The organism is Parafrankia irregularis (genome assembly GCF_001536285.1).
GTDB classification, from domain to species: Bacteria; Actinomycetota; Actinomycetes; order Frankiales; family Frankiaceae; genus Parafrankia; species Parafrankia irregularis.
In genome coordinates, this window is sequence record NZ_FAOZ01000021.1 from 1 (window position 1) to 57,671 (window position 57,671).

The window sequence follows — 57,671 nt, forward strand, 5'->3', positions numbered from 1 at the left end:
CGGCCGCCCGCAGGTAGATGACCTCGTCCTTGACGTCCTGCCGGCCCAACGCCGCCCCCTTCGACCCGATGACCATCGGTGGACATCGGGTCGCCTGGAGAGACCAGGGAACGGGCGAATCTGACACACGTGCTCCCGGCAGCCGCCAGGGGCGGCTGCCATGGCACAAACCGTAGTCCCGGAACCGGCCTCCATCGCCAGCCTTGCTTCACGAGCTCACCGGCATCACAGAATCACCGGCTTACCAGGCGACCCGGCCCTATTTTTCCCTGCATCCGTGGAGGCCAGCGCAGCGGCCTGGCGACCCTTGCTCAGCAGCAGCGACGGGCGGCGTGCGGCGAGCTGGTCCGACGCGCCCGCCGATGATCCTTCCCCAGCCGGCTACGACCGGCCTGGGCTCAGGCCCGGCCGGCGGGGCTGATGCCCAGCGAACGGCCGGACAGGCCGCGGGAGCGGAAGGTGAGCCGCTCGGCGACGGCGCGCAGCGCCTTGCCGGCCTCGGAGTCGGGCTCGGAGAGGACCAGCGGCTTGCCATCGTCGCCGCCCTGGCGCAGCCGGACGTCCACCGGGATCTGGGCGAGCAACGGCACGTCGTGGCCGAGCACCCGGGTCAGGCGCTCCGCGACGGCCGCGCCACCGCCCTCGCCGAAGACGTCCACCCGCTCGCCGCAGTGCGGGCAGGGCATGTAGGCCATGTTCTCGACCACACCGATCACGTTCTGGTGGGTCTGAACGGCGATCGTGCCGGCACGCTCGGCGACCTCGGTGGCCGCGAGCTGCGGCGTGGTGACGAGCAGCAGTTCGGACGTCGGAACCAGCTGGGCCAGCGAGATCGCGATGTCACCGGTGCCGGGCGGCAGGTCGAGGAGCAGGACGTCGAGGTCGCCCCAGAAGACGTCCGACAGGAACTGCTCGAGGGCACGGTGCAGCATGGGGCCACGCCAGGTGACCGGCTCGTTCCCACGGGTGAACATGCCGGTGGAGATGACCCGCACCCCGTGCGCCTGCGGGGGCATAATCATCTTCTCGACCTGCGTCGGCGGGCGATCGATGCCGAGCATCCGCGGGACGGAGTGGCCGTAGATGTCGGCGTCGAGGACACCGACGGACAGTCCCGAGCGGGCCATCGCCGCGGCCAGGTTCACGGTGACCGACGACTTGCCGACCCCGCCCTTGCCGCTGGCGATGCCGTACACGCGGGTCATGGAACCGGGCTGGGCGAACGGGATGACCCGCTGCGCCGCGCCGCCGCGCACCTTCTCGTGCAGGGCCGTGCGCTGCTCGGGGGTCATGACTCCGAGCGCCACCCGGACGTCCCGGACGCCGTCGACACCGCTGACGGCGCGACTGACGCGGGAGGTGATCTCATCACGCATCGGGCAGCCGGAGACGGTCAGCAGCACGTTCACGTCGACGGAACCGTCGTCGCGGACGTGGACCGATTCCACCATGTCCAGATCGGTGATCGGCTTCCCGATCTCCGGGTCCAGCACTGTCGCCAGGGCGGACTGGATGGCGTCGGACGAAGGCAGGGCTGGTGACAAGGGAAACCTCAGTCGCGGGTCGACATCCTCGGCCGTGTGGGACCGCGGATGTGCTGCAAAGCGGGGGCTGGGGGCGCCGGTGGCACGCAGCCGGATCCGGCGCTGTCGGGTGGTTCTCGTATGCCAGTGATCGTGCATCAGTGATCGCACAGCCGTTGGGACTTCACGGCCGTGGGCCGCGGGTCGGTTACTCACCTGGCGCGACCTCGTTCCACGATAGCCGCCCATCGGCCCCTCGGGCCGGCTCGGCGGTGGGGGGCATAGCACGCCGGGCTTCGACGCGGACCCAGCGGGTCACCGCGTCGTACTCTGATCGGCGTGGGGCGGATCGACGTGGTGCGGGACAACTCGACCGTGGCCGGAGCCGGAGATGTGGCCAGAGCCGGAGATGTGGGCAGAGCCGGCGAGGTCGTGGATGCCCGCGGCATGCGGGCCTGGCGGCAGCTGCTGAGGGCACACGCCCACGTGACCCGCCTGTTGGAGGCCGAGCTCGACGCCGCGCACCAACTGCCGCTCGCCTTCTACGACGTGCTCGTGCAGCTCTCCGAAGCCCCCGACCACCAGCTCCGGATGAGCGAGCTGGCCCACAAGGTGCTGCTCTCCCGCAGCGGGCTGACCCGGCTGGTCGACCGCATGGAACGGGAGGGGCTGGTGGAGCGGCGGTCCTGCCCGTCGGACGCGCGCGGAACGCTGGCCGTCCTCACCGACGCGGGGTTCAGCCGGCTGCGCGACGCGTCCGGCACCCATCTGCGGGGGGTCGCACGCCACGTCCTGAACCACTTCACACCCGAGGAACAGGACGTCATCGCCGAGCTTCTGGGGCGGCTGGGGACGTCGGACATCCCGCCCGCCACGCACTGAGGCACTGAGGCACTGAGGCACTGAGGCGGCTGAGACGCTGGGCACTGAGACCGAGGTGCCGGAACAGCGGCCACCGGGGTGATCGGTTCACCCGGTGATCGGAGCTGCCCCGCTCGCCCTGGCGACCAGCGCCTCGTACGACTCCCGCGACGTGCTCTCCGACCCGAGAACCCTGCGGTCGCCCGTACCACCGTGGAAGTCACTCGACCCGGTGACCACCAGATCGAGCTCAGCGGCCAGCGCCCGCAACCGCTCCCGGTCCGGCGGGGTGTGGTCGGGATGGTCCACCTCGACACCGGTCAGCCCGGCGCGCGCCATGCCCACGATCACCTCGGGCCCCACGGTGTCGCCACGGGCGCTGGCGAACGGGTGGGCGAACACGCTGACGCCCCCCGCCGCCCGGATCATCCGCAGCGTCTCCCAGACGTCGGGCGGCTGTTTCGGGAGCCAGAACCGCCCCCCGGAGCCGATCCACTCCCGGGTGAACGCGGCCTCCACGGTGGGCACGACGCCCGCGTCGACGAGCGCCGCGGCCACGTGCGGGCGGCCGACCGTGCCGCGGGCCAGTTCCTGGACCCGCTCCCAGCGCACCGGATGACCCGCGGCGGCAATCCGCTCCACCATCCGGCGGGCGTGGTTCGCCCGTTCGTCACGCAGCCGGGCGCGCGCGGCGGCGAACCGCGGCTCGGCCCGGTCGAACAGGTAGGCGAGAACATGCAGTGCGATCCGCCGCCCACTGACCTGCACCGAACAGGAGATCTCGGCACCAGGCAGCAACGTCATCCCGGCGGGCAGCGCGGCGGCGGCCCGGTCGAGCCCGCCGGTGGTGTCGTGATCGGTGAGGGCGAGGACGTCCACGCCGGCCGCCGCGGCGGACCGGACCAGCTCATCAGGTGTGAGCACGCCATCCGATGCGGTGGAATGGGCGTGCAGGTCGATTCGCGGCGGACGAATCGCTCCCGGAGTGGGCTCCGGCGCGGAGACCGAAGCTTCCGACGTTGCGAGGTCCCGCTGGTCGCTCAGGTGGCGTCCGAATCGAACGGCGCCGAGTCGGCGGGAGGCTCGGAGCGCACGGCGGGAGTGGTGCCGGTGGCGACCGGACGCCCCGCGGCCGGGCTCGACTTGGTCAGCGACGGGCGCGGAGCCGGCTTCGTCAGGGACGTCTCGGAGCCGGCCTGCGGCAGACGATCCTTCGTCAGCGAGGGTGCGGCGGGCGCATCGTCCTCGCCGAGCAGCGAATCGATGGTCCGCTTGCCGGCCGGGTAGCCGAACGGATCATCTTCGCCCTCGAACAGATGCTTACGCACGAAGGTCTTGGGGTGCAGATCCCGGATATCCAGATCAGCGAGCTCGGGGCCCAGCTCCGACCGCAGGTCGTTGCGCATCCCGTTCGCCATCTGGCGGAACTGACGCAGCATCCGGCCAGCGTCACGGGCAGCCTTCGGCAACCGGTCGGGCCCGAAGACGAAAAGCCCGATCAGGAGCAGAACAGCTACCTCGCCCCATCCGACGCCATTGAACACTCGGCCAGAGTACCTCCCCTGCCGTTGCCGGCGAAGGGTTCCGACATGACGAACAGATGTCCTGTTACCTCTCGCAGGCCCACGACCTGCTCTGTTCTCACCCCCACCTTTGTGGTGGTCAGCCCGGCTGTTCCTGAAGTACCACCCGCGTCGTACGCTCGGCACCGGCACGCCAGAAGGTGACGGTGACCGAGTCGCCGACCCGGTGCAGCCGAGTCGCCGCCGTCATGTCGTTCGTGCTGTTGACGGCCATCCCGTCGACCTGGGTGATGATGTCCCCCAGGGTCAGCCCCGCCGCGGCCGCCGGCCCGGTCGAATCGACCTCACGGATGATCGCCCCCGCTCTGGTGCCGCGGGCCCGCGCCTCGGCCGCGGTGACGGTGGCCGCCGACACCCCGAGATAGGGATGCGTCGCCCTACCGGTACGGATGATCTCGTCGGCGACCGAGGCCGCGTAGTCGATCGGAATCGCGAAGCCGACGCCCACACTGCCTGACTGCGTCGTCGCCCCGGGCACGGTGGCTATCGCCGTGTTGAGGCCCACCACCTGCCCGGCCGCGTCGAGCAACGGCCCGCCGGAGTTCCCGGGGTTGATGGCCGCGTCGATCTGGATCGCTCCGATGATGACCGAGGCCCCGCCGCCGTCGACCGGCACGCTCGGATTGCGGTCCAGGGCGCTGACGATTCCGGTCGTCACCGTCCCGGACAGGCCGAACGGCGCTCCGATCGCGATCACCGGCGCGCCGACCACCAGGGAGCCGGAACGGCCCAGTGTCGCGGCCGTCAGCCCGGTCACGCCGGGGATCCGCAGCACGGCGAGGTCGGAACGCGCGTCCCGGCCGACGACCTCGGCCGGCCTGGGCTCCGTGTCGGAGCCCAGCGTCACCACGATCTGGCCGCCCGCGGCGACGGCCGGTGAGATCACGTGATTGTTCGTGAGCACGTAACCCTCGGAACGGATGATCACCCCTGAACCGTTTCCGCCTTCCTCGCCGGCGGTCACATCGATGGTCACCACCGACGGCATCACCCGGGCCACCACGTCCGCCACCGAGCCGGGGTCGATGACGGTGGGTGCCGCCTCGGCGGACGCGCCCGGCCCCGACGTCTGCGCCGACTCGTCCGTCACCGCGGCGATCGTCCCGCCACCGACCACCCCGCCGAGCAGACCCGCGATCACTGCGGTGATGACGAGTGCCCGGCGGCTGTGGACCGGCCGCGATGCGGGGACACGATGGTGCTGGGCGGCCGCGCCGGTCGCCCCGTCGAGTGACCCGGGCGCCGCGCCCGTCGCTCCCGCCGGCTGCGCTGGCCTTCTGCCGCCGGCGGACGGGCCGTCACCCGGCGCGCCGGGCGTTCCGGCCGTACCCGATCTGCCGGGCGGGGCCGCCCCCGTAAGTTCCGACGGAGGCGGTGTGGTCGGGCGCGGCGGGCGTCGTTGGGACACCAGATCCATGAACGGGTCGGCTGACGGCCGGCTTGGGGCCCGGGTGGTGGTCGTCTGCGCGGGCCGCCCCGCGCCCGACCAGTCACCCGAGGTCCGGCCCGACTCCCTGGGCAGCTCATCCGGGCGATCGCCACGGGCACGCCCGGTGTCGGCCCGTGACGTCGTGTCCACCCGTGACGTCGTGTCGGCCCGTGACGTCGTGTCGGCCCGTGACGTCGTGTCGGCCCGTGACGTCGTGTCGGCCCGTGACGTCGTGTCCGGCCGAGGGGTCCTGTCCGCCCGAGATGTCGCGTCCGGCCGAGAGGTCGCGTCCACCCGTGACGTCGTGTCCGGCCGTGACGTCGTGTCCGGCCGTGACGTCGTGTCCGGCCGTGACGTCGTGTCCGGCCGTGACGTCGTGTCCGGCCGAGAGGTCCTGTCCGGCCGAGAGGTCGTATCCGCACGAGAGGTCGTATCCGGCCGGGAGGGCACGTCCGCGGCGGGCACGGTCCGTGCGGTGCCCTCCCGTGCTGTGTTGTTCGCCGTCTCACGAGACGGCTCTCGCGTCGCCTCACGGGAGGTGCTGTCCTGGCCGGCTCCGCCGGGCGAGAGTCTCGCTGCCCGCCGTGCCTCCCCCGCATCGCGCGGGGTGGCAGCCGGCCCCACTCCGGTCGGACGCGGCCGCGCGGGCGACGAAGGCGACGCGGACCAGTCGCCGCGTGCGCTTTCGAACAGGCCGCGGGACGGGCCGGGCCGCCGTTCGCGACCCTCAGGAGACGCCGCCGACGCGCCCGGGCGAGCGACGGGGTTCTTCTCCGGCGCTGCCGGAGCACTGCTGACAGGCCTCCTCGGCGGGGTACCGCCGGCGCCGCCGGTCCCATCCGTACCCTCGGCCGCCGGATCCGCGCGACCGGCCGGATCCGCGCGACCGGCCGGATCCGCGCGACCGGCCGGATCCGCGCGACCGGCCGGATCCGCGCGACTGGCCGGCGGCGTCGTCTCACGCGTGGTGGGCGGACCTCCCCTGACCTGTGACGGCGGGCGCACCGGTTCGACGAACGGCGGTCGGTGGGCCGGCTTCGCGCGGCTCTCGTGCCCCGGTCTGGGCTGGTTCGGCCCGCGCCCCGACCCGGATGCCGTCTCCGCCGCCGGGGTCTGGGCGGCGCTGGTCGTCGACGCATCGGCGGCCCTGGCGGCCGGAGCATCGGCGGCCAGGTCGGACGGAGCATCCGCCGCCCTGGCGCCCGGAGTGGCCGCGGACCTGCCCTGCGGGGCGTCCGCCGGCCGGTCAGCCGGAGCATCCACAGGCTCGCTGGCTGCGGTCTCCGCGCCCGCGGGCCTGCGGGCCGAGGTCTCCGCGGACCTGCCGCGAGCCGGCACGGCCGGAGTCACCGGTGGAGTCCGCGCCGCCGAGGGGAAAGGATCATCCCGCCGGCCAGGCCGAACCCGGGCGGTGACCGGACGCCCCGCAGCCGCGGCACGGTTCGCGGCCGGAGCGGCGGCTGACCCGGACCCGGGCGCGGACGCCGCTGCGGACGTGGACGCGTCCTGCCGCGCCGCTGCGCGCTCGCCCACCGCTGGACGCCGATCCGCCCCTGCACGCTGATCGGTCACCGGACGCCTGTCGGCCGCCGGTGCGGAGCCGGCCGGACGGCGTTCAGGTCCGTACAGCGGCAGCGCCGTCGGGACGGGACGGTCGGCGCCGCCCGGTGACGGAGCGGTGCCCTCGGCCGCGGGTGGACGCAGCCGCGGCGGCCGGACCACCGGAGCACCCCGTGACGATCCCACGCCAGGACGGGCATCTGTGGTCTGGTCGTCGCCGGTGCTGTCCACATGCCCTCCCCGAAGTGCCCGAGCGCCACGCTGAAGACCGCGGGCTTCCTGCGGGCCGAGGCACGATCCGGCCAACCAGGCGGACAACACGGTAAAGGGTGCCAGACAGGCACAGGAAGGTCAGCGGGCATGAATTCCCTCCGCGCCCCCCAGCGCGGTAACTCATCGTGAGGGAAGCGCGGCGTTCATGCACCCGGCGGCGGCCATCTGCCGCATTCATTGGGGAAAATGAAGATTCGTCGACATTTGAGCTAGCCCGGTCGGGCATCAAATGATCAGTGAACGGCGGATCGAGATCGGCTCACGCGGTCGGCAGCCGTGCGGAGCGCCGCCGCCGCACCGCCCCGGTCAGGGCCGCGGGAACGAGACCGTGGCGATCATCGGGCTCGGACGCATCATGTTGATCGCCGGAGCCTTGGCCGGAATCGCGGCCGCGCTGGTCGGTGCGGGTATCGCCGGCAGGTCGGAGGGGCGGACGACCGCACCCGCGTCCGCGAGCGCCGAACCACTGACCGCGAGCAGCATCACGGCCGCCGAGCCGACAAGGGTGCGGCGCATACGGCTCCGGTTGCCCGATCGTGGGTGCGGCGCGGGACGCCGAGCCGACGGGCCCGCGCCCCTCGTCGTTCCGCTGGCAGCCACCCAGAGCACTCCACCCGGCACCGACCAGGCGGACCGCCCACGCGCACCACCCGGCGGCCGCCCCGCCCCCGCCGCCGGCCGCACAAGGCTCACGCCACCACCCGCGAACGGGCCGGCAGGCCGGAACGGACGCGGCGCCCGGGTCAGGCCATCCGGCCGGGAGCCAGCCGCGGTGAGCTCCGCGGCCGGCCCGCGCACAACGGGGCGCGCCGCGACGAAGCCGCTCGCCGCGCCGATCATCGGGCGCGGCGCCGAGGACGCCGGGGTGGCCCGCAGCGCGGCCTGGTACTCACGTGCGCCCAGGCCAAGCAGGTTCGCGGCCAGCCCGCTCGGCAGGGAAGGCTCGGCGAGCCCAACCAGCCGGGCTTTGAGGAATCGCTGCTCGGCAACCTCAGCCTGGCATGCGGGACAACGGGTGAGATGTGCCAGGGCTCGGTCACGGTCGTCATGACCGAGCTGCCCGTCGACCAGGGGGGTGACAAGCACGCCCAGATGACTGCTCACGCCCGCCGCTCCCGAGGAGCACCGCCCTCGGGACCGACGGTACTGCTCACCGGACCACGGCGACGCTCGCTCCGGCGACCGCGCCGGCCCGACCGCTCCGGCTCGGTGACACCGTCGGCGAACGACCCCTCGCCACGCCCAGCCGGCTCCGGCTCGGCGACGTTGTGCTCCCAGCCGCCCGGATCGGCGGCGGAGAGCGCCTGCGCGGAAGCGGGACCGGCAGCCGCGGCCAGCGAAGCGCTCTCGGGGCCTTCGGTGGCCATCGCCGCCCGCGGCGCCCGGTCGGCGAGAGCCGCCCGCAGCATCGCCCGCCCGCGGGAGATCCGGCTGCGCACGGTGCCCAGCTTGACCCCGAGGGTCTGCGCGATCTCCTCGTACGAGAGCTGCTCGATGTCGCACAGCACGACCGCGGCCCGAAAGTCTGGCGGCAGCGCGGCGAGCGCCGCCTCCACGTCCGCGTCCAGATGGCTCTCGGCGTAGACCGCCTCCGGGCTCGCCTCCCGACCAGCCAGCCGCTCGGTGTCCTCCGGGAGCGCGTCGAACCGGATCTTCTGCTGGCGGCGCATCCGGTCCAGGAACAGGTTCGTGGTGATGCGATGCAGCCAGCCCTCGAAGGTGCCAGGCGTGTAGTCAGCCAGGGAACGGAAGACCCGGACGAAGACGTCCTGCGTGAGGTCCTCGGCGTCGTGGGCGTTGCCGGTCAGGCGATAGGCAAGCCGGTACACCCGGTTGCCGTGCTCGCGAACCACGTCCTCCCAGGACGGGGGCACCCAAGCACTCATTTCTGGGGCGGCGGCCGCGCCTTGGACGGCCGAACCCGCCCCGAGCTCCTCCGCCGCCACAGCCGCCTCTCGGTCGGTTCGCGACGAACGTACCCGACGCGCCGGCCAGGGAGCGGCGAATCCCGCTGCGGACACCGATTTTTCTCCCCTCGACCCAGTCGACACGGGCGCACTGCCAAGACGAACGTTCCTGTCTCGTCTCCCGTTCCCGTAGGCTGCGGATGTCATGCCGGACATCGACATCGCGGCACGGGAATCTGCCGTCGCCTACGCCGAGGGCTTCCTCCTGGAAGACCCCGTTCTTCGTGCTGCCCGCGCTCGCGCCGAGGAAGTCGGGATCGTCCCCGTCAGCCCCGGTGCCGGAGCGGTGCTTCGTTTCCTCGCCGCCTCCGTGGGTGCCCGTGCGGTCGTCGAGATCGGAACCGGTACCGGTGTATCCGGGACCTGGCTGCTCCGTGGGATGCGACCGGACGGAACCCTTACCACCATCGACGTCGAGGCGGAGCACCTGCGGCTGGCCCGCCGGATCTACGCCGACGCCGGGATGGCACCGGGGCGCAGCCGGCTGATCACCGGGCGCGCCCTGGAGGTGCTCCCCCGACTCACCGACGGCGCCTACGACCTGGTGTTCTGCGACGCCGACCGGCGGGAGAGCACCGAGTACCTCACACAGGCGCTGCGGTTGCTGCGGCCTGGCGGCGTCGTGGCGTTCGCCGGGGTGCTCGCCGGGGGCCAGACGACGGACCCTTCGGCCCGCAGCCCGGACGTCACCGCCGTGCGCGAGCTGGCCACCGCCGTCCGGGACGACGCGCGGCTCACCCAGATGCTCCTCACGACCGGGGATGGGCTGCTGGTGGCGGTCGTCGCGAAGTCGTCACCGGTCGGCTGAACCACCCGAACCAGTCGAGCCACCTGTACCGGCCAGCGGGCGGCTCGCGCGCGGAGCGTTCGAACTGGGTTACGGTTTAGGCTCTTCTGTGCCGGGGCGAACATTTTGTCCGCCCGTACGATCCGTCGCGGCGTCCGATCCGGGTCGGGCCCGCGGCGGTCGACACAGGTCGGACGACAGCGTCGAGCCGGGAGTGAGCAGGTGCGCGGTCAGGTGGATCGTCGTCGTTTCGACGACGGCTACAGCCGCGATGGCGACCCCGGCGGGTTCGGCGAGCCGTCCCGTTCCGGCTACCCCGAGTGGCCCGACCACGCCGACCACTCCGGCTACCCCGAGTGGCCCGACCACGCCGACCACGCCGGCTACGCCGGCAACTCCGATCGGTCCGGTCCCGTCGCTCGCTCCGCCGCCGCCGCCCGGTCCGACCAGTTCCGGGGTCCGCAGGTGTCGGCCTCGAACACCCGTGGCACCCGGCCCGGCTATCACGAAGGCGCCGGCTGGGCGGAAACGCGCGACCGAGGTCGTTTCACCGACCCGGCCGCGCGCTCCGGCGGGAGGTATCCCGGCGGAGCCGACTACGCGGACGATCCGACACCGGCACCGGGCAGGGAGCCGGGGCCCGCGGCCGTGCGCGGAACCGGGCAGGCGGGCCGGCCGGCGCCGGCTACCGGCGACGACGGGTTCAGCAACTGGGCGGCCAGCCGGCCGGCCTATCCGGGCACCGGAGGATTCCCCGGTTCCGACCGGGCCCGGCCACCGGCGTCACCGCCACCGCGGGAGCCGGCCGAGAACTGGCTGGGCTGGGTCGCCTTCCTCCTGGGCATCGCGGTGCTCGCCGGCGGCGCCGGCTACGTCCTGAACAGGATCACCACGGGCGGGCCGACCGGCGGCGCGGTCCCGTCCGCGGCAGCCACCGCCGGCACCCCGACGGCGAGCCCGGCCGACCCGAGCCAGACCGATCCGGCAGCGGGCTCATCCGGTCAGGCGACCGGCCCGACCGCCGAACAGGTCGCGATCATGCTGGCGAACAGCGGGCTGCCACTGCGGACCACCGTCGTCTACACCGCGCAGAACGACCCCGACGCCCTCCTGGGCCGTCCGGGCGGCTACATCAGCCGGATCGCGTTCACCGACACCCGGGTCAGCGCCAGCGAGATCGCGGGCGCGCCGGCCGACGCGATCGAGCGGGGCGGCGCCATCGAGGTCTTCCACGCCCCGGAGGTCGCCCAGGCCCGGGGCGCGGCGCTGAGCGCGCCCTCCGCCGGCGGCGACCCAGCCGCCGAATACACGTTCGTGCAGGGCCGGATCGTACTGCGGCTGTCGCTGATCCTCACCGAGACGATGGCGGCGGGGTATCAGGCCGCCCTCGGGAGGATCGGCGGCGGGTCACCCTAGCGGGTCGCGCCCGGTCGTCACTCCCCGGGCCCGAAGGCCCGGATCCGGGGAGTGCGGCACCGCCCGCGGGGGCAGGCGTACCGCATGAACATCCGCGAGTTCTACGATGCCGATCCGCGCCGGCAGACGTCCGAAGAGGTCGCTTTCGGGTATGGCTGGACCACCGAGGACGACAAGCACTCCACCTACCGGCTGAGCTGGGTCGCGGACACCGGCGAGGCCTACATCGTCCGTGAGCCGCATCCGGGGGGCATCCTCGCGCGCTACCTCGACCAGCTCCGGGTCGATCAGGTCGACGTACGGGAACTGCTGGTCGAGGTGCTCGCGACGACGGACCGGTACACCCTCGAGGCCGCCCTCGCCGGCTGGCCCGCGGTCATGCCGGAGAAGAACAGCCTGCAGTGGGCGCGGCGACAGCTTGCCGCGCTGAGCTCGGCGAACAGTTCGCCGAGCACGACGCGGCCGCCCTCAGCCTGACCCCGGCCCGGCCAGGTAGGCGATCAGCGTGCGGACGCCCCAGCCGGTGCCGCCACGGCTGATCTCACCGTCGTCGGAGTCCGCGCGAGCCGTGCCGGCGATGTCCAGGTGTGCCCAGGCGCGACCGCCGGTGAACTCCCGCAGGAACAGCGCCGCGGTGATCGAGCCGCCGTTCACCTCCATCGCCCGGCCGATGTTCGCCAGATCCGCGACGGGCGAGTCGATCGCCGGGCGGTACTCCTCGGTCAGCGGCAGCCGCCACACACGCTCCCCTGCGGCGGTGGACGCCGCGGCGAGCTCGGCCGCGAGCGTGTCGTCCGAGGAGAACAGCCCGGCGGTGCGCCGGCCCAGAGCGACGGTGATCGCACCGGTCAGGGTGGCGAGGTCGACGATCTGGTCGGGCTCCAGCGTCGCGGTGGCATAGGCCAGGCCGTCGGCCAGGACGAGGCGCCCCTCGGCATCGGTGTTGAGCACCTCGACCGTGGTCCCGCCCCAACAGGTGATCACGTCACCGGGACGCATCGCGGACCCGCCGATGAGGTTCTCCGCGAGGCAGAGCAGCCCGGTGACCTTGCCAGGCACGGCCAGCTCGGGCAACGCCGCCATCGTGCCCAGCACCGCCGCGGCGCCGGACATGTCGGTCTTCATGCTTGCCATGGAGACCGACGGCTTGAGCGACAGCCCACCCGAGTCGAACGTGATCCCCTTGCCGACCAGCACCCGATGCCCGGGCTCGACGCCCTCGGGCCCGGGCGGACCGTCGTAGGTGAGCCGCACCAGGAACGGCGGGCGCGGTGACCCACCGCCGACCGCCACCAGCCCGCCGAAGCCCTCCCGAACCAGGTCGTCGCGGTCGAGCACCGCGACGTCCAGGCCAGCCTGGGTGGCGACCAGCTTCGCCTGGTGAGCCAGCCAGGCCGGTGTCTTGACGAGGCTCGGCATGTTGATCAGATCGCGGGCCAGGCAGACCGCGTCCGCGACGACACGTGCCCGGCGCACCGCGTCCACGACCGCCGGGTCGCCGGCCTGCTCCAGGCTCAGCACCAGCACCCGGTCCGCCCGCGGGTCGGCCGCCGCCTCGTCCGCCGTGGCCGGCTGTGGCTCCGGCACGTCCTGTTGCCCGCCGTCCGGCTGGACGTCCTGCCCCGCCGGCTGGTCCCGCCCGCCCGGTGCCTCGGGCCCGTCCGGCGACGGCGCGACGACCCGCGCGGCCACGCTCCCGCCGGCCGCGCGGTCCCCGCCGGGGACGGCACCGGCGACGACGTCGGCGAGGCGGTAGGAGGCCAGCGCGTGGCCCTCGACGAACGCGTACACCCGCTCGGCATCCGGATCGGCGACCACGAAGGGCCGCCCCTTGGCTCCGGCCCGGCGCGCGAGGACGGCCCCCGCCGAACGCCAGTCCGCGACCTCACCGGCACCCACGCCGAGCAGAAACAGCCGCCAGGGACGTTCGGCCCGAGACAGCGGAACCGTCAACAACCCACCGGTGTCAGCCCGGAAACCCTCGTTCTCGATGAGCCGATCAACGTCGACACCGACCCGCGTGCAGGCGCGGCGACCACGGTCAGGCACGACGACAGCACCATCGACCGAGGCGACCACGACCACGAGAACGGCACAGTCCGCACCCACCGCGCCCACCTCACCCGGGGCGACAGCCGGCTCGGCGGCCGGTTCCCGGCCCGTCGCGGGCTGGTCGACGGATGCGAGCAACGGGTGGTCGTCGGAGGTGACCAGGACGAGCGGAGCCCGGTACCTCGACTCCGCGAGATCGGCCATCGATGCGACGGCAACCGTGCTCATGCCCCGCTCACCGCACCGCGGACACGCCCGCCTGACGAGTGGCCTGACGAGTGGTGAGTGACCACCCCCGGCCTAACCGACAGCGATCTTGAGCGCATCTCCCAGCGCACTCGCCTCGTCGGCGGTGAGTTCGACGACGAGTCGGCCGCCCCCTTCGAGCGGGACGCGCATGACGATGCCACGCCCCTCCTTGGTGACCTCGAGCGGACCGTCACCCGTCCGCGGCTTCATGGCCGCCATCGGTGCACCTCTTCCTGCCGTCGGACCTGCGTCTGACGACGATTATCCCGGAGAGCCGCCCGCAAACCGAAACACGTCCCAGCGGGGAATCACAACGGTCACGGCAGAGCCGTGATCTCGATGTCCTGCTGGCCACCTCCGCACGTCTGCGCTAGTTACTCCGATGCGTTTCACTACTGTTGCCCATCGACATCGTCCTCGGCCGGAGAGGCTTCGGGCTGGTCGGGCTCGCCCCAAACGTGTCGGGGCCGGCTGGCGTCGCCCTGGTTGGACCCACTGTGGCGGGCATCGTCCTCGCGGGCATCGTCCCCACCGGCAGCGTCCCCGCCGGCAGCGGGCCCGGCGACCCCATCCCCGGCGGGCAGGACGGGTGTGACGCGCGCCGCGGGCTCGGCCGGTTCAGTCCACTCGGCGGGCTCGACACTCCACCCGGCCGGCTCAGCGCCGCCGGTTCCACCGAGCCGTGCGAGCTCCGCGAGCCGGACCAGCTCATCGTCCCGGCGTGCGATCTCCTCGTCCCGCCATGCGAGCTCGTCGGCGAGTCGGGCCAGGACGGCATCGACCTCCGCCATCCGGTAGCCACGCACGGCCATCCCGAAGCGCAGGCCCTCCACGTCGGCGGGGGCGACCGCACGGCCGCTCAGGCTGACATGGGGGCCGTCCGGTACAGCCGGTGCCATCCGGTCGAACCGCCCGACGGACAGTGCGGCCACGACGAACACGATCGTCGCGACCAGCAGGACCTCCACCATGAGCACCACAAGGTCGATCGTGCCATGCGCGCAGGCGGGCGGCGGATTCGCCCACCCGTCGGACGGCAGCGCCACGAAAGGACCGTGAACCGGGCGCGAAAGGACCGTGAACCGGCCACGGGAGGACCGCGGCCGGTCTGGTCGGGTCCATGCCCGGTCTGGCAGGGTGGGCGGGGTGGCCGCCGAATCTCCCCCGACCAGCAGTCCGACGCCTGCCAGCGGGGCGACACCCGGCTACGGCGCAGCGCATCCGGGCGATCCGAGCGATGCGGGCGGTACGGCCCTCCCCCGGCCGCTACGGCTCGGCGGGCGGGTGTTCGGCCCGTCCGAGCTCGTCATCATGGCGATCGTCAACCGCACCCCGGACTCGTTCTTCGACCGCGGCGCGACCTACGGCGAGGCGGCCGCGCTCGACGCCGTGGACACCGCCGTCGACGGTGGCGCCGGGATCATCGACATCGGCGGTGTCAAGGCGGCCCCGGGCGAGGAGATCGACGCCGCCGAGGAGCTGCGCCGCATCGGCGGCTTCGTCTCCGCGGTACGGGCTCGCCACCCCGACATCGTGATCAGTGTCGACACCTGGCGGGCCGAGGTCGGGCGGGTGGTCGCGAGCGAGGGCGCCGACCTGCTCAACGATGCCTGGGGCGGCGTGGATCCGGAGCTGGCCGAGGTCGCCGCCGAGTTCGGCACCGGGCTGGTGTGCACCCACGCCGGCCACCTGCCGCCACGCACCCGACCACACCGGATCGCCTACGACGACGTGGTCGCCGACATCGCCGCCACCACCACCGGGCTGGCCGAACGAGCCGTCTCGCTGGGCGTCCGGCCCGACGCGGTGCTCATCGACCCGGGGCATGACTTCGGCAAGAACAGCCGGCACTCGCTGGAGTCCACCCGCCGGCTGCCGGAGCTGGTGGCCACCGGGTGGCCGGTCCTGGTCGCGATGTCCAACAAGGACTTCGTCGGGGAGGTGCTCGACGCGCCGGTGGACCAGCGGCTGGAGGGGACCCTCGCGGCGACCGCGGTCGCGGCCTGGCTCGGCGCGCGGGTGTTCCGCGCGCACCAGGTGATCGCCACCTGGCGCACGCTGCGGATGGTTTCCGCGCTGCGGGGGGATGTCGATCTGCGCATCGCGCGGCGAGGCGTGGTCTGACCCACCGCTGGTGGTCTGACCCGCCGCTGGTGGTCTGACCCGCCGCTACTCGCCCCCCGTGGACTCCACGGACTCCGCCGAGCCAGCTGACGCGGCTGGCAGCCACCGGCTCCCGCCGGCCGCGCCGGCCTCGACGAAGTCAAGCGCCTCGGTGATGCTCGTCGCCCAGATCAGGGTGTCGCGGGCCTGCGGACGTACGAAGCCGCGACCGACCAGGTCGTCGACGAGCAGCCGCAGGTGCGTGAACACGCCCTCGGACTCCAGCACGACGACCGGCTTGTCATGTAGGCCGAGCAGCGCCGCGACCCAGATCTCGAACAGTTCCTCCAGGGTTCCGAGCCCACCGGGCAGCGCCAGGAACCCGTCGGCGCGGCCATCCATGATCGCCTTGCGCTCACGCATCGTGGCCGTGACGATCAGTTCGTCCGAGTCGGTGTCGCCGACCTCCATCGCGAGCAGCGCCTCGGGGATGACCCCGATCGTGTGTGCGCCGCCGGCACGGGCCGCTCTGGCCACCGCGCCCATGCAGGACACCGAACCGCCACCGGACACCAAGGTGTGCCCGCGGCGCGCCAGCTCCGCGCCGACCTCCGCCGCCAGCAGGACGAAGGAGGGGTCGATCAGCTCGGAGGACGAACAGTAGACGCAGATGTTCACCGCGGTTCCGTGCCGAGGGGCCGGCCGGTGTGGTCCGTGCCTCCGGCGAACCCGGGCACGTCGCCGGTGCCGGCATCCACGGCGCTGTCGGCATCCACGGCGCTGTCGGCGACACCGGCCGCACCGGTACCGGCACCCACGGCGCCGTCGGCGCTGTCGGCGGCAGCGGCCTCGGCCCCGGCGGCGCCGCGGCCGGTGCCCCGCAGGATGACGTCCACCGCCTCGTCGACGTCGTCGGTGAGGGTCACCAGGTCGAGGTCGCCGGGCTTGATCCGGGCGGCCCCGAGCACCGTCGAGCGCAGCCAGTCCAGCAGGCCGGCCCAGTAGCCGGTGCCCATCAGCACAATCGGGAAGCCGGTGACCTTTCCGGTCTGCAGCAGGGTCAGTGCCTCGAAGAGCTCGTCCAGCGTGCCGAAGCCGCCGGGCAGGATGACGAAGGCCTCGGCGTACTTCACGAACATCGTCTTGCGGACGAAGAAGTACCGGAAGCTGACGCCGAGATCGACCCATTCGTTGAGGCTCTGCTCGTACGGCAGCTCGATACCCAGGCCGATCGACAGCCCGCCGGCCTCCCGGGCCCCCCGGTTGACCGCCTCCATCGCGCCCGGGCCGCCACCGGTGATCACCGCGTAGCCCGCGTCGGCCAGCGCGGCCCCGAGCCGACGCCCGAGCTCGTATTCGGGCTCGTCCCGGGCCACCCGCGCCGAGCCGAACACGGTGACTGCCGGCGGCAGGTCCGCCAGCAGGCCGAAGCCCTCGACGAACTCGCTCTGGATGCGCAGGACCCGCCAGGGGTCGCTGTGGACGAACGAAGCGGGGCTGCGGGTGCCGAGCAGCCGCTGGTCGGTGGTGGACGCCTGCACCTGGTCACCCCGCGCGGTCACCGGCCCGCGGCGCTGCTCCGGCGGCAGCCCGCCAGCTCGACCCGTTTGCCCGGCTCGTCGAGCGGCTTGGCCGGCTTGCTCGGCTTGGCCCGCTTGGCCGGCTTGCCCGGCTTGGCCCGCTTGCTCGGCTTGGCCCGCTTGGCCCGGGCCGGTGGGCGCCGGCACCTTGGGGGCATCCCCCGAACGGTCCACACCGGCCCCCTGGTCCGCGCGGTCCCCATCCAGGCCTTCCGCTGCCACGGAGACCACCGGCGGGGACGTCGATCCGCCGCTCGGCGGATCAGCATTGGCGGAGGAGCTCACATCCCGCACCATACGCACGCCCGGCGGATGCCTGGAAATCCCGCCAGCACCGCTGTCCGCCCGCGCGACCGGTTGACGCCTCTCCCGGCACCGCCGCGTCCCAGCGCAGGCGGGCAGGCCGGCAAACGGGCCCCGCGCCGGCCATCAGGCGCGGGCGGTGGCGGCTGCCTCGGCGACGACGGTCGGGCCCTCGCGCAACCAGGAGTCATCGGGGAGCAGGGCGGAAATCTGAGGATTTCGGTGGTTCCAGCGACCAGAAGCCTCAGGTCTTTCTCGGCAGCACCGGCGGCCCGAGGTCACCGCTCGAAGATCGGAGGATTTCGGTCGTTCCAACAGCCAAAATCCTCAGGTCTTCCTCGGCAGCACCGGCTTCCTCGGCAGCACCGGCTTCCTCGGCAGCACCGGCGGTAGCGGCGCACTGGCAGGCCGGCTAGCTCAGCAGGTAGGACCGCAGCACGCGCTCCGCTTCGTCGATCAACGCCAGCTCGACGTACTCGTCCCGGGTGTGTGCCAGGTTCGGGTCGCCCGGGCCGTAGTTCAGCGCCGGGATGCCCAGCTCGGCGAACCGCGCCACGTCCGTCCACCCGAACTTGGCGGCCGGGGTACGGGCCGTCGCCGCGACGAACGCGGCCGCCGCCGGTGCGGACAGCCCCGGCAAGGCCCCGCGGGCGCTGTCCTCGACGGACAGCTCGAATCCGTCCAGGACCTGGGCGACATGGTCGAGAGCGGCCGGGACGTCCCGGTCGGGAGCGAAGCGGAAGTTGACGGTGACCCGGCACTCGTCCGGGATCACGTTGCCCGCCACGCCACCGTCGATCCGCACCGCGGACAGGCCTTCCCGGTAGGTGCAGCCGTCCAGGGTGACGGAGCGGGGCTGGTAGGCGGCAAGCCGGGTCAGCAGCTCCCCGGCGCGGTGGATCGCGTTGTCGCCGAGCCAGGAACGAGCCGAGTGGGCACGGCGGCCACGGGTCGTCGCCACGACGCGCACCGTTCCCTGGCAGCCGGCCTCGATCTCGCCGCCGGTGGGCTCCATCAGGATCGCCAGGTCGGCCTGCAGCCAGTCGCGATGCCCGGAGGTGATCCGTCGCAGCCCGTTACGATCGGCGGCGACCTCCTCGTTGTCGTAGAACACCCAGGTCACGTCGTGCCGGGTCGCCGCGCCCTCGCCGGCGGCCGCGGCGAGGCGCAGCATGACGGCGACCCCGGCCTTCATGTCGGACGTCCCGCAGCCGTACAGGCGGGTGCCGTCGAGACGGGACGGCAGGTTCGCCGCGACGGGGACGGTGTCGAGGTGCCCGGCGAGCAGGACCCGCGACGGCAGGCCCCGGTTGGTGCGTGCCAGCACCGCGTCGCCGTCCCGGAGAACCTCCAGACCACCGGCAGCACCGGCACCACCGGCACCGCTGCCGTCATCGCCGCCCGCCGCGCGCAGTGCCTTCTCGACGGCGGTCGCCAGGGTGGCCTCGTCACCGCTGACCGACGGCACGTCCACCAGGGCACGGGTCAGGTCGCCCGCCGAAAGCGCCAGGTCAAGCTCCATGTCGACCGACCCTAGTGGCCGCGGCCCCGGGATGGCGCCCGGGGCACCACCGACGTCCATGCACCACCCGCATCAGGGCACGCACCACCCGCACCAGGGCGGCGCGAGGCCCGGGGCCCCGGCGCGGCGCGGCGCGCGAGACCCAGGCCACCGGCGCGGCGGCCGGTCAGGTTACGAGGCCACCCCGTGCTCCCGCAGGATGTCGTTCAGGGCGAGCTTGTCGTGGATCTCGCCTTCGTCCAGGGTTCGCAGGACGAGGATGCACGGCATGGCGAAGTCCCCGGCCGGGAACGAGCGGACCCGGCTGGAGCCGACCGCCACCGCACGCTCGGGGACCTCCCCGCGCGGGTACTCCTCGCCGGTGACCGCGTCGAAGACATGCGTGGAGGCGGTGAGGATCGCGCCCGCGCCGAGCTTCGCCCCGCGCCGTACCCGCGCGCCCTCGACCACCATGCAGCGGCTGCCGACGAAGGCGTCGTCCTCGACCACCACCGGCACGGCGCTCGGCGGCTCCAGCACGCCACCGAGGCCCACCCCGCCGGAAAGGTGCACGTTGCGCCCGACCTGGGCGCAGGAGCCGACGGTCGCCCAGGTGTCGACGAGGGTGCCCGCGCCGACGTAGCCGCCGATGTTGGTGTAGCTCGGCATCAGCACGGCGCCCGGCTCCACGTGCGCACCCCACCGCACGATCGCGCCCGGGACCACCCGGACGCCGTCGAACCTGGTCTTCAGCGGCACGCGGTCGTGGAACCGGAAGTCGCCGGCGGCGGACTCGACCATCGGCAGGACCTTGAAGGACAGCAGGATCGCGCGCTTGGCCCGCTCGTCGACGACGACCGCGCCGTCCGCGGCCACCTGGGCGACCCGGGCCTCACCTGCGTCGATGGCGTCGACCGCGCCGACGATGGTCTTCCTGGCCTGGGTGTCGTCCGGGGTCAGCTCGCCGCGGCGCTCCCACAGGTCGTCGATGGCCCGGTCAAGCGGGGATTCGAACGTCGTCTCACTCACGCTGGTCACCCCTCAGACCCTACGGTCCGCCCGATGACCGGCGCTCGGAAGCGTCGGCGCCGGTCAGGCTCGCCGACCAGCCAGCGGACCAGCTGGCAGACCGGTCAGCGGATGTCCGGCTCCGCTCGCCAGCCCCGGGACCCGTTGTGCTCGGCGGGGTCACCGCCGGCACGGCCCGGCGCGGCCCGCTCGTCCGCCGGATCCGTCGGGTACGGCCGCGGGATGGCGGTCTGGCCGGTCTGGTATGGCGGCATCGACGGCATCGGCGACTGGCCGGACAGGTGATCCGGAACCGGCAGCTGCCCGGTCGCGTACGGCGGCAGTGGCGTCTGCCCGGTCACGTACGGCGGGACGGACGGTTGCCCCGCGTAGGGCAGCGGCGTCTGGCCGGTCTCGTACGGCGGAAGTGGCAGCTGCCCCGTCGGGTATGGCGAGGCGGACGCGGGCACGGGCCCGGCGCCGTAGACCGGCGCGCCGCCCGGACCGGTGTGCCCGGGTTGGTGCCCGCCGCGTGTGCTTTCGGGGTAGGGCCCACCGCCGGCTGGCTGGGCCCCGTGCGGGTCCCGCCCGTCCCGGTATTCGTTCACGCCGGGCGGCCGGCCGCCGGCATCGGGCTGACCCGCCCGGTAGCGCTCGAACGCGCCCACCGGACCGGGGCCTGGGCGTGCCGCCTCGCTCGCGCCATAACCTTCCGGACGAACCTGGTAGCCACCGGTCACCGGGGCGGCCGGCGGAGCCCAGCCGGAGCCCGCGCCATGCTGCCCGCCCTGGCCACCCGCACCGCCGTAGCCGCCCGCACCGCCGTAGCCACCCGAAGCGGCCGGACCGCCCACCGACGGCAGCATCGTCATGCGCTCGGGAACGGTGGCGATCTGCGCGTCCGGTGCGGTGAGCGCGACGCGGACATGACGCCGGCCCGACTCGCCGTAGAAGCTGCCCGGAGCCACCAGGATGCCCACGCTCGACAGGGCGTCCAGCGTGGCCCAGCAGTCCTCGCCGCGGGTCGCCCACAGGTACAGGCCGGCCTCGCTGTGCTCGATCGTGAAACCGGCGACGGCCAGCGCGGCCGCCAGCACCGCCCGCCGGTTGGCGTACCGGGCCCGCTGGTCGGCCACGTGCATGTCGTCGGCGAGCGCGGCCGTGGTCGCGGCCTGGACCGGCGCCGGCATCATCATGCCGGCGTGCTTGCGGAGCTGGAGCAGCCCGCGCACAAGCTCCGGATCGCCGGCGACGAACCCCGTCCGGTAACCGGCGAGGTTCGAACGTTTGGACAGTGAGTGCACGGCCAGCAGACCCTCGTGGGATCCGCCGCACACGTCGGGGTGGAGCACGGAGATCGGCCGGGCTTCCCAGCCGAGCTCGATGTAGCACTCGTCGCTGGCCACGATCACACCGCGCTCACGCGCCCAGTTGACGACCGCGCGCATCTCGTCCACCGACAGGACGCGCCCCGTCGGGTTCCCGGGCGAGTTCAGCCAGACCAGGGTGACGCCCTCGGCGGGCCCCAGCACCGGCTCGCAGCGGGCCAGCAGGGCACCGACCTCATAGGTCGGATACGCGGGGGTGGGGACCCAGACGCGGTCCCCGGGTTCCAGACCAAGCTGGGAGGGAAGCTGGGCGACCAGCTCCTTCGTGCCGAGCACCGGCAGCACCGCCGATGGCTCGACAACCACGCCGAGGCGACGGGCCAGCCAGCCGGCCGCCGCCTCCACCAGTTCCGGCGTCCCCGCGGTCAGCGGGTAGCCGGGAGCGTCCGCGGCAGCCGCGAGCGCATGCTGCACGACCTGTGGCGTCGCGTCCACCGGCGTACCGACGGACAGATCCACCAGGCCGTACGGGTGAGACCGCGCCTTCTCCTTGAACGAGACCAGCTGGTCCCACGGAAAGTCGGGCAGCCGCACCCGAGACCGCCCCGGCGATCGAATCGTCCGGGGCGGTCCAGCCGACTCCCCCGGACCGGTCAGGACTCGCCCTGAGGGGCCAGGGCCGCGACCGCGGGCGGGTCGAAGTCAAGGGCGCCGACCTTCGAGGCGCCGCCCGGCGAGCCGAGCTCCTCGAAGAACGTCGCGTTGTTGTCGGCGTAGATCTTCCACTGCTCGGGGACATCGTCCTCGTAGTAGATGGCCTCCACCGGGCAGACCGGCTCACACGCACCACAGTCGACGCACTCGTCAGGCTGGATGTAGAGCATCCGTCCGCCTTCGTAGATGCAGTCGACCGGGCACTCCTCGATGCAGGCCCTGTCCTTCACATCAACACAGGGCTCCGCGATGACGTAGGTCACCGGACGTTCCTCCTCGAGCTCACGGACGACTGAGTTCCTTAGTATCGACCTGGACCGTTCGGTGTCGACAACAAGGGCGTTCACTGGTCGTGTATGTCGTCCACATCACTCCAGCAGACATCGGCTCACGGGTCGTGATCCGGCGACGAATTCCGGGTCCACTCCCTCTGAGCGATGTTCTGGGCACCCTTGAGTCTTGGTCGGAAGGCGAGCTTCGCCTCCGTCGCACCGACGGTACGACAGTGAGTGTGCCCGAGGAATCCCTAGTGGCGGCGCGTGTCGTCCCCCCGACACCCCGCCGGGCCAGTCCGCGATCCCCCGGCCGGGCACCCAGTTCATACCAGCCCGGATCAGACCGCGGCCACATGATCGCAGAAAGCAACAGTCGGATCACAAATGTGGGTCCGGACGCCGATACCCCAAAGGATGCGACGGACCCTCGGGCCGACTCCGGCGATACTGAAGGACAATGACCGCGACCGGGACGCGTGATACATCGGGCGGTGTGTCGGCAAGCGGTCGACGGCCAGCAAGCAGTCGACGGCCGGCGAGCGGTTGACGGGTCGGGGCGTACCGCCGCGGCCCGGGCGGGGGCAGACCGGGCGGGGCGACCCGCCCCCGGGGCGGCCCAGGCAGGATCGGGGCGGACGGCCTGATCCGAACGTGGAGGTCCAGCGGTGAGCGACCACAGCAGGCGGATGTTCGCCACGGTCGTCCGGCGCGAGCAGGTCGACCTCGCCCTCGCGTGCCATCTGATCGCGGCCGAGGCCGGCCCCGAGACCAACCCGGTCGAGACCTCCCGGGCGCTCGACGCCCTGGCCGCTGACACGGCCAGGGTGCTGGCGGCCCGCGGATCCACCGCCCGCGGCCACGGCCAGACCAACGCGGACGCCGGCTCCGAAACGGCGTCGGACGGGGGTGCCGGCACCCTCACCGGCCTGGACCTGCGGGTCGCCGCGGAGGCGCTGCGGGAGTCTCTCGGCGAGCGCGCCGGGTTCGCCGGCCGCGAGAGCGACTACGAGGACGTCCGCGCCTCGCTCCTGCCCGAGGTGCTGCGCCGGCGCCGCGGCCTGCCGATCCTGCTGTCCGTGGTGTGGATCGAGGTTGCCCGCCGGATCGGGATCCCCGCCTACGCCGTAGGCCTTCCCGGGCATGTGATCGTCGCTGTCGGCTCACCGAGGGAGCACGTACTCGTCGACCCGTACGCCGGCGGGGTGATCATGACTGTGCACGACGCGGCGGCCCGGGTGCGGGCGGCCGGAGTCGCCTTCACCCGCGCCCACCTCGCCCCGATGCCCCCGGCGGACCTGCTGGCCCGCGTGCTGGGCAACATCCGGGTGCTGGCCGCGCGGACCGACGTGCCGCGGACCAGGCTGTGGGCCGTCGAGCTGTCCCTGCTGCTGCCCCACCACCCGGCCGCGCTGCGCCGCGAACGGGGCGAGCTGCGGGTCCGGCTGGGCGACTTCCTCGGCGGGGCCAGGGATCTCACCAGCTTCGCCGACGCGGTGACCGTCGTCGAGCCGGCGGCCTCGGCCGCGGCACGCCAGGCCGCGATCGCCGCCCGCGCCAGGCTCAACTGAGGCCGCGCCTCCCACACGTCTGCGCCCCGCCACCGCACCTTCGCCCCGCCACCTCTGCGCCCGTCAGCCGGGCTCGGGGCCGTCGGTGGACAGGTAGGCACCTTCGTAGAACACGAGCGGCCGGGCATCGGGCCGCGGCCGGTCAAGCCCGATCACCTCACCGATCACCAGAGTGTGGTCGCCGGCGCGATGCGTCGCGGTGGTGGCGCACTCCAGCACCGCCAGCGCGCCGTCGAGGAGGGCGACCCCGGTGCGCGGCCCGAACGAGTGCGGCCAGCCGCCGAGCCGGTCATCACCGCGGCCGTCGGGCCGCGGTGGCCCTCCGGTCCGCGCGAAGTCGCGGGAGGCCTGGCTCATGTCGGCGGCCAGCACCGAGACGCCCCAGACGCCAGCCGCGATGACCGGGTCATGGAAGCGGGCATCGCGGCGGATGCTGACGAGGACGAGCAGCGGGTCCAACGAGACCGAGACGAACGAGTTCGCCGTCATCGCCAGATGTCGGCCGTCCAGGACCGTGGTGAGAACCGTGACGCCGGTGGCGAACCGCCCGACCACCCGGCGGAACTCCTGCGCGTCCGGCCGGTTCCGCAGGCCCGCGAGGATCACGGGGCCGACACCGGCGGCCGGACCGACACCGGCCGGACCAGGCTGCACCGGACCCGGCTGAACAGCGGCTCGCGGGACAGCCGCTGGCAGGGCGGGGGCCGACGAGGCAGACGCCGACGGGACAGGCTCGGGCGGGTGCTGGCGCGCTGGGCTTGCCACGGCGGCCACGCTACCGCCGCCGCGCCGGCCACACCGCGCCTTCCGGCCCCTGGGGTGACCATCAGCACTCGCACGCAACGCCACCTGATCAGCCGCGCTACGCCGCGGAACCACCACCAAGCCGGCGGTGACCACGCACAACGCGGCTCTCCGGGCTTCCCACCCGCCCGGATTCACCCTGGACAGCGCCGGATCGCTCCCCTAGCGGGACGGCACCCTCGGGCGCTCCATCACGGGCGGCAGGGCCGTGAGGCCGCGCCGGGCCCGCCCGAGAACGGCGACCACCACCGGTGCCAGCACGCCGATGGCGAGGAAGAGATAGCCGGTCGCCGTCGCCTTGAGCAGCAGGTCGCCCTCGGTTCGGGACGCGGCCAGGGCGAGCACGATCGGGGTCCAGCCGATGAGTGGGATCATCGCCCCGAGCCGGGTACCGGTCAGCCAGCGGACGAGCAACGGCACCCCGGTGTTGCCGATCACGGCCAGCAGCAGCCCGACCGAGATCAGGGTCCCCCCCGGCCGCGGCCCCGAAGCCACCAGGACGACACCGTAGAGGCCGAGCACGAACCCGGCGATGACGCCGAACACGTAGGAGCCCACGAGGAAGGCACGGCCGGGCTCCTCAGGCCGGGAGCTGGGCTCCACCGGTCGAGCGGCCGGCCTCCCGGCCCCGGCGGCGGGCTCCACGGCCCGCGCGGCAGGCTGCTTCGAGCCACCGCCAGGCTGCTTCGACGCACCGCCAGGCTGCTTCGACGCACCGGCGGGCAGCTTCGAGGCACCGGCGGGCTGCTTCGACCGAGCGGCAGGCTTCTTCGCGCGTGCGGCGCCCCGCGGACGAGCCCCACCGGCGGCGCTCGAGGTCGTCTTCGAGGCCTTCACGACCGGCTCACGGCCCGCTTCGTGGTCGTGGTCGTGACCGTGGCCTACTGTCGGACGGGGCATTCTCCGACAGTAGGCCATCGAGCGCACCAACCACGCGCCGGTCGCGGGCGGATGATCGGTCCTCCGAGCCCCACCCGCCAGCGCGTCGGGATCTCAGCGGATGGCGAGCTCGTCGGGAACCGCGACGACGTCCACGAGCGCGCCACGCCGCCAGACCGTCAGCTCGACGGGGTGTCCGATGGTGTCCTCGGTCAGCAGTCGTTGCAGATCACCCGGCCCGGCGACCGGCGTCCCGGCGACGGACAGGACCAGATCGTCGGCGAACAGCCCGGCGCGCCCGGCCGGGCTGCCTCGCACCACCTCGGCCAGCCGCAGCCCATGGCGCTGGCCCGTCCGATCCGCGAGGCCCGACGGCAACGGCACCCGTGCGCTCGCGACCCCGAGATAGGCCCGCCGCACCCGGCCGTCGCGGATGAGCGCGGCGAGGATGCGCCTCGTGGTCGCGTTGACCGGGACAGCGAGGCCGAGCCCGATGCCCGCGACAGCCGTGTTCACCCCGACGACCCGACCGTCGGCGGTGACGAGCGCGCCGCCGGAGTTTCCCGGATTCAGCGCCGCGTCGGTCTGGATCACCTCGTCGACGACCCGCACGGCCGAGCCGGAACGTGTCGGCAACGAACGGTTCAGCGCGCTGACCACACCGGCGGTCACGCTGCCGGTGAGTCCCAGCGGGTTGCCGACGGCCACCACCAGCTGGCCGACCCGCAGGGCCGCGGCGTCGCCGAGCGCGGCCGGCGCAGGTGTCGAACCCCGGGCCCGCAGCACCGCGAGATCGGACAGCGGGTCGGCGCCGACGAGGTCGAGATCCCGTTCGGTGCCGTCGGTGAACTCCGCCGTGCCGACCGGCACACCGCTGCGGGCACCTTCCACCACGTGCGCGGAGGTGAGCAGGAATCCGTCGGCGGTGAACACGATCGCGGAACCGGCTCCGGCGCCCCGCGAGGTCCGTACCCGCAGGCTGGCGACGCTCGGCGCGACCTGGGCCGCCACCCGGGTCACGACCCGGGAGTAGGCGTCGAGGGCGGCGTCTCCCAGGTCAGCGGGCCCTCCGGGGGCTCCGGAGCCCCCGGAGGCTCCGGAGGCCGCCGGGGCGTGCCTGCCCGGAGCCTGGCCGGCCGGAAGGTGGTCGTGCTGATCGCCGTGGATGTTGTCGTCCTGGATGTTGTCGTCCCGGACCCGTCGGGTGCCCCTGTTACGGAACATATTTTCCGCGCAGGGGCACGGTGGGATCGATCACGTCCGATGAGTCGAGGGGGGCGAACCACCCGTTTGGGCTCGGGCGGGCGGTGGCGCGGTGGGCCATCCGAACCTCCTAGCACTGATTACAGCGTTACACCTCTAACAGGAACGCTGCCGCGCGGGAGGCCATGCCACCACCGTGTCCGCCGTCGGCGTAAACGGCACCAAGGTGGCGAATCACCACAAAGGGAGGTCCTGGTTTCGGCGGCCGCGGAGCCTGTGCAAGGCGGCGCCAACCAAGGTCGGCAATCCGGCGGACGCGACTGAGACGCGGCGGATCCGGACCCACCAGCCTCGCCCCGGCGGAGCCGCGCCGATGGAACGCGAGCCCCACCCGCACGCCCACCCGTCGTGGATCCCGCACCCCCCGCGGCACGAGCAATCAATCTCAAGAGGGGCAAAAGGGGCACACATTCACCTGGCGACCCGCAAGAAGCAAGGATTTTGGTCGTTCCAACGACCAAAATCCTTCACTCTTGCGACTCGCCAAACCGGGCCATCGAGCGACCCGGCCTGGCTCTCGAGCCGGGCTCTCGGGGCACCGGCGGCCCGGCCACGTTCGTGCAGCGCGGACGTCCCCGCCCACCGGCCAACGATCTTGATCGGCGGCGACAGTCCGCGACAGGAGGCCAAGCCAAGCGCCAGGTCTCGAGCGCCAGGTCTCGAGCGCCGGGTCTCGAGCGTCAGAGAGACAGACCCGCGAAAAGGTCGGTCTCGCGCGCGCCGGGCTCGGCACCCACGCCCCGCTCGCCGCGGGTGAGAACGAAGTGCTCGACGGCCCAGGTCCGGTTGCCGATGCCGTCGGCGAGAGCGAAGAAGAAGCCGTCGACGGCCATCTGGGTCCGGTGCGCGCGCATCGCCGCGATTTTCGCCGGCAGGAAGTCCTCGGCCGCGATCTCGGTGGTGATCACCTCGTCCGGCACGGCCAGGGGGACGTCGTCCGCGGAGGCAGCCTCGGCGAACGGGCTGTTCTCGGGTGCGGTCTCCCGGAAATAGTCGATACTCGCCTGGATGAGGGACTTCGGCATCGCGGTCTCGTAAAGCTTGGAGATCTGCCACGACGGGCCGGCGCCGGGAGCGAACGCGGGGTCGGCGGCGGCCGTGAAGGCCCGGACGGACACGTCGTGCGCCCGGATGTGGTCGGGATGCCCGTAGGCCCCGTTCTCGTCATAGGTGACGAGAACCTGCGGCCGGACGTCCCGGACGATCCGCACCAGTGCCTCGGTCGCCTCGTCCAGGTCCGCCTGCCACAGGCACCGCGGGTCGTTGTTGGCGTCGGTGCCCATCATCCCGCTGTCCCGCCAGCGGCCGGCGCCACCGAGGAACCGATGATCGGTCACCCCGAGCTCGGCACAGGAACGCTCCAGCTCGCCGATGCGGTAGCCACCAAGCTGATCACCGAGGTCGGACCTCAGGTTGACCAGCTCGGGCACCAGCACCTCGCCGACCTCACCGAGCGTGCACGTGACGAGCGTCACCTGGGTGTCCGCGCGGGCCGCGTACGAGGCGATGGTCACACCGGTCGAGATGACCTCGTCGTCCGGGTGGGCGTGAACGAACAGCACTCGGCGCGGTGGAACGGTTTCGGTGGATTCCGGCACGGCACGACCCTACGCGCGCCATCACCGGCCGGGCGGCGACGCTACCGCCCCACTCAACCGGCACGAGACCGGCACAAGAACGACAGCGGTCGCGCCGGCCCAGCCCGCGCGACCGCTTCAACCAGCCCTGCCGTTTCAACCAGCCCTGCCGTTTCAGCCAGCCCAGCTGTTTCAGCCGGCCCAGCCGTTTCAGCCGGTGCGGCGGCGGGAACGCAGCTTCTCACGCTCCGACGCGGTCAGCGCCACCTTGCGCATCCGTACCGTCGCCGGCGTCACCTCGACGCACTCGTCCTCACGGCAGAACTCCAGCGCCTGCTCCAGCGAGAGCTGGCGGTGCGGGGTGAGCCGAACCAGCTCGTCACCGGTCGAGGACCGCATGTTGGTGAGCTTCTTCTCCTTCGTCGGGTTGACGTCCATGTCGTCGGCCCGGGAGTTCTCACCCACGATCATGCCCTCGTAGACCTCGGTCGTCGGGGAGACGAACATCGTCCCGCGGTCCTGCAGGTTGAACAGGGCGTACGCGGTGGCGACGCCGGAGCGGTCGGCCACCATCGAACCGGTCGGACGGGTCCGCAGCTCGCCGAACCACGGCTCGTACCGGTCGAAGACGTGGTGCAGCAGGCCGGTGCCACGGGTCTCGGTGAGGAACTCGGTACGGAAACCGATCAGACCACGGGCGGGCACCAGGTACTCCAGCCGGATCCAGCCGGTGCCGTGGTTCACCATCTGCTCCAGCCGGCCCTTGCGCAACGCCAGCAGCTGGGTCAGCACCCCGAGGTACTCCTCCGGGGAGTCGATGGTCAGCCTCTCGACGGGCTCGTGCACCTTCCCGTCGATCTCCTTGGTGACGACCTGCGGCTTGCCGACCGTGAGCTCGAACTCCTCCCGGCGCATCAGCTCGACGAGGATGGCGAGAGCCAGCTCGCCACGGCCCTGGACCTCCCAGGTGTCGGGGCGCTCGGTCGGCAGCACCCGGATCGAGACGTTGCCGATGAGCTCGGCGTCCAGCCGGTTCTTCAGCAGGCGCGCGGTCAGCTTCTTGCCCGACTTCCCGGCGAGCGGCGAGGTGTTCACGCCGATGGTCATGCTGATGGACGGCTCGTCCACAGTGATCACCGGGAGCGGGCGCGCGTCCTCCGCGTCGGCCAGCGTCTCACCGATCATGATGTCGGGGATACCGGCGACGGCGATGATGTCGCCAGGGCCGGCCTGCTCGGCCGGGACCCGCTCCAGCGCCTCGGTCATCAGCATCTCAGTGATCTTCACCCGCTGCTGGGTGCCGTCGACCCGGCACAGCGCGACGGTCTGGCCTCGGGTGATCGTGCCGTTGTGCACCCGGCACAGCGCGAGGCGGCCCAGGTAGGGCGAGGCGTCGAGGTTCGTCACCAGCGCCTGCAGCGGTGCGTCCTCGGAGTAGGACGGCGCCGGCATCGTCTCCAGCAACAGGTCGAACAGCGGCTTGAGGTCCGGCGAGTCCGGGCTCTGGCCGTTCTCCGGACGGGTGGTGGACGCCCGGCCGGCCTTCGCGTTGCAGTAGACGATCGGGAAGTCGATCTGGTCCTCGTCCGCGTCGAGATCGAGGAACAGCTCGTAGGTCTCGTCGACGACCTCGCCGATCCGCGCGTCCGACCGGTCGACCTTGTTGATCACCAGGACGACCGGCTTGCGGGCGGCGAGCGCCTTGCGCAGAACGAACCGCGTCTGCGGCAGCGGGCCCTCGCTCGCGTCGACCAGCAGCACCACCCCATCGACCATCGCCAGGCCCCGCTCGACCTCGCCACCGAAGTCGGCGTGGCCGGGAGTATCGATGATGTTGATGGTCACGTCACCAAAACGTACGGCAGTGTTCTTCGCGAGAATCGTGATTCCCTTCTCGCGTTCGAGATCCATGGAGTCCATGACCCGGTCGGTGACCTCGCCGCGCTCACCGAACGCGCCGGACTGCCGAAGCATCGCGTCCACAAGGGTCGTCTTGCCGTGGTCAACATGGGCAATGATCGCGACATTACGAAGATCGGCGCGTACGGACACGGTGATGAGCTCCGGGGAAAGTGGGGCTTCAGGGCTCGTTCCTGTAACCCCGAAACGGTTCGTCTGAGAAGGGTCGCGATCTGCAGGCGCGCCACCCCGGTGGGTGGCCCCGCCCGGGAGAACGACGTCCGCACCGCCGCGGCCCGACTCCATGGTACGGACTCACCTTCGCGCGCCGCGCGTGGCTGACCGGCTCCGGCCGCCCGAACTCCGCTCCGGCCGCCCACAAACCCGCCCCGGCCACCCATAAAACCCGCTCCGGCCGCCCGAAAGCTCACACCGGACCAGCCCAAACCTCACACCGGACCGGCCTGATTCCCGACGGCCTGCGCCGAGGCGCCGGTGAGCTCGCCGCGCAGCGCGTCGACGAGCGGACCGTCCGCGGGCAGCCAGGGGACGTCGTCGAGCTCCTGCGCGCCCAGCCACCGCAGGGCGTCGTGCGCGGTGGCGACCGGCGTTCCCTGAAGCACCCGGCCCAGCCACAGCCGCATCCGCCAGCCGGGAGCAGGCAGCGCGATCTCCCCGAACAGGCGGCCGACCTCGATCTCCACCGCGAGCTCCTCGCGGCATTCGCGGCGCAGTGCGGTGAGCTCGTCCTCCCCCGGCTCGACCTTGCCGCCCGGGAACTCCCACAGGCCCGCGAGCGCCGGCGGCGACACCCTGCGCGCGGCGAGGACCCGGCCGGCCTCGTCGACCAGCGCGACGGCGACGACCAGCCCCTTCAGATCCTGTCCCACGGCCGAACTCCCTCCATCGATGCACTGCGTCCAACCCACGCGGCCCGCGGCCCGCGCGCTCCAGGAGGTGGCGGTGCCGGGCCGCGGATGACACCATCCGCGCGAGGAGCGTCGCACTCGGTGTTCCCGCCGCCCCGGGGCCCTCCGGCGAGCACGAGCGGAACCACCGCCGAAGATCACCACTGAAGGCCACCGCGAAGGCCACCAACCGCCCGCACCGTCCATCACCCCATCCCGCCCGCTCCACCCCCATCAACCACCGACATCACCGCGCCACGGATCGCCGAGGAGTCACGGATGCCCGTCCGGCTGGACAACAGCGCTGTCACCACGTCCCTGGAAGCCCTGCCCGGCTGGATCGGCGACGCCGACCGGATCCGGCTGGAGATCCTCGTCGACGGCGACGAGGCGACCGCCATCGTCGACGAGGTGATGCGCGAGGCGGACGCGATGGACCATCACCCCGTCGTGGAGCACGGCCCCGGAAGCACCATCTTCACCGTCTGGACCCACTCGGCCGGCGGCGTGACCGAGCTGGATGTGGAGCTGGCCCGGCGGATCTCGTCGATCCTGCGTTCCGCCGGCGTCTCCTTCTGACGACCAGCGCCACCAGCTGACACACGCGCCACCAGGCGGCAGGCGCCGTCCGGCCGGCACCAGAAGTTCCGCGCCTGAAGCTCGGCGCCTGAAGACTGGCGGGTCAGAAGGTCGGCATCGCCGTGAAGGAGCCGTCCGGCGCGCACGGGAGCGGAACGACGACCCGGACCGCTGCCGCGTCGATGGGCCCGTACAGGTGCGGGAAGAGCGCACCGCCGCGGTCCGCGGGCCCGGCGGCCGGCTCCCAGCGCAGCGGGGCGGTCAGGCCCTGCGGGTCCACGACGACGAGCAGCATGTCGGTGCGACCCCGGTAGTAGAGGTTCGCCGTCTCCAGCACCAGCTCCGGCGCGGAAAAATGGACGAAGCCCTCGTCCCCCAGGCTCGCCGGCCGGTAACCGTCCGCTCCAGCCGCCCACTCGGACCGGCTCACCAAATGGCAGATCATCCGCACGAACTCCGTCCCGTCCGGTCCTACCCGCTGCTGTGCTGCCCACCGCCACACCGAGGTCCGGCGATCCGGTGCGCGAACTCCGGAGCCTGCGACCCTGGACGGTATGGACGAATCGAGACCTCCCGCGTCCAGTCGCATCATCGGGGTGGACCTGGCCCGCGGCGTGGCGCTGATCGGCATGGTGGCAACCCATGTGTACCCCGCGTTCACCGACACCGCCACGGACCATCCGGCGATCTCACCCGCGTTCACCATCGCGGCGGGGCGGGCCGCCGCGGCGTTCGCGGTGCTCGCCGGGGTGGCGCTGGTCCTGTCCACCCGTCGGCGCAGCGCCGCGCAGGCCCAGCTCTCGGTGTTCCTCCGCGCGCTGGGCATCGGCGTCATCGGCCTGGCCCTCGCCTACGCGGACTCGGGCATCGCGGTCATCCTGGTCTACTACGCGCTTCTGTTCGCCCTGGCCCTGCCGCTGCTGCGCGCGGACGTCCCCGTGCTGGTGACGGTGGCCATCCTGGCGATGGTCGCGGTACCGGTGATCAGCCACACCGTGCGGGACGACCTGCCGGTGTCCGATCTGCCCTCGCCGACGTTCGCCGATCTGAGCCGGCCCGGCCCACTGCTGGCGAAGCTGACGCTCACCGGGGTCTACCCGGCACTGGCCTGGTTGGGCTACCTGTGTGCGGGGATGGCGGTGGCCCAAGCCGATCTGCGATCTCGCGTGGTCGCCGTGCGCCTGTTCGCCGGCGGACTCCTGCTGGCCGTCGTGGCCAGCGGGACGTCCTGGCTGCTGCTGGGGCCGCTCGGCGGCGGCGAGCACCTCGAGGACCCGGCGACCGTCCCCGGTGTGGGCAACCTGCCCCAGGGCTGGTTCATCGACTCCGGCCTGTACGGCACCACGCCGACCGACTCCGCCTGGTGGCTGGCCGTCGACACCCCCCACTCGACGACGCCGCTGGACCTGGCCCACACCACCGGAACGGCGCTGGCGCTGCTCGGACTGGCCCTGCTGGTGGCGCACATCCCGCTGACCCGCCCGGTCACGGCCGTCGGCGCGATGACGCTCACCTTCTACACACTGCACGTCGTCGTGATGTCCACGCACGCCCTGCCCACGGACCCGACCTGGTCGTACGTGCTCCAGATCCTGGTCGCGCTCACCGCCGCCACCGCCTGGCAGCTGACCGGGCGACGCGGGCCGGCCGAGGCCGCCGTCTCGGTGCTGCCCCGGGCCGCCCGCCTGCTGAGGAGCCCAAGAGGTTCCAGTGTCAGCCTGGGTCAGCGAACCTGAGAACGGCCCCCCGCAACGCGGACGAAATGCGCGTGGCGCGAATACAGCAACAGGCACCGCCAAATGTCTCCGTCTTCCCTGGAAGGCAACGGCCGGGTGGGTCCGGTGCCTGAGCAAGGCCGAAGAGCTGGTCCGATCGGGTGCCGGAGGAGAAACCCCGGACCCATACTGACCAGGTGGAGTCCTATGGGTGGGTAACCCCAGCGCTGTTCGGAATCGTGGTGCTCATCCTTGTCGGACGCGCCATGGGAGACCGCCCGCTACACGGTAAGCACGGAAAGATCTCCGCCGCCGCCCTCGCAATCCTGTTCACCGGCGTGGCGCTCAACGCTCTCTCCGGGGCTCTGGAAGCGGAGCACGGCACCGCGGCACTGACGCTGACCCTGCTGGGCCTTGCCTGCTTCGTGACGGCGGTCGTGGTGTGGGTGTGGCAGGGCTGGCGGGAAGGCCCTACCACCCGGACCACCCGGCGCATCTCCGGGCGCTGGCGACACCGGGCATCTGCGGAATAACGTCAGCGGGTCGGCATCGCCCACCCCGACCACCGGTCGCGGTGGGCGGGGTGGGCGGGGTGGTCAACAGTAGTGGCCGGTGGCGAGAGCCACCGAGGCGGTCGCAGATCGGCGCCGATCCAGATCGCTGGTCGGTGGGCGAGGAGGTTCGCACTCCTACGAACGCGGCCGGGCCTTCGAGAGCCCGGTATCCCGGCGGCGCGGTGGCGCGGTTTGGCAAGTCGCAGGAGTGAACGATTTTGGTCGTCCCGACGACCGAAATCCTTCTTTCTTGCGGGTTGCCAGGCGACCCTGCACTCCCCTTTTTTCAGGGTCTTGCTCAGGAGCAGTGGCAGCGCACCGGTTCGTTCAGGCCGAGGTCGACCCAGGTGTCGGGCGAGGCCGGGGTTGGCGTTGAACCGGTCAGACGTTGAAGCGGAAGTCGACGATGTCGCCGTCGGCCATCACGTAGTCCTTGCCCTCCATCCGGACCCTGCCGGCGGCGCGGGCCGCGGCCATGGAGCCGGCGGACATGAGGTCGTCATAGGACACGATCTCGGCCTTGATGAAACCGCGCTGGAAGTCGCTGTGGATCGCGCCGGCGGCCTCCGGAGCCGTGTCACCGGCCTTGATGGTCCAGGCCCGTGACTCCTTCGGCCCGGCCGTGAGGAAGGTCTGCAGCCCGAGAGTGTGGAAGCCGATCCGGGCGAGCTGCGCCAGCCCGCTCTCCTCCTGCCCAAGCGACGCCAGCAGCTCGGTGGCGTCCTCCTCGGGCAGCTCGATCAGCTCGGCCTCGACCTTCGCGCAGAGGATCACCGCGTCGGCCGGGGCCACCAGGTCGGCGAGCTCCTTGTGCCGGCCCGGGTCGGCCAGGACGTCCTCGTCGACGTTGAAGACGTAGAGGAACGGCTTCGCCGTCAGCAGGAACAGCTCGCGCAGCTCGGCCCGGTCGATCGACGGCTCGCTCGACAGCGGGCGGCCCGCGTCGAGGACCTCCTGGGCCGCCTTCATCGCCGCCAGCAGTGGCTGCTTCGAGCGATCCAGGCGGACTTCCTTCTCCAGCTTCGGCAGCCGGGCGCCGATCGTCTGCAGGTCGGCCAGCACCAGCTCGGTGTTGATCGTCTCGATGTCGGACGCCGGGTCGACGTTCCCCTCGACATGGACCACATCCGGATCCGAGAAGACCCGGACGACCTGGCAGACCGCGTCCGACTCGCGGATGTTGGCCAGAAAGCGGTTCCCCAGCCCCTGCCCCTCCGACGCGCCCCTGACCAGGCCGGCGATGTCGACGAAGCTCACCGTGGCGGGGACGACCCGTGCGCTGGAGAACATCTCGCCCAGCTTCGCGAGCCGCGAGTCCGGGACGCCGACGACACCCACATTGGGCTCGATCGTCGCGAACGGGTAGTTGGCCGCCAGGACCTCGTTACGGGTCAGGGCGTTGAACAGCGTGGACTTGCCCACGTTGGGCAGCCCGACGATGCCGATCGACAGACCCATGGGCAAGGAGTCTACGGGTGATCGGGGGGCCCGGGCTCCGCAGGGCGTGCCGGTGCCGGACCGGGGGCTGGCGCACACCCGGCCACCGGCACCATCGGATCATCAGCACCAGGAGGATCCCCGCACTGTCCGCAGCCTGACAGTCATCGCTCGGTCACCTCCGCCGCAGGGCCCCCGCCCGCTCGGGACAACCGCCCCGCCGGCCCGGAAACCACCGCACTCCAGGCGAACCAAGGGCCGTGACCACGGCGGACGCGTCCGCTCGACCCGGAATCGACCACGCACCGGGGCGGCGGCGCGCCACACATATTGGTAGCGCATCGTGCATAAAGGTATGCCCAAAGTGCGGCGACCAAGACGCGCTGGCTAGTCTGACTATCGCCCTGACGCAGCCGCAAACTTGGGGCGGTACGTTGCCCTGGTGAGTACGCCGCCCCACCGGCAGCCCGCCGGACCGCCCGGCAGGTCCGGGCGCGGCCGCGTGCCGGATGACGGCTACCCGTACAACCAACGTGAACGGGTCGGATCACCACCTCCGGCCACGGTTGTCACCGGGACCCGCCGAGGTCTGTCCGCGTTCGGCGCGGCATTGCTCGTCATCGTCGTGGGCGCTGTCGGCGCGATCGTCGACTCGCTGCTCTTCGACAATCTTCGGTTCGTCTTCGGTGTCCTCTTCGTGGCCGCCTGCGTCCTGGCCGTGGTGCGAGTCCACGTCGACGACCTGATCGGCGTCGTCATCATGCCGCCACTCGCCTACGCGGTGATCACGATCATCGTCGGCTATGTCAACCCGGCCGCAGAAGGCGGGAGCAGCGGGCTGAAGGACCGGGCGATCAACGTCGGGTACGAGATGATCCTGCACGCTCCGGTCCTGCTCGCGGCAGTCATCCTTGTCGCCGTCCTCGCGGCCCTCCGCGGGCGGCGGGTGCAGGTGGCCCGGCGCGAGCGGCAGCGTTCCCTGGCCCAGTCCGCGGCGGCCCGCCGGCGCCGGCCTATCTGACACCGCCCACGGCCCGCCAGGCCGTGATCCGATCACATCCGCCGACCTGATCCGGTCCGCGCTGGACGGATGAACGACGGGCGCTCGCCACGAGGTTCCGCGACACGGAGCCCTGCCGCACGAGTGCTCTGACCGCACGACGCTCCGACCACACGAGGCTCTGCCGCATCCGGCCACGAGACTCCGCCGCATCCGGCGTGGCCGCCGGTCGTGCCGCGGCCGCGTTACGGGGCACGGAAGGTCCAGGCGTGCAGGCGGCGACCCACGACACACACCAAGGCGCCAGAAGACGCATTCATCCACATTGTTCACGGGTTAGCACTCATGGGCTTTCCTCAGGCCAGCAAGGGCACCCACCACCAATAGGCACCCGAGGGTCATCAGCGCAACAGCGGAACCGGCGGACCCGTGGGGTACTGTTACCCCGTGGCCACCTACACGCCGAATTTCCGGGATCGCGTTCCGCGCTCCTGGTGGCGGCAGTGTCGGTGCGGCCATCTGGACGATTCGCACCGGCATTACCGTCCGGGGAGTGACTGCGGCAAATGCGTATGCCCGCGGTTCACGCGCCTGCAGCGCCGTGCCGCCCGGGCGGTCGCACCACCGCCCTAGGGCGCCGGCGGTGTGCTGTGGGCAGCGGCGCGGCGTCCGCATCCTCCTGTCACACCGCCGGCCGCCACGCCGAGCTCTGACCACGTCGAGGTGGAGATGCCGGCCCCCGGCCCACTCGTGGGCTTGGCGGCCGCACATCACACGCGGGCGTCGGGACGGCGAGGTCTTCAGCCGGCCACGCCCGCAAGCTCAAATCGAATCCCCAAGAACTAGATGATTGAACCTTTTTCAATGCCGACAGGCGAGTGCTTCACCTTGCCCACAAGCAACAAAGAACCACCCATCAGCAGAGCCACGCCGATGACCATTCATTTTCAGCTCACCTCTTGACACAGATCTCCCTACCGTAACGGCGCCGCTACTCGCGGCAATAGCCCATGCTAGATTCCGCTGGACGCCGACCGGTTACTTTCCGCGATATGGCCGACCCGTGAAGGCGGTCGGCCCGGGGACCGCTGGAGGGGCGATAGTGTCTTCCTCGCAATCCGTCACGACGATCAAGCACAAAGAATTCAAGGAAGACCCGGAGAGAACCGAGACGGCGCGTTCCGCGCCGACGAACACCCGGGCACGCGGACGAGGAGGCCCGCCCAACCGTCCGCGCCCGGTCCCGATCCTGCGCTACGACGTTGCCGCCGATCCGGCCGGGCACGCCCCGCGCAGATCGACCGTCACACCGGCGGTCTTCGCCCGCCACCGCCGCATGATCCAGCGAGCCCGTCGCCACTTCATGACCGTCACCGAGTACTGCTCGGCGCTCCGGTCGGCCGACGCTCCGCCCGACGCGATCGTCGTGACCTTCGACGGGGATCGGGCCGAGACGTTCGTGGCAGCCCGCGAGCTGGCCGAGCGGGGGCACGCGGCCACCGTCTTCGTGACCACGTCCCGGCTGGGGGCACCCGGCATGCTCAGCGAGGCCGACATCCGCCGTCTGCATGAGCTGGGTGTCGAGATCGGTGCGAGCGGTCACAGCGGGCGGCGCCTCGACGGCATGCACCGCTCGGACGTGACCGCGGAGATCACGTTGTCCCGGCGGAGGCTGGCCGCGATCACCGGCGAGGAACCGCGGTCCTTCGCCTATCCGCGCGGTGGGTGGGATCCCCCGGCTCGCCAGCTGGTCATCGCCGCCGGCTACAGCGCTGCCTGCGCTGTGGGCGAGGCGCTGTCCCATCCGGGCGACGATCCGTTCGCGCTCACCCGCCTGACCGTCGGCGGTGGGCTCACCGACCACCGGGTTCGTGCCTGGCTCGACGGCATCGGCCGCACGCTGCCTCGCACGTTCCTGTCCGGGTCGAGGCTGCGGCTCGTCCAGCCCGGGCTCGGGGTCCGCGTGCCGACCCGCGTCAGTGGCGTGTACCACCCCCTGTTCGCGCCACGCGCTCCCCGGGCAACGCAGGTTCCACCGGTTGACCGGCCCGGGCACCCGCAGCGGTGACGACGCCGGCGGTCGGGCCGCGCGGGTTCCGGAGCACCCGGCGGGCCCGCGGTGCTGAGCTGGTCGGGAGCACCGACTGGGCCTGGCCGGCCGCGTGGACCGGAAGCAGCGACTGGCCGGACCTGGCGGACAACCCGTCACGGTCCGGTCCCGGGCCGCTGGCCAGGCGAGGCGGCGTTCCACGGCGGCCTGATCGACCCCGACGGCTCAGGTGGCTCAGCGCGCCACACCGGGTCGCGGGGGTCGCGCGGGCAGTCGCAGCCAGCCGCCGCCTGGGTACTGCCGCCCAGCTGGCGGGCCTGCTGCTGGCCGGGGTCTTCTGGGGCTTCGCCGCCCACCGCATGCCGGCATCAGTGCTCGCCGCCGATGCCACCGTCGCCCTGTGCCTGTGGGCCATCGTCCAGGTGGCACGGGCGGCCGTGGGCGACACCGGCCCGAGCGGTCAGCTGCGGGCGGGCGGGCTCGCCATGCTGATGGCCGTCGCGCTCACCGAGGGCGGCGGCTGGTTGATCCCGGACCTCGACTTCCTCCGGACGAAGCCCGGCTTCCTCATCCTCGTGCCGCTGGCCGCGGCCAGCGGGGCGTTGTGGCCCGGTCACCTGGGCGGGCAGCGGTCCAGCAGGCCTCCCGATCCGGGCCGCCCTGCACTGATGGAGCCCGGGCTGCTCATGGGACCTGGCGGGATCGGCGCGGTCGCGGTCGGGCTCATCCGGACCGGCACACTCGTCGCGCTCGTCGCGACCGCGGTCGGCCAGGTACATCTGGCACTGCTCGCGTGGCTGGCACCGGTAGCGCTGGCCGCCGGTCCGCGGTGTGGATGGCTGCTCTGGCACGCGACCACCGGGCCAGCGGCAGCCCCGGGACCATGCCCCGCCCCACGCGGCGCGGGCCTGGTCCCGGTCCCGAGCGGGCACCCGCGGATTCCCAGGCAACGGCTTCCCGAGCGACAGGCCACCAGGCACCAGGTCCGCGGGCACCAGGTCCGCAGGCAGGGGATCCGCAGGCGAGAGGCCGTCGGGCGACGGTTCACCGGCGGCCAGCCGGCGGCAGGAACGACCGCAACGGGGCGGGTGCTGTGGCCCGCGGTGGCGACCGGACTGACCGCCATCCTGTTGAGCCAGCAGGCGGACGCGGCCTGCGCCTCCTTCGCACTGGCCGCCTTCGCCGTCGCCGCGGCGACCGGGCCGGTCGGCGACCGCGGGCCGGCTGCCCTGCCGGCTGTGGCTGTCGCCCTGGTCGCCGCACCGGCGCTCTGGGCCTCGTTCGGCCCCGGCTATCCGGCCGAGGGCACCGCCACCCTGCGGCTGCTCCTGCTCGCCCTTGCGATCGACGCGCTGCCCGCGGTTCGGGCCACCGCCACCCGGCCGGTGATCCACCGGGCGGGCGCGATGACCGGCCTGATCGCGCTGGTCGCTCTGCTCCCGCTGGCGTCCCCGGGCCACGAAGCCGAGGGATACGCCTTGGCGCTCCTGGTCGGGCGCACAGTTGCCGCGCTGTCGGCTGTCGGCTGGGCCTACCTGGTCGACAGCCATCCCGTTGGTCACCAAGGAGACACGGCGAACTACCTGCCGTAGCTTCGTAAGTGTGGACAAGCAGCCGGTCACGCGGGTCCTCGTCATCGAGCAGGGGGCGGGGCTCTGGGAATCCCAGCGTTTCGTCCTGCGGATGGCGCCGTTGCTGGAGCGGCGCGGCGTCGAGCAGATCCTGGCCACTCCGCCCGGCAGCCCGGCCGCGGCCGCCTGGCAGGCCGCGGGTCGGGAACACGCCACGCTTCCGGGGCCATTGAGCCGAACTCTGCGCCATCCGGACCGACCCCGCGACCGCGCTCTGACCGCTCGGGAGACCGGGCGGACCATGGCCACCGCTGCCCGCGCCGCACAGCTCGCGCGACGCCTCGACGTCGACGTCCTGCAGGCCAACAGCCACTGGTCCCACCTGGCCGCGGTCCTGGCCGCGGCCGCGTGCCGACGACCGGCTCTTCTCGTCCTCCATGAGGAGAACGACCCGGATCTGGTCGGTCGGCTACGCGGGGCGGTGGTGCGCGCCGCCGCCGGGTCCGTGGCGGTCAGCGATGCGGTCGCGTCCTCCCTGCCACCCTGGGCGGCCGGGAGGACTGTGGTCGTCCGCAGCGGTGTCGACACCGACGGGCTTCGCCCCGGTCCGGTGGACCCCGCGGTGCGGGCGAGCCTGTCCACCGACCCGACGGCGCCGCTGGTCCTGGTCGTGTCCCGGCTCGACCAGTGCTCGGGAATCGACGCGGTGATCCGCGCCGTGGCCGCGCTCCCCCAGCACCTGGCGTCGACCCGGCTGGCTGTCGCGGGCGCGCCCAGCACGGATCCGAGTTCACCGACCTCGCCTCGGCGGCTGGGTGCTGAGCTGCTCGACGGCCGTGTGGTCTTTCTGGGGCCTCGCAACGACGTCGGCGACCTGCTGCGGGCCAGTGACGTCCTGGTTCTCACGTCCAGCCTCGAAGGGCTTCCGCGCTGTGTGCTGGAGGCGCAGGCCTGCGGACGGCCCGTGGTCTGCTTCCCGTCAACGGGAGTGCCGGAGATCGTGACCGACCAGGCCACCGGGCTGATCGCCCGCCCGAACGACATCGCCGATCTCAGCGACAAGATCGCCCAGGTGCTCGACAACGGCACGCTCGCCGACCTGCTACGAGCCCGGGCCCGAGCCAACGTCGTCGCCCAGCACACCCTCGCCGCCCAGGCCGACTCGCTGGCCGGGATTCTCGTGGGCCTCACCAGCCAGGCCGGTTTCCGGCATCGACGCCGGCGCGGCCACAGCCGCGCCACAGCGGCACGACGTCAAAACCGCCACCAGCCCGCGGCGGGACTGCAGTGGCAGCAGTCAGGCAATTCGTGATCCGCGGGTGAGGACGATCCGGTCGAGGTGCCAGGTCAGGCCGGCCGGGCGAGGCTATGCGGAGGCACCGGGGCGGGCCGCGGTGCCCGGCGTGCGGCGCCGCGGCTGATGGCACCGGTCGCCGTCGGCGAGACGGGAACCTCGTCGCGCCCCGGTGCCGTCCCCAGGACCAGGTCGGCGACCGGGCTCGTCACGCCGAGCCAGTACCCCTCGTTGCGGTAGTGGTGCAGGCGATGCCCGCGCCACACCCGCCGGTAGTAGCGGCTCGACGGCCGGATCGAGGTGTGGATCAGGAAATGCGTCCAGTCGTAGGCCAACGCGCCGAGGCCCAGGCAGACCGCCACCGTCCCGGCGGTCGGCGGGGCCAGCGCCGCGACCGCCACCGCCGCTGCCGCGCCGGCCGTCACCTCCCGCGGGCGCAGGAACATCGTGTCCAGGTTGGTGGGGTCGCGGTGATGCTGCTCGTGACCGTAGCCGGCCAACTGGTAGCCGATCGAACCCAGCGCCCCGCCCGGCTGGGCGTGCAGCAGGCACCGATGAACCGCCCACTCGACGAACGGCTGCGCGCCCAGGCAGGCCGCCGCGGTGACGGCATCGCGCCGGCGCAGCGGGCCGCGCACGTACCTGACCGCGGCGACGGCGCCGACGGCACCCAGCAGCACCGGTGGGCGTGGATGCGCCAGGAACCGCCGCAGCGCCTCGGGCAACGTCGTCACGTCGGCCGCGCTCCCGTGCGGACCGGGACGGTCGAGACGGGTCACCGCGCGGCGAACCGCGGCGGCGCCGGGTAGGCCGGGTAGCCGCCGGCCCGACGCCGCGGGCGGGACGAACCGGGCGAGTGCCAGCTCAGCCATGGCGACTCATCAGAACGGAACGGTCGAGTAGGCCTGCAGCTTGGTCAGCTGGTGCTGGCTGTCGACCCGCCGGATGGTGCCGGAGCGGGACCGCATGACCAGCGACGAGGTGCTCGCGCCACCCGGACGGTAGCGCACACCCGCGAGCAGCTCGCCGTCGGTGATGCCGGTCGCCACGAAGAAGACGTTCTCGCTGCTGACCAGGTCACGGGTGTGCAGAACCCGGCCCGGGTCGTGGCCGGCGGCGACGACCTTCGCCCGTTCGGCGTCGTCCCGCGGCCACAGGCGGCCCTGGATCACGCCTCCGATGCACGTCACCGCGCAGGCCGCGATGATCCCCTCCGGGGTGCCGCCGATCCCCAGCAGCAGGTCGACACCGGTGTCCTCGGTGGCGGCCATGACCGCGCCGGCCACGTCACCATCCGAGATGAGCTTCACCCGGGCGCCCGCTGCCCGGATCTTGTCCACGAGCTCGGTGTGCCGCGGGCGGTCGAGCACCACGACCGTCACATCGCGCGGCAGGATGCCCTTCGCCTTCGCGACCGCGCGGATGTTGTCCTCCACCGGGGCATCGATGTCGACGACGCTGGCCGCCTCCGGCCCGGTGACGAGCTTCTCCATGTAGAAGCAGGCGCTGGCGTCGTACATCGAGCCGCGCTCGCTGACCGCCATCACCGAAACCGCGTTGTTCATGCCCTTGGAGGTCAGGGTCGTGCCGTCCACCGGGTCGACGGCGACGTCACACTCCGGCCCTTCGCCGGAGCCGACCTCCTCGCCGTTGTACAGCATGGGGGCCTCGTCCTTCTCCCCCTCGCCGATCACGACGACGCCGCGCATCGACACCGTCCCGACGAGCCGGCGCATGGCGTCGACAGCGGCCTGGTCGGCGCCGTTCTTGTCACCGCGCCCGACCCAGCGGGCAGCGGCCAGCGCGGCGGCCTCGGTCACCCGGACCAGCTCCAGTGCCAGGTTTCGGTCTGGCGCCTGGCCTTCGACGGCGAGGGATACAGGTACGGAAGCGGTCTCGGCAGCCACGTGATGGAGCGTAGTTCGCCGCCGCCCCGCGTGCCGCCGAGAGTTGCCTGGCTCCCATCACCACCGACGGCACGTCACCGTCGCGCTCCGGTGCGGCACCCCGGTCAGCCGGACGGGTCCGGCCCGCTCAGGGGCCCGACGCCAACGGCACGGCCCATCCATGATCTTGGTCGGCCGCCCCGCCAAGGGATCACAGAGCGGCGACGGAGCCGCCGGAAAAAATCTTCGGAGGCCGCGCAACCTTCGGTGGACGACCCGCGTCAAACAGGTTGATACGGGTGGCCGTCACGCGGAGGGGGCGTGACGGCCACCCGCGGTCGTTTCTGGTCAATCCGCGTTTCGGGGGTGCCCCCGGAGCCGCGTGGGCCGCGGGCCGCGGGGGGGCGCCGCGGCCCACGCCGGGTTGCGGCAGGCACAGGGTTGCGGCAGGCACAGGGCCACCGGCAGGCACAGGGTTGCGGCAGGCACAGGGCCACCGGCACGCGCCAGGCCACGGCAGTCACCGGCTACGGCAGACGCCCCGGTGAGTCAGGCCGCGCCCGAGACCGCGTTGACGTCGATCGGGCGCAGCGCGGCGGCGACGGTCGCCAGATCGGCCTGTTCCGCCCCACCTGGGCCGCCGCCGTCGTCGACGATCGACGTCACGCCGCCGGTGTCAACCCGGGTCAGCGCCAGGTGCCCGTCGCTGTCACGCCGTTCGTCCCAGGTCTGGCCGGCGACGTCCACCGAGCCCGTGATGGGTCGGTCGCCGAGGATGGCCTGCACGGCGTCGGGGGCGTTGCTCTGCAGGAACCGAGCGAAGGTCCGGTCATCCGGCCGGTCCACGACATAGCCGATGGTGATCCGGGTGTTGTCCCCGTCACTGGTTCCGCCGGAGGGCAGCGTCACCCGGACGGTGGTGGGCTTGAAGACCTCCGGCAGACCCGCTGGCGCCGAGGCAGGGTACGGCGCCTGGCGCGCGTACGCGCTGAGCGTGGCCTCGATGTCCTCGACCACGGCGACGTCGGGTTCGTCGTCGCCATGCGGCATCACGAAGACGAAGAAGACGGCGACTCCCGCCAGCACCACCGCGAGCGACAGCACCATGTCCCGAATTGTTTCCTGACCGCGTTGACGCGCCACGCCCTCAATCTTCCAGTTCCCGACCGCCGGACCGGCGCGACCAGAGCTGACCGCACCGGGGGCCGTCACCTGCAACCCCGCTACCTGACCCTACGGCCCGACCCGCCCCTGCCACCTCCGCCGGATCCACCCAACGTGTTACAGCCGGCACCGCCCCGGAGCCACCGCACGAGAATTCGCGCCGGCGCGCTCCGCGCGACCGCACAGAGATAACGGTCGGAGACGACCACATCACCCGGAGACACCTCACTGGCGCGCTACGCCTGCACTGCGACGTCTCAGTAGCTCCAGTGGCTCGTTGCCGGCAACCACCTCCTGCCGGCAACCACCTCCGCCGATCATCACTCCTGATGGTCGGCAAGGTGGACAATGTCACGGATTGAATCGATCAAGATCGCTGGTTGGCGGGCGGTGCTCGCGTTTCACGAACGCGGCCGAACCTCCGAAAACCCATAGCCCCGTGAACCCGCGACCCGGCGACCCGGCGACCCGGCGACCCGGCTTGTCAAGTCGCAAGAGTGAAGGATTTTGGTCGTTGGAACGACCAAAATCCTTCACTCTTGCGGGTCACCAAGCGACCCTGCGCCCCTTTTGCCCCTCTTGGGGTGAATTGATCGCACCGCGACCCGATGCGAGATCCACGCGGCCGTCACGCCGGCCCGAGCGGGTTCGCCGCGAGTCGGGACCGGGCGCCGTCCAGCAGGCGCTGGCACAGCGACGCGAGCTCCTCGCCGCGCTCCCAGAGTGTCAGCGACTCCTCCAGCGAGCACCCGCCGGCCTCCAGCCTGCGGACCACTTCCTCCAGCTCCGCACGCGCCGCCTCGTAGGTGACCTCGGAACCACCGTCGTGTGACGCGCGCGCGGTGGGCCGGCCGGCGCCGGGCTGACCGGCATCGGCCGCGCCCGCTGTCGGCGTCGCTTCAAGATCAGTCATCGTGGTCTCCATGTCCCTGCCCCGTGCCGGCGGATCCCCCGCTGGTTGTCTGGGTACTCACACCGCCTACGCCGACCACGTGCGCCCGCGTGGCCTCCGCGCCATCCACAGCGGCGGCATCCGGATCGACGTCATCCACAGTGGCGGGTGCGGCAGCGACGGCGGGTGCGGCGGCGACGGCGGGTGCGGCGGCGACGGCGGGTGCGGCGGCGACGGCGGGTGCGGCGGCGACGGCGGGTGCGGCGGCCACGCTGGCGGCGAAGGTACCGCCCGCGACCCTGACCACCAGCCGCTCGCCGCCGGCCACCTCGGCCGGTGACCGGACGACGAGGCCGTCGGCCCGCTGGACCAGGGCGTAGCCGCGGTCCAGCGTCGCGGCCGGCGACAGTGCGCGCATCCGGGCCGCGGCGTGTGCCAGGTCACGCTCGGCGACCTCCACCGCGTGCAGAACGCAGCGCCGCGACCGCGAGCGCAGGGTTTCGACTGCCTGTTCCCGGTGCTCGATCTCGCGCAGCGGCGCCGCCAGCACGGGACGACCCCGCAGGTCGGCGAGGCGGCGGGCCTCGATGTCGAGCCGGTGGGTGAGAACGCGGCGGGCCCGCCCACGCAGCGCGTCCACTCCGGCGGCCTGCTCGGCGACGTCGGGGACCACCCGCTTGGCCGCGTCCGTCGGGGTGGAGGCCCGAACATCGGCCACGAAGTCGAGCAGAGGTGTGTCCTGCTCGTGTCCGATTGCCGACACCACCGGTGTCCGGGCCGCGACAACGGCACGAAGGAGGGCCTCGTCCGAGAACGGTAGAAGATCTTCCAGGGAGCCGCCGCCGCGCGCGATGACGATCACCTCGACGGCGCCGTCGGCGTCCAGTTCGGCCAGTGCGTCGATGATCTGGCTCACCGCCAGCGGCCCCTGGACGGCCACCTCACGTAGCTCGATACGCACGGCCGGCCACCGACGGCGCGCGTTCTCGACGACGTCCCGCTCGGCTGCGGATGCACGGCCGGTAATCAGCCCGACGACTCCGGGCAGGAACGGCGGCCGCTTCTTGCGGCTCGCCGCGAACAGCCCCTCGGCCGCCAGCGTCGCCTTCAGCCGCTCCAGCCGGGCCAGCAGGGCGCCCGCACCAAGTGGCCGAATCTCCGTGACCGCAAGGGCCAACGTGCCCCTACCCGCGTGGAAGGACGGCTTCCCCCACACCACCACCCGGGCTCCGTCGACCAGCCCCGGACCGACCGCGTCGCACACCGCGCGGGGGCAGGTGACCCGCAGGGAGACGTCCGCCACGGAGTCACGCAGAGTCATGAAAACGGTCCCCATGCCGGGCCGGCGGGAGATCTCCGTGACCTGACCTTCAACCCAGACCCGCCCCAACCGGGAGATCCAGTCACCCATCGCCCGGGAGATCGTCCGCACCGGGAGCGGTTCGTCGGGCGTCGACGTCAGGGCCATCCACGCACCGTACGACCCACCGGGCCGGCAAGGTCATCACGGCTCGGACGATGTTCGCATCCGGTGATGCTCCGCTCGGCGGCCCTTGGCGCCGAGCGGCACCCGCGTAGACTGCTGCGACATGGGGCGGGTCCTGTTGGCCAAGCCGCGCGGCTACTGCGCGGGTGTCGATCGCGCGGTCCAGACCGTCGAGAAGGCACTCGATCTGTACGGGTCGCCGGTGTATGTACGCAAGCAGATCGTGCACAACGCCCACGTCGTCAAGACGTTGGAAGCGAAGGGCGCGATCTTCGTTGAAGAGACCGACGAGGTGCCGGTAGGCGCCACGGTGGTGTTCTCGGCGCACGGCGTGGCACCGACGGTCCACGAGGAGGCAGCCTCGCGTCAGCTCCGCACCATCGACGCGACGTGCCCCCTTGTCACCAAGGTGCACTCCGAGGCTCGCCGGTTCGCCAAGGAGGATCTTGACATCCTCCTGATCGGTCATGAGGGCCACGAGGAGGTGGTGGGCACCACTGGCCAGGCGCCGGACCGCATTCATCTCGTGGACGGTCCGGAGGACGCGGCTGCGGTGAAGGTCCGGGACCCGAAGCGGGTCGCGTTCCTCTCGCAGACGACACTGTCCGTCGACGAGACCATGACCACGGTGAACGCACTGCGCGAGCGCTTCCCGCATCTGCAGGGTCCACCGAACTCCGACATCTGCTATGCCACCCAGAACCGTCAGGTGGCAGTCAAGGAGATCGCCGAGAAGGTCGACCTCCTGATCGTCGTCGGCTCGCCGAACTCGTCGAACTCGGTCCGGCTCGTCGAGGTCGCCCTGGACGCGGGGGCACCGAAGTCCTTCCTGGTGGACGACTCCACCGAGGTGGACGAGAGCTGGCTCGACGGTGTCGAGACGGTCGGGGTGACGAGCGGGGCGTCGGTGCCCGAGGAGCTGGTCACGGGCGTCATGGCGTGGCTGGCGGAGCGCGGGTTCAACGACGTCGAGGAGGTCACCTCCGCCGACGAGCACCTGCTGTTCGCTCTCCCGCCGGAGCTCCGGCGGGACATCCGGGCCAAGGAGCGGGCCGCGGGCTGAGTCCCGCAGTAACCCGAAGCCCACAGGGGCCGAGGGATTTCCCGAACCGGGGCTCCGAGCATCGGTTCGAAACTTCGCGCCGGGTTCGGCGCGGCCGCACAAATCGTTGCGGTCGCGCCGAACCCGGCGCCTCTTTTTGCGCCCCCGACGCCCACGAACGTGCCACCAGTCCCGTCGGCGTGGCCGGCTCGGCACGCTGCACCGCCCGGGCATGACCACGCTGCGCCGCCGGGTGTGGCGGGGCACCGTCCGGCCTGCCCAGCGGCCCGTGCGGCGGGTGTGACGAGCATCCGCCATGACCTCGGCCCGGGCGACGGAAGCTCCTCATGTCCTAGGGTCGGCGGTGAGCCTTCTCCATCTCACGGTCCACGGCCGGGGGCCGCCGCAGGTCCGAGTCGACGACGGAAAAGGCTCAGTAGCTGGCCAGCGCCGCGGATGTCCTTCGCGGGTAGTCGCGCCGGCGACCGGCCAGGTCAATGTTGACGACATCTCGGGAGATCGGCGCATGAGCGAGCAGGAATACCGCATCGAGCACGACAGCATGGGTGACGTGCGGGTGCCGGCCTCGGCGAAATGGCGTGCGCAGACGCAGCGGGCGGTCGAGAACTTCCCCGTCTCCGGCCAGCGGATCTCCCGCGCCCACATCGCGGCGCTCGCCCGGATCAAGGCGGCCGCCGCGACGGTGAACGCGAAGCTCGGAGTACTCGACGGCGACGTGGCCGCGGCGATCGCCGAAGCCGCCGGCGAGGTGGCCCGCGGTGACTGGGACAACCAGTTCCCTCTCGACGTCTTCCAGACCGGCAGCGGCACCTCCTCCAACATGAACACCAACGAGGTGCTGGCGTCACTCGCCTCGGAGCGGCTCGGGCGGCCCGTCCACCCGAACGACCACGTGAACGCCTCGCAGTCGTCCAACGACGTCTTCCCGTCGTCGATCCACGTGGCGGCCACGCAGGGCATCGTGCACGAGCTGGTTCCCGCGCTCGACCACCTCGCGGTCTCGCTGGAGCGCAAGGCAACGGCGTTCGCCGGCGTGGTCAAGTCCGGGCGCACCCATCTGATGGACGCGACGCCGGTGACCCTCGGCCAGGAGTTCGGCGGCTACGCGGCGGCGGTCCGACTCGGCATCGAGCGGCTGAACGCCGCGCTGCCCCGGGTCGGCGAGCTCCCGCTGGGCGGCACGGCGGTCGGCACCGGAATCAACACGCCGCCCGGCTTCTCCGCCGCGGTCATCGCGGAGCTCGCGGCGACGACGGGGCTGCCGCTGACCGAGGCCCGTAACCACTTCGAGGCGCAGGCCTCGCGGGACGGGCTCGTCGAGGCGTCCGGTGTGCTGCGGGTGATCGCGATCTCGCTTTACAAGATCTCGAACGACCTGCGCTGGGCCTCCTCGGGCCCGCGGGCCGGCCTGGGCGAGATCCGGCTGCCCGACCTGCAGCCCGGTTCGTCGATCATGCCGGGCAAGGTCAACCCGGTCATCCCGGAGGCGGTCTGCCAGGTGGTCGCGCAGGTCGTCGGCAACGACGCCGCGGTGGCCTTCGGCGGCTCGGCGGGCAACTTCGAGCTGAACGTGATGCTGCCGGTCATCGCGCGCAACGTGCTGGAGTCGATTCACATCCTGTCGACGATCAGTCGGCTGTTCGCGGACCGGTGCATCGACGGCATCGCTGCGGACGAGGAGCGCTGCCGGCGGTACGCCGAGTCCTCGCCGTCGATCGTGACGCCGCTGAACAAGTACATCGGCTACGAGGAGGCCGCGAAGGTCGCCAAGCAGTCCCTGGCGGAGGAGAAGACCATCCGCGAGGTCGTGCTGGAGCGCGGCTACATCCAGGCGGGCAAGCTGACCGAGGCCGAACTCGACGCAGCCCTCGACGTGCTGTCGATGACGCACCCGTGACGCATCCGTAACCGGGCTCGGGCGGACCCGGGCTCGGGCGGACCCGGCTCCCTGGACGACCAGGCGAGCCGGGTCCCTCATGCCGTACCCGCCCCCCTGACGGTTCGGCACCCCGCCGCGGAAGCCGTGGAAGACCCCCCAGCCAGCCTCCACGACTCCCGCGACCCCCTGCGACAGGTCCAACGAGGCACCGGAACTTTCGTTACGGCCCCCGCGCCATGAATTTTCCACGGGGCATCGCAGCCCGGCGGGCCACCGCCGCTGCAGGTGCGCAGGCCGGCTGCCCCGCAGCCGCAGCCGCCGCGCAGCCGTAGCTGCAGCCGCAGCCGCCGCGCAGCCGGGAGCCAGCAGCCGGGGCACTCGCCCGGGTGGGCACCGGCGGACCAACCGCATCCACCTTGTGGCTGTATGTGTCCATCGACACGGACGTCCGACCCGGCGTCGCAGATGTGACGATGCGAGGAAGTGACCGGGAAAAAGACGTAACAACACCGAGTAGCGGGTGTTCCCGGTCGATCTGGCGGATAGCCTCGGCGTGACACGATAAATGACAGGGGGAAACGACGTGCATGAGGTCGATGTCCTTGTCATCGGTTCCGGGCCCGGCGGGCAGAAGGCCGCCATCGCCGCGGCCAAGCTCGGGCGCAGCGTCGCGGTCGTCGACAAGCGGGACATGATCGGCGGCGTCTGCATCAACACGGGCACCATCCCGTCCAAGACCCTGCGCGAAGCGGTCATGTACCTGACCGGGCTGGCTCAGCGCGAGGTGTACGGGCAGAGCTACCGACTCAAGGACGAGATCACCGTCTCGGACCTCTCCGCGCGGACGCAGCATGTGATCGGCCGTGAGATCGATGTGATCCGCAGCCAGCTCACCCGCAACCGGGTCCAGGTCCTCTCGGGTCTCGCGACCTTCATCGACCCCCACACCGTCAGCGTCCGCAGCCCGGGCGGGGTCGAGGAGCGGCAGGTCCGGGCAACGAAGATCATTATCGCGACCGGGACGAGGCCGGCGCGGCCCGACTCGGTCGACTTCGACGGCCGCACGGTCGTCGACAGCGACCAGATCCTCGATCTCGACCGCATCCCCGGTTCGATGGTCGTGGTCGGCGCAGGTGTGATCGGCATCGAGTACGCCTCGATGTTCGCCGCCCTGGGCACCAAGGTCACGGTGGTCGAGCGGCGCGACCGGATGCTCGACTTCTGCGACCTTGAGATCATCGAGGCGCTGAAGTACCAGCTTCGCGACCTCGCGGTGACCTTCCGGTTCCGGGAATCCGTGGTGTCCGTCGAGCGCCACAACGGCGGCACGCTCACCCTTCTGGAAAGCGGCAAGAAGATCCCGGCCGACACGGTCATGTACTCCGCCGGCCGGCAGGGCCTCACCGAGGTTCTCCAACTGCGCAACGCCGGGCTGTCCGCGGACAACCGCGGCCGCATCCTGGTCGGCCCGGACTTCCGGACCGAGGTCGACCACATCTACGCGGTCGGCGACGTCATCGGCTTCCCGGCCCTGGCGGCGACGTCCATGGAGCAGGGCCGGCTCGCCGCCTACGCGGCCTGCGGCGAGCCGACCACCGGGATGCGGGCCGAGCTGATGCCGATCGGCATCTACACGATCCCCGAGATCTCCTACGTGGGGAGCACCGAGGACGAGCTGACCGAACGTGCGGTGCCGTTCGAGGTGGGCATCGCCCGATACCGCGAGCTCGCCCGCGGCGCGATCCTCGGCGACTCCTACGGGATGCTGAAGCTCCTGGTCAGCCCGGAGGATGGCCGGCTGCTGGGGATCCACGTGTTCGGTACGCACGCCACCGAGCTGGTCCACATCGGGCAGGCCGTGATGGGGTGCGGCGGGACGGTCAACTACCTCGTCGACACCGTGTTCAACTACCCGACCCTCGCGGAGTCGTACAAGGTCGCGGCGCTCGACGCGATGAACAAGATGCGGGCGGTGGCTCGCATCTCGGGGCGGTAGCCGGCTCGTCGGCCGCCTGCCACCGGTCAGCGGCAGGCGGCCAGCGGCTGGGCAGGGTTGGGTAGTCAGCGGCGATCGGTCCGCCGACAGCCGGCCGGCGCGATCAGCGGCGGGCGGCCGGGAGCGCGACGATGTCCGCGAGGATCTCGTGGCGGTGCTGTCTGCGGTGCGCGGCGGGGCTGTCGTAGACGACGAGCACGGCGCGCCGCCCGAAGCCGGCGGGATCCGGCATCAGCGTGATGCCCTCGGCGTGGTCCACACCGTCGCCGTAGGGGACGTCGAGAACCTTCTCGATCGCCCCGTCATGCACCACGACGGACGTCTCGGCCCGCGCGGCGCCGCGCCAGGCGTGGATCCGGACGGGGCCGTCGAGGTCCATCGTCGGGCCGGCCAGGAGCAGGAGATCCTCGCCGTCCGCCATCAGGTCGCGCACACCGAGGCCGCCGAGGTCGAGGAAGTGCTTGCGGTAGACGGCGCCGTCGTCGAACGGGGCGAGCACCAGGTTCTGGCCGTCGGCCCCGGCGACCCGCAGCTCCAGGACAACCGCCCAGCCGCGCAGCACCGGACCTCGCAGCCCCAGGTAGATCCGCTCGCCGACGACGGCAAGGCCTTCGATGTCCAGGCCGTTGTCCTTGCTCGGGATCCGTAGGAAGGGGCCCAGGTGCGGGTCCTCCCGCAGCTCGCGGGTAAGCCGGGTGCTCTTGCTCAGGCCCAGGGCGGCCGCGGTCAGCATCTCGCCGGGGTGGGCCGGGTCCGGCGCCGATGCGACCAGCACCGGCCCGTCCTGGGTACTCACGACCGGAATTCGTCCAATGATATGACGGTTGCCGTTGTTGCTGATCTTGGCAAGCCGGGCGAGGGCGGCTTCGGTGGCGTGGTCCGCCCGTACTCTCTTGCGGGTTCTGGCATGCGACCCGGTGAACCACAGGTACCCGCCGGCGAGATCCAGGCCCTCGATGTCGATCTCCGGCACGACACCGTCCTCGTCGGCCGGCTCGGGCAGCGGCAGGAAGTCGCCGACCGGGAAGCTCACATGCTCCTCGAAGGCATCGCCGGCCGCGGTGAGGGTGACACGCTCGATCGTCACGGTCTCGTCGCCGCCGAGCCACAGGTGCCGCCCGTCGGAGCGCACCGTTGACAGCGACTCCGCAATGTCGATCACCAGGTGATCGTCGACGAATCGGATCGGAATCGTGTCCACTGAGCCTCCGTCAGACGCGGGAGCGGGCCGCCTCCGACCTGAGTTTGTCACCCAGCTTGCCTCGCACGTCGGCGATGCTCACCCACCGCCGGGAGCTCTGCCGGGAGGTGGGCTGTTCCAGAGCTCCGTCGGCGGCACGCAGCAGGAATGTGGCCTCGTAGTGAACATGCTCCGGCTCGTCCCGGGTCGGCACCGCATCGACGGGGTGCGGCGTGACATCGACCGGCAGCACGCTTGCCGGTATCAGCCCGTTCGCCTCGACCTCGGCCTGGGCCGCCAGGTGGCGCAGCGCGGCGCCGAGCAGCGACTGGTCCGCCCCGTCGACGTGACCACCGGGCAGCTTCCAGGACCTCCCGCCGGCTCTGGTGTGCAGCACCCGACCGTCGACGGAGACGAGGGCCACCCTGCAGGTCACATGGGCCGGGGTGGTGGTGGGAGTGACGATCGGCGGCCCGTGCAACGCCAGCACGATCAAGGAGCGCAGCAGGTCACGCTCCTGTGGATTCGCCTCGATGTACTTCAGAGCCATACCGATCACCGCGTTGTTCGTGACCGTCACAAAAGGAACGTACAGCCACAAGACACCCCGGATGACGGCGCATCGCCGGGGCTTACCCGCGGGTCCGTCCACGCGTAGCCGCCTCCACCACGCGTCAACAATGGGCGCACATCTGGACATATCCGAGCAAAAAGCGATGACCGACCGGCCTGACGATCAGTGGCCCTGTTCCAGGTCCGCGGCCCACGGTCAGGGGCGCCACAGATCCAGTCGGCGACGGAACAAGGCGCGGCCTCGACCGCGCGCCCCGATGCCGTCGATGCCTTCGATGCCACCGATGCCGACCGGAGACCACTGAATGCCGTGAGTGGTCGCATTGGTGACAGGCCGGGAGAAGCCACGAGGATGCCCCGTTAGGGTGTCCTTCGGCCGATCTTGCGCACAGCGGTCCGCGCCGACAGGTCGCGGCCAACACCACGTGCCGATCGTGAGAGGGGGCGACCGGGCATGCACCACTTCACCCGCACCCGGGTCCGGCGAGTCGTCGGGCCCGTGGACGGCGACGGATCGGGCGACCGGACCATGGAACGGGGCCGCCGCGGCACCCGGCTGCTCGCCGCGGGAGCCGCCGCTGCCGCCGCCGTCGCGCTCGCCGGCTGTGGCGGCGGCGACAGCCTCGACGACCTACCCACTCCGTCGGTGCCGGCCTCGCTGCCCGACGGCGCGCGGTCCGGCCTGCCCACGGCCCTGCCGACCGGCCTGGCCTCGCTGCTGCCGTCCGGCATCCCGACGGGAGTCCCGACGTCGCTGCCCGGCGTCGGCACCGTGGACACCGCGACGGGGGCGGACGCGCTGAAGGGCACGAACGTCCCGTCGGGCTTCCCGGTCCCGCCCAAGGCCACGGTCGAGGTCGGGGCCACCGCCGGCAGCCACTCCACGGTGACGATGCGGGGCGTGGACCAGGACGAGGTACGCACGTTCTACCGCCAGGCGCTGCCGGCCGCCGGTTACGAGATCACCTCGGACACCGAGGTCCGCGGCATCGCCAACACGATGGCTTTCAAGGGGCATGGGGTGACCGGCACCATCGCGGCCGCCTCTCTCGGCTCCGCGAACACGATCACTGTTCTTTTCGAGAAGCAGTAACCGAACCAGCCGCGCGGCCGGCTGGCCGGCCGCGGCCGGCCGCGACCGGCCGATCTGGCCACCGCGCGGCCGGCTGGCCGATCAGCTGGCCGATCGGTCAGCCGCGGCCGGCTGGTCACCCGGCTGGCCGTTCATCCGGTCCGCGGGTGGCCCGGCGGCCCGGCCCGTGGGCCGGGCGGCGAGGGCTCGAGGTGACGGCAGGTCGAAGTGCTCACGGATCTCCGCCTGCACCTCCAGCACCGATCGCCGGGCATCCACGACGGCGACATGCTCCTTGCGCTGGAAGATGTCCATCACCGGCCGGGTCTTCGCGTGGTACTCCGAGAGCCGGACGGCCAGCGCCTCCGGGTTGTCGTCGGAGCGGGTCACCAGCGCTCCCCCGCAGACGTCACAGGTGTCCTCGACCTGCGGGCGACTCGCGATCAGGTTGTAGTCGAGCCCGCACCGTGAGCACAGCCGACGCGCCAGCACCCGGCGAACGACCTCCTCGTCGGGGAGGTCGAGGTAGATGACCCCGTCTATGTCGTAGCTCTCCAGGAAGAACTCGGCCTGCCGGGCGTTGCGCGGAAAGCCGTCGATGATGAACCCGTAGTTCCAGTCATGCTCGGTCAGTCGCGCCCGGACCACCGACTCGACGAGGTCGTCGCCCACCAGGTGCCCGCTGGCCACGATCCGCCTGACCTGCGCACCGATCTTCGTATGGTGTTGCACGTTCCAGCGGAAGACATCGCCGACGCTGATGTGCACCAGGTCGAGCTCGTCCGCCATCAGCTTCGCCTGGGTGCCCTTGCCGCTTCCCTGGACACCCATGATCACAAACTTGCGCACGGTGCCTCCCAGCGTGCTCGACGGCGCTGTCCCCAGGCACGCACCCCTGGAGGAATGATGCCGGACGCGATTGCGCGACCGCGTGATCGGCGGGCACGTTCGGTTGGGTATCCGGCTGCCCGGCGACGCGACGTCCGCCACCCTCCCAGCGCCTGCCGCCGGCCGCCATCGGCGCGCGCCATCACCGGGGGCCGGGGGCACCCGGATGACCACCCCCACCCAGGTGCCCCCGGGGGTGACGGGCCGATGACATCGGCCTGACTACTGGGAGTGCGCGGGACCGTACCGTGTAACGGCGCCTACCAGGACGACAGCTCCCATCGTGGGGAGCCGGCTGCGACCGAACGCAACGTACCCGTCAGGATGGAGGCGCGCGGGATGGCGCGACGATTCGGGACGAGTGGGACATGGCCGCGGCCGCGGTGGGGACTCCCGGATCACACGGAGGGGAATCGGGTGTCTGGGCAACTTCGCCGGCTGTTCGGTGGCGGCCTGGCCGTCGCCATGCTTGCCGTCACATTCGCGGCCTGCGGTTCCGACGAGAAGGACGCCGCCCCGCCGGCTGAGGTCGTGCTTGAACGAGCAGCCGAGACGACCGTCCCGTTCAGCGTCGCGACCGCCGGCGAGGTCGTGCTGGATATCACCACCGAGGCGCCCGGGGTCTCCTGGGGAACCGTCGGCTCCGAGTCCGCGGTCGTCTCCATGTTCGTGGACGGCAACTACACGACGGACCTGGTGATCCCCGCGTCCTTCGCGATCAGGCGCAGTCTGGCGCTGGGCAGTCTCACCGCTGGCGAGCACGCGCTGCGCCTGCAGTTCGCCGCGGACCGCTCGCCCCAGGGTTCCACCCAGGCCAAGCTGTCCAGGTTCGCCTTCCGGACGATCACCCCGGGTGACTCCCACTACGCCGCGGCCCGCAACGCCCCTGTGCTGTACGGGCGCACGACACCGAACCCGGCGCTGCTCGCCGGCACACCCGCGACCGGCCCCTACCAGAACGCGCTGACCGACTCGCCGCTCGTCGCCTTCTACTCGGAGACGGAGACGGCGATCTCCGGGCACCGGCTGCTGACCTACTCCATGATCTGGAGCAACGAGGACGGCGGGACGTCGACGCCCGCGCTGATGGCCCAGTGGGGACGCACCACGGACATCGAGTGGACCTATCGGGTCGAGGTCGACGCCGCGGGCAACGCCGTGCCCGGCAGTGCGACCGTGCAGGGCCCCGACCATGTCGACACGCCGTTCACCGGCAAGGTCGAGGGCACCCATCCGGTGCTGCAGACCTGCACACTGAACAACAACATCTGCAACCAGACGGACGGGCAGATGCGGTTCTCCCTCGCCGTCGGCGACCCACTGGACCCGGTCAACCAGGCCCGCGAACACGTCATGGACGAGAACCCGTGGACGTACTGGGTGATGGCCCAGGAGGTCAACCGCGAGGGCAAGGTCACCGAGGCGCCCGAGGCGTCGTCCACCGAGCAGATCGCAGACCCGCGCACCTACCTGTACCTGGTTCTCCGTAAGACCACCAGCAAGCCGAACACCGACAACGCCTGGATCGGGGTCTCGGTCGGGGTGCGGCTGTCCGGCAACCCGACCACCTTCCGGTCGAACCAGGTGTACCCCGCGTGGTCCCTTGAGCGGGACTCTCCCGCCCAGACCGCGATCGCGCTCCCGCCGGGAACGGTCGCCGAGGACATCGCCTCCATCCAGGCGACCCGGGTCGTCGGCAAGGGCTACGACACCGGTGCCAGCGTCCAGATCGACTCCATCGAGCAGGCGTTCTTCCTCGACCCGGACGGGCTGCCGCAGGAGTCGTTCCTGTTCACTCCGGCGAAGGCGACCCTGACCGCGGGATCCCCGACCGCCACGCTGTTCCGCCGCACGGGCGGCGCCTCCTGACGCCGGGCGTTCCTATCGCCCGCACTGCAGCGCACGCAGCAGGTCGGCCTCGCCGAAGGCGGTGAGGCCGCCGCCGCGCGGACCGGGATCGGCCGGATCGAGCCGGCCCCACA

The 57,671-nt window shown here is 72.0% G+C and carries 52 protein-coding genes and 1 pseudogene (1 of these 53 running past the window's edge); 20 read left to right on the forward strand and 33 right to left on the reverse strand.

Features of this window, described 5'->3' with window-relative positions:
- Window positions 1–398: 398 nt before the first annotated feature.
- On the reverse strand, window positions 399–1,544 hold the full coding sequence (locus tag AWX74_RS25570) for an Mrp/NBP35 family ATP-binding protein (protein WP_054565180.1): 1,146 nt from the start codon (window positions 1,542–1,544) through the stop codon (window positions 399–401).
- Window positions 1,545–1,970: 426 nt separating this feature from the next.
- Between AWX74_RS25570 and AWX74_RS25575 the strand changes: the two genes are divergently transcribed.
- Window positions 1,971–2,405, forward strand: coding sequence for a MarR family winged helix-turn-helix transcriptional regulator (locus tag AWX74_RS25575; RefSeq protein ID WP_193209943.1), 435 nt, complete (start codon window positions 1,971–1,973; stop codon window positions 2,403–2,405).
- 87 nt (window positions 2,406–2,492) lie between these two features.
- Here AWX74_RS25575 and AWX74_RS25580 read toward each other — a convergent pair whose 3' ends face one another.
- The 3 genes from AWX74_RS25580 to AWX74_RS25590 all read right to left on the reverse strand — a co-directional run bounded on the left by AWX74_RS25580 (window position 2,493) and on the right by AWX74_RS25590 (window position 5,546).
- The gene (locus AWX74_RS25580) at window positions 2,493–3,359 is read right to left on the reverse strand and encodes a PHP domain-containing protein (protein WP_114476422.1); all 867 of its coding nucleotides are present in this window, start codon (window positions 3,357–3,359) and stop codon (window positions 2,493–2,495) included.
- Between the two features lie 65 nt (window positions 3,360–3,424).
- Window positions 3,425–3,928: a Sec-independent protein translocase protein TatB gene (gene tatB / locus AWX74_RS25585; protein WP_091282053.1), complete on the reverse strand. Its 504-nt coding sequence runs from the start codon at window positions 3,926–3,928 to the stop codon at window positions 3,425–3,427.
- A gap of 118 nt (window positions 3,929–4,046) precedes the next feature.
- A complete protein-coding gene (locus tag AWX74_RS25590; protein WP_242666419.1) occupies window positions 4,047–5,546 on the reverse strand; it encodes a S1C family serine protease in 1,500 nt (499 codons plus the stop codon).
- A gap of 817 nt (window positions 5,547–6,363) precedes the next feature.
- On the opposite strand from AWX74_RS25590, the gene AWX74_RS39575 reads away from it, so the two are divergent.
- The gene (locus AWX74_RS39575) at window positions 6,364–6,960 is read left to right on the forward strand and encodes a hypothetical protein (RefSeq protein WP_131799534.1); all 597 of its coding nucleotides are present in this window, start codon (window positions 6,364–6,366) and stop codon (window positions 6,958–6,960) included.
- A gap of 575 nt (window positions 6,961–7,535) precedes the next feature.
- On the opposite strand, the gene AWX74_RS25600 is transcribed toward AWX74_RS39575, so the two are convergent.
- A complete protein-coding gene (locus AWX74_RS25600) occupies window positions 7,536–8,333 on the reverse strand; it encodes a zf-HC2 domain-containing protein (RefSeq protein WP_091282064.1) in 798 nt (265 codons plus the stop codon).
- Window positions 8,330–9,175, reverse strand: coding sequence for an RNA polymerase sigma factor SigE (sigE, locus tag AWX74_RS25605; protein ID WP_242666420.1), 846 nt, complete (start codon window positions 9,173–9,175; stop codon window positions 8,330–8,332). The genes AWX74_RS25600 and sigE overlap by 4 nt, the downstream gene beginning before the upstream one ends.
- 166 nt (window positions 9,176–9,341) lie before the next feature.
- On the opposite strand from sigE, the gene AWX74_RS25610 reads away from it, so the two are divergent.
- The 3 genes from AWX74_RS25610 (at window position 9,342) to AWX74_RS25620 (ending at window position 11,876) form a co-directional block, all read left to right on the forward strand.
- Entirely contained in the window at window positions 9,342–10,004 is a 663-nt protein-coding gene (locus AWX74_RS25610; protein ID WP_054565186.1) for an O-methyltransferase, read from the forward strand.
- Window positions 10,005–10,217: 213 nt separating this feature from the next.
- A complete protein-coding gene (locus tag AWX74_RS25615; protein WP_131799535.1) occupies window positions 10,218–11,399 on the forward strand; it encodes a hypothetical protein in 1,182 nt (393 codons plus the stop codon).
- An 84-nt stretch (window positions 11,400–11,483) separates the two neighbouring features.
- Window positions 11,484–11,876: a hypothetical protein gene (locus AWX74_RS25620; protein WP_091282348.1), complete on the forward strand. Its 393-nt coding sequence runs from the start codon at window positions 11,484–11,486 to the stop codon at window positions 11,874–11,876.
- Here AWX74_RS25620 and AWX74_RS25625 read toward each other — a convergent pair.
- The 3 genes from AWX74_RS25625 to AWX74_RS25635 all read right to left on the reverse strand — a co-directional run bounded on the left by AWX74_RS25625 (window position 11,868) and on the right by AWX74_RS25635 (window position 14,746).
- Window positions 11,868–13,679: a leucyl aminopeptidase family protein gene (locus AWX74_RS25625; protein WP_091282075.1), complete on the reverse strand. Its 1,812-nt coding sequence runs from the start codon at window positions 13,677–13,679 to the stop codon at window positions 11,868–11,870. The two genes, AWX74_RS25620 and AWX74_RS25625, sit on opposite strands and share 9 nt — an antisense overlap.
- A gap of 72 nt (window positions 13,680–13,751) precedes the next feature.
- Window positions 13,752–13,919, reverse strand: a complete 168-nt coding sequence (locus AWX74_RS25630; protein ID WP_006544345.1) for a DUF3117 domain-containing protein — start codon at window positions 13,917–13,919, stop codon at window positions 13,752–13,754.
- A 173-nt stretch (window positions 13,920–14,092) separates the two neighbouring features.
- Window positions 14,093–14,746: a DivIVA domain-containing protein gene (locus AWX74_RS25635; protein ID WP_242666421.1), complete on the reverse strand. Its 654-nt coding sequence runs from the start codon at window positions 14,744–14,746 to the stop codon at window positions 14,093–14,095.
- Between the two features lie 100 nt (window positions 14,747–14,846).
- Between AWX74_RS25635 and folP the strand changes: the two genes are divergently transcribed.
- Window positions 14,847–15,824, forward strand: coding sequence for a dihydropteroate synthase (gene folP, locus AWX74_RS25640; protein ID WP_207550415.1), 978 nt, complete (start codon window positions 14,847–14,849; stop codon window positions 15,822–15,824).
- Between the two features lie 45 nt (window positions 15,825–15,869).
- On the opposite strand, the gene AWX74_RS25645 is transcribed toward folP, so the two are convergent.
- From AWX74_RS25645 to fdxA, 7 genes are all read right to left on the reverse strand, one after another.
- Complete coding sequence (locus tag AWX74_RS25645; protein ID WP_091282080.1) at window positions 15,870–16,481, reverse strand: LOG family protein; 612 nt, start codon at window positions 16,479–16,481, stop codon at window positions 15,870–15,872.
- On the reverse strand, window positions 16,478–17,365 hold the full coding sequence (locus tag AWX74_RS25650) for an LOG family protein (RefSeq protein WP_242666422.1): 888 nt from the start codon (window positions 17,363–17,365) through the stop codon (window positions 16,478–16,480). The genes AWX74_RS25645 and AWX74_RS25650 overlap by 4 nt, the downstream gene beginning before the upstream one ends.
- Window positions 17,362–17,541 carry a hypothetical protein gene (locus AWX74_RS40205; protein ID WP_165615788.1) on the reverse strand — a complete coding sequence of 60 codons (180 nt, stop codon included), beginning with the start codon at window positions 17,539–17,541 and terminating at the stop codon, window positions 17,362–17,364. The genes AWX74_RS25650 and AWX74_RS40205 overlap by 4 nt, the downstream gene beginning before the upstream one ends.
- 557 nt (window positions 17,542–18,098) lie before the next feature.
- Window positions 18,099–19,208 carry a succinyl-diaminopimelate desuccinylase gene (gene dapE / locus AWX74_RS25655; RefSeq protein WP_091282358.1) on the reverse strand — a complete coding sequence of 370 codons (1,110 nt, stop codon included), beginning with the start codon at window positions 19,206–19,208 and terminating at the stop codon, window positions 18,099–18,101.
- A gap of 171 nt (window positions 19,209–19,379) precedes the next feature.
- Complete coding sequence (locus AWX74_RS25660; protein ID WP_193209812.1) at window positions 19,380–20,216, reverse strand: 2,3,4,5-tetrahydropyridine-2,6-dicarboxylate N-succinyltransferase; 837 nt, start codon at window positions 20,214–20,216, stop codon at window positions 19,380–19,382.
- Window positions 20,217–20,320: 104 nt separating this feature from the next.
- Window positions 20,321–22,117: a succinyldiaminopimelate transaminase gene (dapC, locus tag AWX74_RS25665; RefSeq protein WP_091282087.1), complete on the reverse strand. Its 1,797-nt coding sequence runs from the start codon at window positions 22,115–22,117 to the stop codon at window positions 20,321–20,323.
- A gap of 59 nt (window positions 22,118–22,176) precedes the next feature.
- The gene (fdxA, locus tag AWX74_RS25670) at window positions 22,177–22,500 is read right to left on the reverse strand and encodes a ferredoxin (protein ID WP_054565192.1); all 324 of its coding nucleotides are present in this window, start codon (window positions 22,498–22,500) and stop codon (window positions 22,177–22,179) included.
- Between the two features lie 89 nt (window positions 22,501–22,589).
- Here fdxA and AWX74_RS42625 point away from each other — a divergent pair, with 89 nt between their 5' ends.
- Together AWX74_RS42625 and AWX74_RS25680 are read left to right on the forward strand one after the other, a co-directional pair.
- Window positions 22,590–22,973 carry a putative acetyltransferase gene (locus AWX74_RS42625; protein ID WP_423212978.1) on the forward strand — a complete coding sequence of 128 codons (384 nt, stop codon included), beginning with the start codon at window positions 22,590–22,592 and terminating at the stop codon, window positions 22,971–22,973.
- A gap of 204 nt (window positions 22,974–23,177) precedes the next feature.
- On the forward strand, window positions 23,178–24,080 hold the full coding sequence (locus AWX74_RS25680; RefSeq protein WP_091282090.1) for a transglutaminase family protein: 903 nt from the start codon (window positions 23,178–23,180) through the stop codon (window positions 24,078–24,080).
- A gap of 63 nt (window positions 24,081–24,143) precedes the next feature.
- On the opposite strand, the gene AWX74_RS25685 is transcribed toward AWX74_RS25680, so the two are convergent.
- The 6 genes from AWX74_RS25685 to AWX74_RS25710 all read right to left on the reverse strand — a co-directional run bounded on the left by AWX74_RS25685 (window position 24,144) and on the right by AWX74_RS25710 (window position 31,392).
- Window positions 24,144–24,686, reverse strand: coding sequence for a flavin reductase family protein (locus AWX74_RS25685; protein WP_091282361.1), 543 nt, complete (start codon window positions 24,684–24,686; stop codon window positions 24,144–24,146).
- 360 nt (window positions 24,687–25,046) lie between these two features.
- Window positions 25,047–25,721, reverse strand: coding sequence for a DUF6113 family protein (locus tag AWX74_RS25690; protein ID WP_341271977.1), 675 nt, complete (start codon window positions 25,719–25,721; stop codon window positions 25,047–25,049).
- A 156-nt stretch (window positions 25,722–25,877) separates the two neighbouring features.
- Window positions 25,878–26,987, reverse strand: coding sequence for a S1C family serine protease (locus AWX74_RS25695; RefSeq protein ID WP_091282094.1), 1,110 nt, complete (start codon window positions 26,985–26,987; stop codon window positions 25,878–25,880).
- Between the two features lie 719 nt (window positions 26,988–27,706).
- Complete coding sequence (gene mshB / locus AWX74_RS25700; protein ID WP_091282097.1) at window positions 27,707–28,624, reverse strand: N-acetyl-1-D-myo-inositol-2-amino-2-deoxy-alpha-D-glucopyranoside deacetylase; 918 nt, start codon at window positions 28,622–28,624, stop codon at window positions 27,707–27,709.
- Between the two features lie 189 nt (window positions 28,625–28,813).
- Entirely contained in the window at window positions 28,814–30,655 is a 1,842-nt protein-coding gene (gene typA / locus AWX74_RS25705; RefSeq protein WP_091282100.1) for a translational GTPase TypA, read from the reverse strand.
- 296 nt (window positions 30,656–30,951) lie between these two features.
- The gene (locus AWX74_RS25710) at window positions 30,952–31,392 is read right to left on the reverse strand and encodes a (deoxy)nucleoside triphosphate pyrophosphohydrolase (protein WP_054565197.1); all 441 of its coding nucleotides are present in this window, start codon (window positions 31,390–31,392) and stop codon (window positions 30,952–30,954) included.
- A 297-nt stretch (window positions 31,393–31,689) separates the two neighbouring features.
- Here AWX74_RS25710 and AWX74_RS25715 point away from each other — a divergent pair, with 297 nt between their 5' ends.
- Window positions 31,690–31,989 carry a 4a-hydroxytetrahydrobiopterin dehydratase gene (locus AWX74_RS25715; protein ID WP_054565198.1) on the forward strand — a complete coding sequence of 100 codons (300 nt, stop codon included), beginning with the start codon at window positions 31,690–31,692 and terminating at the stop codon, window positions 31,987–31,989.
- A 103-nt stretch (window positions 31,990–32,092) separates the two neighbouring features.
- Here the strand turns inward: AWX74_RS25715 and AWX74_RS25720 are convergent, their stop codons facing one another.
- Window positions 32,093–32,434, reverse strand: a complete 342-nt coding sequence (locus tag AWX74_RS25720) for a DUF952 domain-containing protein (RefSeq protein WP_091282103.1) — start codon at window positions 32,432–32,434, stop codon at window positions 32,093–32,095.
- 109 nt (window positions 32,435–32,543) lie between these two features.
- Here AWX74_RS25720 and AWX74_RS25725 point away from each other — a divergent pair, with 109 nt between their 5' ends.
- Together AWX74_RS25725 and AWX74_RS25730 are read left to right on the forward strand one after the other, a co-directional pair.
- Complete coding sequence (locus AWX74_RS25725; protein WP_091282105.1) at window positions 32,544–33,725, forward strand: heparan-alpha-glucosaminide N-acetyltransferase domain-containing protein; 1,182 nt, start codon at window positions 32,544–32,546, stop codon at window positions 33,723–33,725.
- Between the two features lie 245 nt (window positions 33,726–33,970).
- Window positions 33,971–34,237: a hypothetical protein gene (locus tag AWX74_RS25730; RefSeq protein ID WP_193209811.1), complete on the forward strand. Its 267-nt coding sequence runs from the start codon at window positions 33,971–33,973 to the stop codon at window positions 34,235–34,237.
- Window positions 34,238–34,639: 402 nt separating this feature from the next.
- Here AWX74_RS25730 and ychF read toward each other — a convergent pair whose 3' ends face one another.
- Window positions 34,640–35,716, reverse strand: coding sequence for a redox-regulated ATPase YchF (ychF, locus tag AWX74_RS25735; RefSeq protein ID WP_054565202.1), 1,077 nt, complete (start codon window positions 35,714–35,716; stop codon window positions 34,640–34,642).
- 481 nt (window positions 35,717–36,197) lie between these two features.
- Between ychF and AWX74_RS25740 the strand changes: the two genes are divergently transcribed.
- From AWX74_RS25740 to AWX74_RS25755, 4 genes are all read left to right on the forward strand, one after another.
- Entirely contained in the window at window positions 36,198–36,716 is a 519-nt protein-coding gene (locus AWX74_RS25740) for a DUF6542 domain-containing protein (RefSeq protein ID WP_091282109.1), read from the forward strand.
- Between the two features lie 1,081 nt (window positions 36,717–37,797).
- Window positions 37,798–38,763 (forward strand): polysaccharide deacetylase family protein, encoded by a 966-nt coding sequence (locus tag AWX74_RS25745; RefSeq protein ID WP_091282112.1) that lies wholly within the window; start codon window positions 37,798–37,800, stop codon window positions 38,761–38,763.
- Window positions 38,760–40,337: a hypothetical protein gene (locus AWX74_RS25750; protein WP_091282114.1), complete on the forward strand. Its 1,578-nt coding sequence runs from the start codon at window positions 38,760–38,762 to the stop codon at window positions 40,335–40,337. Before AWX74_RS25745 ends, AWX74_RS25750 begins: the two co-directional genes overlap by 4 nt.
- A 10-nt stretch (window positions 40,338–40,347) precedes the next feature.
- A complete protein-coding gene (locus AWX74_RS25755; protein WP_091282117.1) occupies window positions 40,348–41,628 on the forward strand; it encodes a glycosyltransferase family 4 protein in 1,281 nt (426 codons plus the stop codon).
- Between the two features lie 35 nt (window positions 41,629–41,663).
- On the opposite strand, the gene AWX74_RS25760 is transcribed toward AWX74_RS25755, so the two are convergent.
- The 5 genes and pseudogenes from AWX74_RS25760 to xseA all read right to left on the reverse strand — a co-directional run.
- Window positions 41,664–42,482 carry a sterol desaturase family protein gene (locus AWX74_RS25760; RefSeq protein WP_091282121.1) on the reverse strand — a complete coding sequence of 273 codons (819 nt, stop codon included), beginning with the start codon at window positions 42,480–42,482 and terminating at the stop codon, window positions 41,664–41,666.
- Between the two features lie 9 nt (window positions 42,483–42,491).
- Window positions 42,492–43,430, reverse strand: a complete 939-nt coding sequence (glpX, locus tag AWX74_RS25765) for a class II fructose-bisphosphatase (RefSeq protein WP_278184656.1) — start codon at window positions 43,428–43,430, stop codon at window positions 42,492–42,494.
- Between the two features lie 615 nt (window positions 43,431–44,045).
- Window positions 44,046–44,603, reverse strand: a complete 558-nt coding sequence (locus AWX74_RS25770; protein ID WP_006542734.1) for a DUF4245 domain-containing protein — start codon at window positions 44,601–44,603, stop codon at window positions 44,046–44,048.
- A gap of 685 nt (window positions 44,604–45,288) precedes the next feature.
- A complete protein-coding gene (locus tag AWX74_RS25775) occupies window positions 45,289–45,573 on the reverse strand; it encodes an exodeoxyribonuclease VII small subunit (protein WP_091282124.1) in 285 nt (94 codons plus the stop codon).
- 253 nt (window positions 45,574–45,826) lie between these two features.
- Window positions 45,827–47,020, reverse strand: a pseudogene (gene xseA / locus AWX74_RS25780) (exodeoxyribonuclease VII large subunit); the annotation flags it as partial.
- A 121-nt stretch (window positions 47,021–47,141) separates the two neighbouring features.
- Between xseA and AWX74_RS25785 the strand changes: the two are divergent.
- From AWX74_RS25785 to sthA, 3 genes are all read left to right on the forward strand, one after another.
- A complete protein-coding gene (locus AWX74_RS25785; protein ID WP_091282129.1) occupies window positions 47,142–48,101 on the forward strand; it encodes a 4-hydroxy-3-methylbut-2-enyl diphosphate reductase in 960 nt (319 codons plus the stop codon).
- A 505-nt stretch (window positions 48,102–48,606) separates the two neighbouring features.
- The gene (locus tag AWX74_RS25790) at window positions 48,607–49,998 is read left to right on the forward strand and encodes a class II fumarate hydratase (protein ID WP_091282132.1); all 1,392 of its coding nucleotides are present in this window, start codon (window positions 48,607–48,609) and stop codon (window positions 49,996–49,998) included.
- Between the two features lie 565 nt (window positions 49,999–50,563).
- Window positions 50,564–51,976: a Si-specific NAD(P)(+) transhydrogenase gene (gene sthA / locus AWX74_RS25795; protein ID WP_054565496.1), complete on the forward strand. Its 1,413-nt coding sequence runs from the start codon at window positions 50,564–50,566 to the stop codon at window positions 51,974–51,976.
- 103 nt (window positions 51,977–52,079) lie between these two features.
- Here the strand turns inward: sthA and AWX74_RS25800 are convergent, their stop codons facing one another.
- Window positions 52,080–53,177 (reverse strand): DUF3616 domain-containing protein, encoded by a 1,098-nt coding sequence (locus AWX74_RS25800; RefSeq protein ID WP_091282134.1) that lies wholly within the window; start codon window positions 53,175–53,177, stop codon window positions 52,080–52,082.
- A 10-nt stretch (window positions 53,178–53,187) separates the two neighbouring features.
- Entirely contained in the window at window positions 53,188–53,706 is a 519-nt protein-coding gene (locus AWX74_RS25805; RefSeq protein ID WP_226932772.1) for an NUDIX domain-containing protein, read from the reverse strand.
- A gap of 477 nt (window positions 53,707–54,183) precedes the next feature.
- Between AWX74_RS25805 and AWX74_RS25810 the strand changes: the two genes are divergently transcribed.
- Entirely contained in the window at window positions 54,184–54,822 is a 639-nt protein-coding gene (locus tag AWX74_RS25810; protein WP_091282140.1) for a hypothetical protein, read from the forward strand.
- Between the two features lie 81 nt (window positions 54,823–54,903).
- Here the strand turns inward: AWX74_RS25810 and AWX74_RS25815 are convergent, their stop codons facing one another.
- Window positions 54,904–55,650 carry an adenylate kinase family protein gene (locus tag AWX74_RS25815; protein WP_091282143.1) on the reverse strand — a complete coding sequence of 249 codons (747 nt, stop codon included), beginning with the start codon at window positions 55,648–55,650 and terminating at the stop codon, window positions 54,904–54,906.
- Between the two features lie 456 nt (window positions 55,651–56,106).
- Between AWX74_RS25815 and AWX74_RS25820 the strand changes: the two genes are divergently transcribed.
- Window positions 56,107–57,558, forward strand: a complete 1,452-nt coding sequence (locus tag AWX74_RS25820; protein ID WP_091282146.1) for a hypothetical protein — start codon at window positions 56,107–56,109, stop codon at window positions 57,556–57,558.
- Window positions 57,559–57,570: 12 nt separating this feature from the next.
- Here the strand turns inward: AWX74_RS25820 and AWX74_RS25825 are convergent, their stop codons facing one another.
- Window positions 57,571–57,671, reverse strand: the end of a protein-coding gene (locus AWX74_RS25825; RefSeq protein WP_091282149.1) for a maleylpyruvate isomerase N-terminal domain-containing protein. Its footprint extends 640 nt past the window's final position; the window shows 101 of its 741 coding nt (coding positions 641–741); the start codon falls outside the window, past its right edge; its stop codon occupies window positions 57,571–57,573.

What these genes read in the sequence shown, in the direction of transcription:
- AWX74_RS25575 (WP_193209943.1), top strand. Translation starts at nt 1,971, where the DNA reads ATGCGGGCCTGGCGGCAGCTGCTGAGGGCACACGCCCACGTGACCCGC.
- AWX74_RS40205 (WP_165615788.1), bottom strand. Translation starts at nt 17,541, where the DNA reads ATGCCCCCAAGGTGCCGGCGCCCACCGGCCCGGGCCAAGCGGGCCAAG.
- dapE (WP_091282358.1), bottom strand. Translation starts at nt 19,208, where the DNA reads ATGGAGCTTGACCTGGCGCTTTCGGCGGGCGACCTGACCCGTGCCCTG.
- AWX74_RS25610 (WP_054565186.1), top strand. Translation starts at nt 9,342, where the DNA reads ATGCCGGACATCGACATCGCGGCACGGGAATCTGCCGTCGCCTACGCC.
- AWX74_RS25805 (WP_226932772.1), bottom strand. Translation starts at nt 53,706, where the DNA reads ATGGCTCTGAAGTACATCGAGGCGAATCCACAGGAGCGTGACCTGCTG.
- AWX74_RS25720 (WP_091282103.1), bottom strand. Translation starts at nt 32,434, where the DNA reads ATGATCTGCCATTTGGTGAGCCGGTCCGAGTGGGCGGCTGGAGCGGAC.
- AWX74_RS25760 (WP_091282121.1), bottom strand. Translation starts at nt 42,482, where the DNA reads ATGGCTGAGCTGGCACTCGCCCGGTTCGTCCCGCCCGCGGCGTCGGGC.
- AWX74_RS25695 (WP_091282094.1), bottom strand. Translation starts at nt 26,987, where the DNA reads ATGTTCCGTAACAGGGGCACCCGACGGGTCCGGGACGACAACATCCAG.
- AWX74_RS25775 (WP_091282124.1), bottom strand. Translation starts at nt 45,573, where the DNA reads ATGACTGATCTTGAAGCGACGCCGACAGCGGGCGCGGCCGATGCCGGT.
- AWX74_RS25770 (WP_006542734.1), bottom strand. Translation starts at nt 44,603, where the DNA reads ATGGTGCTGTCGCTCGCGGTGGTGCTGGCGGGAGTCGCCGTCTTCTTC.
- AWX74_RS25790 (WP_091282132.1), top strand. Translation starts at nt 48,607, where the DNA reads ATGAGCGAGCAGGAATACCGCATCGAGCACGACAGCATGGGTGACGTG.
- AWX74_RS25785 (WP_091282129.1), top strand. Translation starts at nt 47,142, where the DNA reads ATGGGGCGGGTCCTGTTGGCCAAGCCGCGCGGCTACTGCGCGGGTGTC.
- AWX74_RS25730 (WP_193209811.1), top strand. Translation starts at nt 33,971, where the DNA reads ATGGGAGACCGCCCGCTACACGGTAAGCACGGAAAGATCTCCGCCGCC.
- AWX74_RS25630 (WP_006544345.1), bottom strand. Translation starts at nt 13,919, where the DNA reads ATGGCGGCCATGAAGCCGCGGACGGGTGACGGTCCGCTCGAGGTCACC.
- AWX74_RS25625 (WP_091282075.1), bottom strand. Translation starts at nt 13,679, where the DNA reads ATGAGCACGGTTGCCGTCGCATCGATGGCCGATCTCGCGGAGTCGAGG.
- AWX74_RS25725 (WP_091282105.1), top strand. Translation starts at nt 32,544, where the DNA reads ATGGACGAATCGAGACCTCCCGCGTCCAGTCGCATCATCGGGGTGGAC.
- AWX74_RS25620 (WP_091282348.1), top strand. Translation starts at nt 11,484, where the DNA reads ATGAACATCCGCGAGTTCTACGATGCCGATCCGCGCCGGCAGACGTCC.
- AWX74_RS25810 (WP_091282140.1), top strand. Translation starts at nt 54,184, where the DNA reads ATGCACCACTTCACCCGCACCCGGGTCCGGCGAGTCGTCGGGCCCGTG.
- ychF (WP_054565202.1), bottom strand. Translation starts at nt 35,716, where the DNA reads ATGGGTCTGTCGATCGGCATCGTCGGGCTGCCCAACGTGGGCAAGTCC.
- AWX74_RS25715 (WP_054565198.1), top strand. Translation starts at nt 31,690, where the DNA reads ATGCCCGTCCGGCTGGACAACAGCGCTGTCACCACGTCCCTGGAAGCC.